The organism is Propionivibrio soli, from assembly GCF_025770765.1.
Classification (GTDB): Bacteria; Pseudomonadota; Gammaproteobacteria; order Burkholderiales; family Rhodocyclaceae; genus Propionivibrio; species Propionivibrio soli.
Map to the genome: position 1 here is coordinate 1 of NZ_JANZKY010000015.1, position 55,935 is coordinate 55,935.

Below are 55,935 nucleotides of genomic sequence, written 5' to 3' on the forward strand. Positions count from 1 at the left end.
GCGTGGTGCAGCGCGTGGCCCAGGAAGAAGACTTCGAAAACTTCCTGCTCATGCACGCCATGGGTGCCAACGCCGCCGGCCAAGTCGCCAGCGTCGTCGCCGGCGGCGTCGTCCTCGCCCTCATGGGTGCCGGCGGGTAGGCGAGGGGTGATATAGCGATTAACGGGATGGCACGGCCAACCCGTGCGGTGCGGCGGCTTTCCTTTTCTGCGAAGGATGGCCGCCGCACGGTCGCTTATGGGATTTGCGGGGGGTACTTGCGGTGGTGGAGGTACGCGGAATGCATTGCGCCGCCTTTTGTTGCTATCGTTGACGTTCGCCATGACGATGAGGCGGCCTTGACCGCATGAGATCCAGCGCCGAAACGAGGTACCTACCCGCGCAGATGCCGCCGCAGCGGTGGTCGAACTGGTATCTGACCGCCCTCAAGTCGGCGGTCGGTCTGCTCCTGGTGCTGCTCATCGTTCTGTTCTGGCTGCTACGGCAGAACGAAGCCGAAGAACAGCGCTCGACACTGATTGCCGACGTGCTTTGGCTCGAACAGAGCATCAGCTTCCATCTCGAAGGAAACGCGGAACAGCTGCGCCAACTGGCAACCAATCTGGCCAACGAGCACGACGGACGATCGGTGTTCGAACTGAATGGCAAATACCTCCTCAATAACAGCCCGGATATTCAGCAGCTGATATGGGTCGACGCTGCGCAGCAAGTCGTCGCATCCTTGCCGACGCAAACGTTGCCGCGTCTCGGTGTCGATGGGCTGGGCAACGAGGTTCAAGCGCGTTCGATCGCCATGGCCAGCAAGCTTGGGAAGACGGTTTATACCGAGGCTTACAGCGCCGCTGACGTAACACAAGTCGAGGTCTATTCCCCGATCTTTGCCAACGGACGGTATCGCGGATCGTTGATAGGCGTCTATTCGCTGAATACGCTGCTCAAGACGATGGTCCCTTGGTGGTTCGCCGAGAAATACCAGGTAACGATCCAGGATGCCAGCGGCAATACCCTGGCAAGCAAGTCGAAAATCAGCGCGGCCATGACCAAGATCAGCTACTCGGTGCCGTTCGATCCGCCGGGGTTCGGTCTGGTGTTCCAGGTGTCGGCGTACCGCAATTCGACCAACATGGCGCAGACGATGATCGCGGCGTTGATCATCCTTCTTGCCGCGGCCGTTCTGTTGAGCCTGCTGGCCTTGCGCGGGCACATCCGCCGTCGGCTCGCCGCGGAGTACGCACTGCGCTCGGAACACGCCTTCCGCAACGCCATGGAGAATTCGCTGACAGTCGGCATGCGCGCCCGCAACCTGGAAGGCAGGATCATCTACGCCAACCCGGCGTTTTGCCAGATGACGGGCTACAGCATCGAGGAACTGATGAACGCCCGGCCACCCATGCCTTACTGGCCGACGGAGGAGATCGACCGAGCACAAGCCTTCCACGACCATGCGATCGACTGGCAAATGCCGCGTGAGGGCGTGGAATTCCGCTTCGTGCGCAAGGACGGAACGCCGTTCGACGCCCTGGTTTACGAGGCTCCGCTGATCGACGCCGACGGCAAGCATACCGGCTGGATGGCTTCGATCGTCGACGTCACGGCACGGAAGAAGGTCGAGGATCTCTGGCGCTCACAGCAGGAGCGGCTGCAGTTCACCTCGCGCCTGATCACGATGGGTGAACTCGCTTCGTCGCTCGCCCACGAGCTGAACCAGCCCTTGGCGGCCATTGCGAACTACAACGCCAGCTGCCGGAACAAGCTGGAAACGGGCCGATTCACCGTCGAGGACCTCAAGGGCATCGTCGCCAAGCTTGCTGTGCAGGTGCAACGCGCCGGACGCATTGTTGGTCGCGTGCACGACTTCGTGCGCAAGAGCGAACCGAAGCTCGCGCCTTGCGACCTGGCGCTGATCGTTGACGACAGCATCGGGTTCATCGAGGCAACGGCAAAACTCGCACGCATCCGCATCACGCATGAATTTCCTGAGCATTGCCCGCCGCTGATGGCCGATCGCGCCATGCTTGAACAGGTGATGCTGAATCTGATGCGCAACGGGCTGGAAGCCATGCGCAATGCGCCTTCGGAACGCCGCCGGCTGCATGTCGCGTTGAGTGAAGTCGAAGGCCAGATGCTGATTCGGGTCATCGACTTTGGCGAAGGCATTCCTCCCGAGGTCCAGTCGAAGCTCTTCACCCCGTTCTTCACGACGAAAGCTGAGGGGATGGGCATGGGGCTCAACATCTGCCGCTCGATTGTCGAGTTTCACCAAGGGCGGCTTTGGGTCGAGGACAACCCGGAAGGCGGTACCATTGCATGTGTCACGCTACCGATAGCCACACCATGACGCCACAGACTTACATCGTCGATGACGACGAAGCCGTACGCGATTCGCTCGCCTGTCTGCTCGAATCGCGCGGTATCGAAAGCCAGACTTATCCGTCGGCCGAAGCCTTTCTCGAAGCCTGGAATCCATCGCTCGCCGGTTGCATCGTGCTCGATATCCGCATGGAAGAGATGAGCGGTATCGAGCTCTTCGACCGTTTGCTGGAACTGGGTTGCCGCCTGCCCGTGATTTTTCTCACCGGGCACGGCGACGTGCCGATGGCTGTTTCCACCTTGAAGAACGGAGCCTTCCACTTCATCGAGAAACCCTGCAATGACACGGAACTCGTCGAGCGTATCGAAGAAGCCCTGCGGGTGGACGCGGCACGGCGCGATGCCGAAGAAAGCGCCGTTTCAATCGAGGTCCGTCTGAAGCGTTTGTCGCCACGCGAGCGCCAGGTGATGGAGCTCGTGCTGGCCGGCAAGATCAACAAGCAAATCGCCGATGAACTGAATATCAGCGTGCGTACCGTCGAAGTCCGGCGTGCGAGCGTCTTCGAAAAAATGGGCGTAAAGACGGCCATCGAGCTTGGGCAATTGATCGCGCGTTCCGACGGCCAGCGGCGGTCGTGATTTACCGACTGGAAACAACACCGGTTCGGTCTGACCGTTCTCAATGATCGAATGAAGCGTCCCGTGACAGGAACCGTCGACGTCGCAACCATTTTCGCGCTTTACCCGGCGCTGGCCGATCTGCCTGCAAGTTTGAGTGAGCAGATTTTTCCGGCGCAGGGTCCGTATCGTCTGCCGGCGGGCGCCGAACTGTTCGTCGAACGTCAGCCTTGTCATGGCTTCCCGCTGCTCATCGAAGGTCGCGTCAAGGTCGTCAAGCAAGCGGCGAGCGGACGCGAGCTCCTGCTGTACCGTCTCGGGCCCGGCGCTTCGTGCCTCATCACATCGAGCTGCCTGCTCGGCCATTCTCCCTACAATGCACGCGGCATTGCCGAAACCGATGTCGTCATGGCGGCGCTTCCCGAGCCCGCGTTCTGGCAGTTGATGGAGGAACACGCGCCGTTTCGCGATTTTGTGTTTCATCTTTTTGCCGACCGTATCAGTGAACTGATGCAACTCGTCGAGGAGGTGGCCTTTGCGCACCTCGACGAGCGCTTGGCGAAACTGCTCATCGCCCGGGACGACGACGTCCTGCGCGTTTCTCATCAACTGTTGGCCGACGAACTGGGCAGCGTGCGCGAAATTGTCAGCCGACTGCTCAAGGGGTTCGAGGCACAGGGCTTGGTTTTACTGGGACGAGAACAGGTGACGATCGTCGATCGCGAAGGCCTGCAAAAACTCACCGCTGTGTGACCCAGGTTACAGACAGCCGGCGTCGCGAAAAATACACTGGGTTCCGTCATCAACCCGGTGGAGTGCGAATCATGAAAACAAATGTCGGCGGCATCGATAAGGGGCTGAGAATCGTGGCAGGTCTGGCGCTCATCGTGTGGGCGCTTGCGGGTGGCCCGGTATGGGCATGGGTTGGCTTGGTTCCTCTGGCGACCGGCCTGTTCGGACTGTGTCCGCTTTACTCGCTGATCGGGATCAGTTCGTGTCCGCTGAAGAGGGAATGAGTCGAAGTTTCGGCGAAGCGAAGGCATCCATGGTGGATACTCATCCGCGTGTTTCACCGAGTGTTCCTACCTCGCCGCGCTGACGTCCTCGCCGAAGAGTCGTTCGAGCTCTTCGGCGCCTTGCTTCGATGCTGCCATGAGCTTGGCTTCATCCTCGTGAATCTTGTGCTGCTCGGCAAGCAGTTTCTCGTCATGCTCTCGGAACACTTGCACGGCCTTGCGCGCTTCAGCGGCAGGGTAGCCGAGCGCGATCAGGACATCCCGAGCCAGCTCGAGGCTTGACAGGAAGGTCTCGCGGATCAGCTTGTCGACGCCGACGTCCATCAATTGATAGGCATGAACGCGATTGCGGGCCCGCGCGTAGATCTTGAGGTGCGGGTAGTGCTTGCGCACCATCGCGGCGGTTCTGACCGACGCTTCAACGTCGTCGATGGCGAGCACGAAGACTTCAGCTAGATCGGCACGTGCCGCGCGCAGCATGTCGAGCCGCGACGCGTCGCCAAAGTAAATCTTGTTGCCGAACTTGCGCACGAAATCCACCTGCTCGAAACTCGCCTCGAGTGCCGTGAAGGGGATTTTCTTCATGCGCAGCGTGCGGGCGATCATCTGCCCGAAGCGGCCGAAGCCGGCGATGATCACCCGGTGCTCGTCGACGTCCACAGTATCGAAGGCACGCTCTTCCGCGCTGCCCTGGCCAATCCCAAGCCATTTCTCGTTCAACGTCGCCAGGAGGGGCGTGACCACCATCGAAAGAGAAACAACAACCACCAAGGTGTCGCTGGTCGACTTGTCGAGAAGGCCTGCACCCGCGGCAACCCCGAAGAGGACGAAGGCGAACTCGCCGCCCTGCGAGACGAACAGCGCGAAATTGACCGCCGACCCATGGCTGTGCTCATTGAAGCGGGCCAGCGCGTACAGTATGAGCGCCTTGATTACGACCAAACCGATCGTCAGCGTGACGATGACAAGCGGCTGTTTCGTGACCAGACTGAGGTCGACCGACATGCCGACGGCCATGAAAAATAGTCCAAGCAGCAACCCTTTGAAGGGGTCGATGTCGGCTTCGAGCTCATGCCGGTACTCCGAATCCGCAAGCAGGACGCCGGCCAGAAAGGCCCCCAGCGCCATCGACAGACCCGCCAGTTGCATGAACAGCGCCGTGCCGACGACAACGAGCAGCGCCGCCGCGACAAAGACCTCATGACTCTTTGCCGAGGCGGCAATGCGCAAATAGGGACGCAGCAGCCAGCGCCCGATGACGATCACCAGAACGACGATGACAACGGCCTTTAGCGCGCCGAGCCAATGCCAGCCTTGGCCGGCGCTACCGCCGAGAAGGGGCAGGACGGCCAGGAGCGGAATCGCGGCCAGATCCTGAAAGAGCAGGACGGCGAACGAGGCGCGGCCGTGCTGGCTGGTGAGCTGCTTTTTCTCGGCGAGCATCTGCAGAGCGAGGGCCGTCGATGACAAGGACAACGACAAACCGACCACCAGCGCGACGGGGGCCGAGAGGCCAAACGCCATGGCCGCACCGCCGAGCGCGAGGCCGGTCACCAGGAGCTGCGCTCCACCGAGGCCGAATACTGGGCGACGCAAGGCCCACAACCGTGAAGGTTGAAGTTCGAGGCCGATGACGAATAGCAGCAGCACGACGCCGAGCTCGGCGACGTGCAGAATCTTTTCGACGTCGCGGATGAGCCCCGACGTCCAGGGTCCGATCAGGATGCCGGCCGTGAGGTAACCGATCACTGCGCCGAGGCCCAACCGCTTGAAAAGAGGAACGGCGATGACCGCGGCCACCAGAAAGACAACGGTTTCTTGCATCCAGGACTGGTTCATTACGCCTCGCTCTCGGCTGACTTTGGATTTGTCACCGTGTAGCCGACCTTGAAGACGTCATCAGGTTCCCGGACGCGTTTCCGACCGTTCCGGGTTTCATGCCGAGGCATGCGAACGATGATTTGTCGCCCGGTTTTTGAGCATGGGTCGTGAGCCCTTGGGGGGGCTCAGTTTCAGGCGGGTTTTCCCGTGGGTTTTCCACAGATTCTGTGGAAAACCGGTCTCCTCGGTTTCGGCCTTATTGGGAGCGATGTTCAGACAGGGCGTGGTTGAGGTCCCATGGCCAGGAAAGTATCTTTGAATCGTAGCCTTACGGACTCGTCGTGACCGAGCGACTGGTCTATTGCGCCCGGCTCACACGCCAAATAATATTGCCTACGTCATCGGCGACGAGCAGCGCACCTTGGCGGTCAAGCGCGACGCCCACTGGACGTCCGTAGGCTTCTCCGTCTTCGCTAAGGAAACCGGTGAGAACGTCGAGCGGTTCGCCGGACGGTTTGCACTTGGCAAACGGAACGAAGATCACCTTGTAGCCGCTGTGCGGCCGCCGGTTCCACGACCCGTGTTGACCGATGAACATGCCTTCGGCAAAAACGTCAGGCAATGTCGTGCCGGCCGAGGAGGCGAGCCCCAGCGACGCCGTGTGCGGCCCGAGCGCATAATCCGGCACAATCGCTCTGTTCGCAAGGTCCGGTCGCGGCGGTTTCATGCGTTCATCGAGGTGTGCGCCGAAGTAACTATAGGGCCAGCCGTAGAATCCGCCTTCCCGTACGGACGTCAGATAATCGGGCACCAGATCGCTTCCAAGTTCGTCGCGCTCGTTCACCACGGTCCACAGATCGTCGCAGTCGGGCTTCCAGGCTAGGCCGTTGGGATTACGCAACCCGGTCGCCAACAACCGGTGTGCGCCGCTGTGCAGATCGACCTCCCAGATCGCCGCCCGTTCGGCTTCCGCCTCGATGCCCCGTTCTCCGACGTTGCTGTTCGAACCGACCGTCACGTAGAGCTTACTTCCATCCCGACTGGCGATGATGTTCTTGGTCCAGTGATGATTGATCGGGCCGGCGGGCAGGTCGGTGACCTTCGTCCCATGCGTCGTGATGCGCAAAGCGCCCGACGTGTAAGGAAAACGAACGATGGCGTCGGAATTGGCGACGTAGAAATCGTTACCCACCAGCACCATGCCGAAAGGCGAATTCAGTCCTTCCAGAAAGACGGAACGGATGTCCGCCACGCCGTCGCCATCGCTGTCGCGCAACAAGGTGATGCGGTTGGCACTCGGAACGCCAGCGCCCGCGCGCTTCATCATCAGCCCCATCACCCAGCCTTTGATGCCCTTGTTGTCCTCGGGCTTGGGTGGCGCATTGGTTTCGGCAACCAGCACGTCGCCGTTCGGAAGCACGTAAATCCAGCGCGGATGATCCAGCCCGGACGCAAATGCGACGACCTGCGTGCCAGAGGCGGCGTGCGGTTTCATGCCGCCCGGCCAACCCTGAGCGGGGGCGATGCTCACGGTGGGGACGAGCGTCCTGTTCGGCTCCGGCAGCGCCGGCGTCGGTCCGGTGCCGGCTGCAACGGGTAAGGTCGCCATCTCGCCGCAGGCCGTGAGGGCGAGTGTCGCTAGAGTTGAAAGGAGGCAAAGCCACACAAACAACCACGTACGTCGTGCCGTCATCGTCAGCCTCTGCGCCTCAATGAGGCGGGAAGTCCGGTTTCCAGCACGCGGGCACTGTCACCGACTACGTTTCGCCTCGTTTTCCCCTCGTCACTGGCCCAACCTAGATAAGGAGTTGTGCCCGTCCGCAGCTTGGCAAGCCGGATGCCCACCAGCAGGAAAGGAAATCGAGAAGGGCTCCAAAAGGGCGCCAGCATTCGTCTACATGACAGCCAAGGTGCTCGCTTTCCGCACCCGGGTTTGTCAATGCTGTTCGGGCCCTCGCACAATCGAATAACCGTCGTCGCTTTGACGCATGAAGAGTTCCGTGCACACTCCACGCAGCCATTGGTTTCCAGGATCTCGGTGATAGCGTGAATGCCAGTATTGCTTGACTGTGAATCCCGGGATCGGAACGGGGCAAGCGAAAACTCGTAAATCCCCCCGGGCGGCCAATGTTTCGCCAATATGCCGAGGCAGAGTGGCTAGCAGATCGGTCGTTGCGACAATGGCAGAGAGTCCGAGAAAGCCGGGCAGTTCGAGCACGACCCTATGCTCCAGGTGAAGCCGGTCAAGGCTGGCGTCGAGCAATTGATGACCCGTGCCCGAAACGATCGTAATGTGTCCTTCCCGTTGATAGTCCTCTTGCGTAAGGCTTTCGCCGAGACGGGGATGCCGAGCGTTCGCCAGGCAAACCCAATCCTGGTTGTAGAGGCTTTGCTGATAGAAACCGGCGTCCAGCCCCGGAATCAGCCCGAGGGCAAGGTCGGCTTCTCCGGATTCGAGCCGCTGCCCTGTTCTGTCGTCGATACGTTCCGCACCAAGGCGTACTCCGGGGGCCACGCTCCTGACGTGGATAAGGAGTTGCGGAAGCAGGGTGACGTGGCTCGCGTCTGTCATGCAGATGCGGAAGCGACGCTGGCTCGTCGCCGCATCAAACCTGGTTTGCCGCTGAGCCAAGCCACGCAGCAGCTCCAGGGTCTGTCGTACTGTCCCGATAAGGGCATCTGCTTCAGGGGTGGGAAGCATCCCGGACGGTGCGCGCACGAAGAGCGGGTCGCCCACGTGTTTGCGCAGCTTGCCCAGCCAGATGCTCACCGTCGGTTGCGCTAAGCCGAGGCGCTCGGCTGCGCGCGTGACGCTACGCGTGTCGTAGATCAACTCGAAGAGTTGGAGAAGGTTGGCGTCGAGCAAAGGGTCGGCAATCTCTTCTTTTTTCATAATTGCACTACGCAATCGGAGAGATTTCGATTATTGCATAGACCTCATATGCCTTGCTGACTAGAGTCTTTTCACGTTCCAATCGATTGCTTGGAATACCGCTCCGTTCGTAAAGGAAATCGCGGAAGGGCGAGGTCTGTCGTCCTGCACACGGTTCGGAACGCTGGCAACAAACTGTATTGCGTATTGCAGGCGCGCGGCGCCTGGTTTCAAGGACCTGCCGGTGCTTCTCTCCGCATCGGCAGGCCGAGTTTCATCGGTGAGAAGGAAGCTCGCGCAATAAACCGGCTGTTTCGAAAAGCAACAGCCTTTCAAATCGCAACAAGAAGGTTGGCGTAGATCAACTCGGTGCGCTCCGCCGTAACGGGGCGAAATCTCTTCAAGGAGGCAAACGTGAAAGCACCAAAATGCATTGCCTGCGCTGCCATAGCGCTACTCGGTACGGTGATGGTTTCGGGAGTGCAAGCCCAAATCAACGACCACACATTCCGTCTCGCCTGCGCCGGGGCGCCAGGACATCCTGGGGTCATGGGAGCGGAGAAGTGGGCCGAACTGATCAAAGAAAAAAGTGGCGGCAAATTAACGCTCAAGGTTTTCCCTGCAGGCGTTCTTGGTGGCGATGTGCAAGTACTATCCGCCGTTCAAGGCGGGACGATTGATTTCACGGTGATGAACTCGGGAATTCTCCAATCGCAGATCAAAGAGTTCGCCATCTTCGATTTTCCATTCATGTTCGAGAACGGGAAGGAAGCGGACCCCATTCTCGACGGTGCCTTCGGCAAGAAACTGGCTGGTCTTACACCGGCAAAGGGGCTGTATAACCTCGCCTACTTTGAGCTCGGCTTCCGCAACATGACGAACAGCAAGCGAGCCATCAGCAAGCTCGAGGATCTGGCCGGCCTGAAGATGCGTGTGATCCAATCCCCGCTCTATATCGATACGTTCAATGCCTTGGGCGCAAATGCCGTCCCGATGCCGATCACCGAGGTTTACACCGCGATGGAGCAAAAAATCATCGATGGCCACGAGAACCCGTTTTCGGTTGTTGAAACGAGCAAATTCTATGAAGTCCAAAAATTCCTGACCATCAGCAATCACATCTACAACCCGCAGTCTGTGCTTGCGAGCAAGAAGAAATGGGATGCGCTGAGCAAAGACGAACAGGCGCTCCTGACCTCGACGTTGGTTGAAGCCACCACCTGGCAACGTCAGAACGCGCGCAACTTGGCGGATCAATCACTGAACAATCTGAAAAAGACGATGACGGTGACTGTCCTGCCGCCGGAAGAGATCGCCAAAATACGCACGAGAATCCAGCCGGTGATCGACAAGTTTGCGGCGAACGTAGGACCCGAACTCGTCAGAGAGCTTCAGTCTGAGCTGGAAAAGAATCGCAAAAAGTAAATCCGCCTCGCATTCCCTGAGCCAGGAAAGTCCGCGACATTTGCCGCGGACTTTTTTTTGCTGCCCTCTTGGCCATTTAAAAACGCAATCTCGATGATTACATCCATTGCCTATACCGCAATGCGTTGGCCGCATAGAGTCCCTGTGTCGCCAAACAAATGAAACGAAAAACAGGCTCTCAATATGAAGATATGCATGCTTGGTGCCGGCGCGCTCGGTTGTTCGATCGGCGGCCTGTTGGCTCGTGGTGGTTCTGACGTTATCTTGGTCGATCGCTTTCAGGCTCACGTCGACGCGATTAACGCCAACGGCCTGAAAATGAGCTTCGGCGACAGCGAGGAAACGGTCCGTGTCGCGGCTTTTAACTCGTGCGATGGCTTGGCTCCGGTCGACCTCATCATCGTGCTGGTGAAATCGGCGGCAACGCGCGCCGCGATCGAATCAGCGCGCCCTTTGCTGGCGAGCCACACGATGGTGATGTCTATCCAGAACGGCCTCGGGCATGAGGACATCCTGGCGGAAGTTGCCGGACGCGAGAAGGTCTTGGCCGCCAAGACCTATGTCGGTGGCGTCTTTCTGGCGCCCGGGCATATTGCCTCCGGTTACCTGGGAAAGCAGACCTACATCGGCGAACTCGACGGCCGTCTGACGCCGCGGCTCCAGACCGTGGTCGACGAGTTCAACAAGGCCGGCCTCCTGGCGACGGCGAGCACGAACATCTACGGGACGATGTGGGACAAGCTGTTGGTGAACGTCGCCACCGGGGCGCTTTGTGCGATTACACGGCTTCCCTATGGCTGGCTGTACAAGGTCAAGGAAATCGAGGAGGCGGCGCTTGCTGCCGTTGCTGAGGGCATTGCCGTAGCACGGGCCAACCACATCCGATTGGTTTCGGAAGAACCCCGGTATTTCTGGGATCTGGCCGCCGAAGGTCTGCCGGCCGAGTTCAAGACGTCGATGCTGCAAAGCCTTGAAAAAGGCGAAGTCACTGAAGTCGATTTCATCAACGGATCGGTCGTGCGCTGGGGCGATCGCTCCGACATTGCTACGCCGGTCAACAAAACGCTCGTTGCGCTCGTCAAGGGCATCGAGAACTTCCAGTCCAGTTTCGGAAAGCGGTAAGGAGTGGGCATGGCCTACAGCAAGAGAGCCTACGTCGAGCACGTCGCGATCAAGGTCAAGGACATCGGCTGGCACATTCGATTCTTTCGCGAGGTGTTGGGCATGACGGTGCGCGAAGCGATGGGGCCAGATGGAGCTCCGGAGAAAGCCTGGACGATCGGGGGCCTGCAGTTCAATGCCGATCCAAGTTTCAGCGGGCCTGAAGGTCGCATGGCCCACCTCGGCATCATGGTCGAGGATCTCGAAGCTGCGCTTGCCGAGGCGCGTAGTTGGGGGGTTAAAGAACTGCCCATGGGGCGCAATTGGCTCGCTCTGCCGGACGGCCTCGAACTTGAGTTGATGCAAGCGCACGGCAATGCCGTGGCTGAGGCGCTGGCTGTCGAACCGCGCGCATGAAGAAAGACTAAACGGGTGCAGAGGAAACGAGCATGGTCAGGAAAGAACTGTATTTCGATGAGATCAAGGTAGGCGACAAGGGCATCAGTCCGTCTTACACGTTTACCGAGGAGCGCATCAATGCGTATGCCGAGCTGACTGGCGATTTCACGCCAGTGCATGTCGACGAGGAATACGCCAAGAAAACCCCCTTCGGCACGCGGGTTGCGCACGGGCTGTTCGGTCTGTCGGTCGCCGACGGGCTAAAGACGCAAAGCGCCTATTGCTTTCAGCCGGGCATGTCGCTGGGCTGGGAATGGAGCTTCGTCTTGCCGATCAAGATCGGCGATACCTGTCACATCGAGTTTCAGGTGGCCAGCGTGCGCGAATCAAAGAGCCGACCCGGATGGGGGATCGTCGTTGTTCCCGTCGAATTGATCAACCAGCGCGGCGAGGTTGTCCAGAAGGGCGAACACCGCGTCATGGTCCCATGCAAGCCCAAAGATTAATAATGAAAGATCGAACATGACCACCCAGTCACTTCCCCTAGCCGGCATCCGCGTCGTCGACTACAGCCACTTCCTTGCCGGCCCGTTCGTCTCGCGTTGCCTCGCGGCGCTTGGCGCCGAGGTCATCAAGGTCGAACGGCCGACCGAAGGCGATGCCGGCCGCACGCATGCCTACTTGATCAACGGCCAGAGCGGATACTACTTGCAGCAGAACATGGGCAAGGAGGGCCTGTGCGTCAACATCAAAGACCCGCGTGGGCTCGAACTGGTGAAGAAACTCGTCGATTCGGCCGATGTGTTCGTCGAGAACTATCGGCCCGGCGCGCTCAAGAAACTCGGGCTTGGTTACCAGGAACTCTCCAAGACGAATCCCGGCCTTGTCTATTGCTCGGTATCGGCCTACGGCCACACCGGACCTGATGCGCCACGCCCAGGTTTCGGTTTGATCGCTGAAGCCAAGAGCGGCATCATGGCCATGGTCGGCTCACCCGGCGAAGCGCCACCTTTGCTGCGTATCGCCCTTGGCGATATGTACACCGGTGCGAATGCGGTTGGGGCGATTTGCGCAGCGCTCCTTGGCCGCGTCAAGTCGGGCCGCGGGCAGCATATCGACTTGGCGTTGTATGACTGCTTGGTGTCGATGCACGAATACGCGATTCAGTGCTACACGCTTTCGGGCGGCAAGGACATCCCGAAGCAGGCCGGACACGATTTGCCCAACTCGACGCTCTACGGGGTGTTTACGGCGAAAGACGGTTATGTCGTGATCGCGGCCCAAGTCGACGACGCATGGAAACGCCTTGCCCGCCTGATCGGCGGTGAGGCTCTGGCCGCCGATACGCGTTTCCACTCGCAGTCCGGGCGCAACGCTCATCGCACCGAAATCCTCGGGATTGTTCGCGCTTGGGTGCAAGAACTTGCGGTATCGGACTGCTTGTCTCTTCTCGATGGGATCGACGTGCCCTGCGCCAAAGTGCAAAACATCGACGAGGTGCTGGCGGATCCTCAAATTCAGGCGCGCGGCATGATCGTGGAGCAGGAGCATCCGGTCCTTGGAAAGATCCGGTTGGGTAACCTGCCGTTTCATTTCTCCGAATGCGACACGACTGTCCGGACACCTGCGCCGTTGCTTGGTCAGCACAACCGCCAGGTTGCTGCCAAGTTGGGTTACTCGCCCGAGGAGATCGAGGCGATGGTCAAGGCGGGCGTGTTGTACTCGGAAGCCGCGGTTACCGAAGCCGTCGCGGGCTGAGAAAGCCATGACTGACAAGTATGCGGTAATTGGCAATCCGATCGGACACACCAAGTCGCCCCTGATCCATGCGACCTTCGCCCGGCAGACCGGGCAGGACATCGATTACCTCGCCATCGAGGGAGAAATCGGCCACTTTGCCGAGAATGTCGAGACCTTCAGGCGAGACGGAGGGCGGGGCATGAACGTCACCGCGCCGTTCAAGCTTGAGGCCTTCGATTACGCGACGGATCTCTCCGAACAGGCGCGTCTCGCCGGAGCAGCCAACGCCCTCAAATTCGAAGGCGGCCGGATTTTTGCTCAGAATTTCGACGGCGTCGGGCTCACTCGCGACATCGTAAGCAACCTTGCCTTCACGATGCGCGGCCGGCGCGTTCTGCTCCTGGGAGCCGGCGGTGCGGCGCGCGGCGCCATGCTGCCTTTCCTCAACGAGAGACCGGCGAAACTGGTGCTGGTCAATCGAACGGTAAGCAAAGCTCAGGCGTTGTTCGAACAGTTCAAGCCGTATGCCGAAGGAGACTTCTCGTGGTGTTCGTACTCGGAACTCGCAGAGGCGGCGGAGCCGTTTGACCTCGTGGTCAACGCCACGTCGGCCAGTCTGCGCGGTGAATTGCCGCCCGTGCCTGTTGGTGTGTTTGCGTCAGGCGGCGTCGCCTACGAACTCGCCTATGGTAAAGGCCTGACACCTTTCCTCAAGCGTGCGCAGGATGCCGGAGCCGCGCAGCTCGCGGACGGAGTCGGTATGCTCGTTGAACAGGCCGCGGAGTCTTTCGAATGGTGGCGTGGTGTCCGGCCCGAGACGGCGACGATGATCCGAACCTTGACCGTTCCGCTTCGATGAAGAGACGAGTCGCGGACATGGCGAATGACAGTATTTCTAACTACCTGTGGAGAAAACAATCATGAAGGTCCTCATGTTGCATGGCATCAACCACAACATGTTCGGCAAGCGTGACCCCAAGCAATACGGCACGATTACGCTCGCGCAAATCGACGAGAAGCTCGTCGCGCTCGGCAAGGAATTAGGTACCGAGGTTGAGAGCTTTCAGACCAATCACGAAGGCGAGATGGTCGAGCGTATTCACAAGGGATATTTTGACGGTGTCGATGCGGTGCTGATCAACGCCGGAGCCTGGACACACTACAGCTATGGCATTCGGGACGCACTGGCGATTCTGACCTGCCCCGTGATCGAAGTGCATATGTCGAACATCCACGCGCGCGAGGCGTTTCGGCACCACTCGTGCTTCGCGGAAATCGTCAGAGGGCAGATCTGCGGTATCGGCGTCGATGCCTATCTGATGGCACTGCGTGCGGCCGTGTCCGCGACGCAGTCGTAACGAAAGAGTCGGCGATACATCTGAGATGCCGCTTGCGGAGGGCACGGCATGGCATGGTCTTTGCCGCTTGGCGATTCGGCCCGGGAGAAATGACGGGTCGCATTCCTCGCTGCTTGGCAAGCCAAGTGCCCATTACCGCAAGACAGGAGATCGACGATGACCGAAAAGACCGCTACCGTTCATTGGGAAGGCCAAGGCAAGAAAGGCCAGGGGACAATCAGCACCGAAACCGGGGCGTTGAAACAATACCCCTACGGTTTTGCCAGCCGCTTTGAGGACGATCGACGCGGCACCAATCCTGAGGAAATTCTCGGCGCCGCTCACGCAGCATGTTTCACGATGGCCTTTTCGTTTGCATGCGATAAGGCGGGCTGGGCGACGACGTCGGTCGATACGACCGCCAAGGTACGTTTATCGAAGCAGGGCGAAGGCTTCGTCATCGACCGCATTGCCTTGACGATGGAGGCGAGCATTCCGGGGATCGACGAAGCGGCCTTCCAGGAGCTTGCCGCCGCCGCGAAGCGCGACTGCCCGCTTTCGAAAGCGCTGGCGAGCGTCAGTGAGATCACCTTGCAGGCGACCTTGAAGTAGCTGGCGAGAGTAGCCAGAATGCGCGGGCTCAACGGACCGCTGAGCGGAACCGGGCGCCCGCGACGGTGCGCTTCCTCGCGGAAGCCATCAGTCGAAGCAGGCAATCGCCGCCGTTCGCCCTCAGTCGTGTTTGTCTCAGTTCTTACGTCAGTGATACCCGTTCAACAAGGAAATCGAGCAACACGCGAATGCGCGCAGGCATGAGGTCGCGCCCAAGAAAGATCGCGTGGAACTCCTCGCGATCGTCCGGGTTGAAATCTTCCATCACCGCCACGAGCCGGCCCGCGCGCAGGTCGTCATGGATAGTGAAGGCCGCCAGCCGGGCAAGACCGACGCCGCACAAGGCCAACTGCCGTAACGATTCGCCGTCGCTGGCGGTGATTCGACCCTGCACTGGGACGGTAACAGCTTTCCCGTCCGTCACGAGAGGCCAATCGTTTTGCGCACGCGCGTAGCCGAAACCCAGGCGGGGGTGCCGTTCCAATTCCTTCATCGTGTGGGGCGTCCCGGCGCGCGTCAAATAGTCGGGCGAGCCGACGATAAGCTTACGCGTCGAACCGAGCTTGCGCGCCACGAGACGGGAACTCTTCAAGGGGCCCGCGCGGACCGCCACGTCCGCCCGAGCCTCGAGTAGATCGACGACGGCGTCGGTGTACGTGAGGTCGAGCGTGATGCCCGGATAACGCTCGAGAAACTCGGGAAGCAACGGCGAGAGAACGTGGACGCCGAACGAGGCACTGGTGTTGATGCGAATCTGCCCCGTCGGTTGCTCACCCAAGGAAGCGCTTCGTTCCGCCTCATCGATATCGGCCAGAATCCGCGCGGCGCGCGCGTAGAAATCGCACCCCTCCGAGGTGAGCTTGAGCCCGCGCGATGACCGATTGAACAAGCGCACGTTGAGCCGCATTTCCAGCCGGGAAACGAGTTTGCTGACGGCCGACGGCGTCATGCCGCGCAGGCGAGCTGCCGCCGAGAAGCCGCCTTGCTCCACCGCCTGGACGAAGACCGACATTTCTTCGGAACGATTTACTCCGGATCGGGCCATGCGCATCTCCTGGCAAAGGCTGGTGGGCTGTACGAACGGTTGCAAAGGCTGAAGACCTTCATGAATCTAATTCACAGATGGCTTTCCGAAAAGCCGTCTATGTCACTGCGACTTTCGATCGCATCATTGGTTTCGTCAGCGCGCGTGACGCAAGGCGCCTGCGCGGTTTGGCACCTCGTATCTACTCGCGAGGGCGTTCCTTGGCGGCATGGTTCTCCCTCCTCTTGCTAACCGCGGCCAAGTCAGCGCCGTGAATGTGCCGCGCTCACAATCAACCAAAGGAGAATTTCAATGGAATACAGACGTTTGGGCGCATCGGGGTTGAAGGTCCCGGTACTGAGTTTTGGTGCCGGTACGTTTGGCGGCTCGGGGCCGCTATTTGGCGCATGGGGTCATACCGACGAAGAGGAAGCGCGCCGGTTGGTCGACATTTGCCTTGAAGCTGGCGTCAGCCTTTTCGACACAGCCGACGTCTATTCGGCGGGAGCGTCCGAAGAGGTACTTGGTGCGGCCATCAAAGGTCGGCGCGACCGGGTGCTGATTTCGACCAAGACCACGCTGCCAATGGGTGAGGGCGCCAACGACGCAGGTTCATCGCGCTCCCGGCTTGTCCGCGCGGTCGAGGACGCTCTGCGCCGCCTGAACACCGACTATATCGACCTGCTGCAATTACATGCCTTCGATGCGGGGACGCCGATCGAGGAAGTGCTGTCCACGTTGGATAGGCTGGTTCGGGCAGGGAAGCTGCGCTATGTCGGCGTGTCGAATTTCTCCGGCTGGCAACTCATGAAATCGTTGGCCATCGCCGACCGTCATGGCTGGCCGCGCTATGTGGCGCACCAGGTGTACTACTCCTTGGTGGGACGCGATTACGAGTGGGACCTCATGCCGCTGGCCAAAGACCAAGGCGTCGGCGCGCTCGTTTGGAGCCCTCTGGGTTGGGGGCGCCTGACCGGCAAGATTCGACGTGGCCAGCCGCTCCCTGAAGGGAGCCGCCTGCATGCGACGGCCGATTTCGGCCCGCCCATCGACGATGCACGCATGTACGCCGTCATCGACGTGCTGGACGAGATTGCGAGGGAAATCGACAAGACGGTGCCGCAGGTCGCGATCAACTGGCTGCTCCAACGACCCACGGTGTCGAGCGTGATCATCGGCGCTCGCAACGAGTCCCAACTCCGCCAAAACCTCGGCTCCGTGGGATGGCAATTGGGCGCCGAACATATGGCGCGACTCGATGCGGCCAGTCAAGTCACGCCACCTTATCCGCATTTCCCGTATTACCGGCAGGAGGGATTCACACGCCTCAATCCGCCGTGCGTGTGAGTGGGGCCCGGTCGGTCTTGGGAAAAAGCGGCACTTGCGGGGCGATTTGGCATCGCTTCAGGCATCCGCCCTGCGATTTTTCGAAGTGTCCCATTTCGTGACACTCTTTTCGGGCGCAACATAGTTGCAGGATTCGAGCATTGGTCTATCAATACAATACGATGCCAGAAATAGAGGCGACGAATACGTGCCTACATGGGGAGGGTGCCGCTAGCGCCCAATAAGAAAGACAAGCTGTTCCATCTCGGGAGCGGGAAGATGGCTACACCAAGCAAGCCTGATCGCGCCAGTCTGCGGCGCGCGCGCGACCTGATGCTGCAGCGCGGGGAAGTTCCGCTCGGTTATCTCGTCAGTGCGCTGCTGGCCCGCTCATGGCGACGCAGTGTCGAAGCGGGGCTCGCTCCCGACGGGCGCCTGCCGGATTCATGCCGGCTGACGGCGACCGAACTGGCACGCGCTACAGAACGTCAGCGCGACCTGATCGCGCATGCTCAGCCGGTCATGGAGTACCTGCATGCGCAGACGCGTGACTCAGGCAGCATGGTGATCCTGGCGGACGACAAGGGGGTTTTGCTCCAGGCGTTGGGTGATGCCGATTTCCTGACGCGTGCCGAGCGCGTCGCGCTGATGCCGGGTGCTTCATGGAACGAACGCCATCGGGGAACGAATGCGATCGGGACCGCTCTGGCCGAAGCGCGGCCGCTCGTCGTTCACGGAGGCGAACACTTTCTCGAACGCAACGGTTTCCTTTCATGCGCCGCCGTTCCGCTCTCCGCGCCTGATGGGCGCTTGCTCGGCATCCTGGATATTTCCGGCGACGAACGACAGCATCATCCGCACACCTTCGGGCTGGTGCGCGCCGCTGCGCAGATGGTGGAAAACCGCTTATTCGATGCCCACCATGCCCGCAGCCTGCGCGTTCGCTTCCATCCGATGGCCGAAGGAATCGGCACGTTCGCCGAGGGGATCGCCGCGTTTTCCGACGATGGCTGGCTGGTCGGCGCCAACCAGGCGGCGCTCGGGATGCTCGGGCTGCAGCCCGCCGATCTCAAGATAACGATGTTCGAACGCCTCTTCAGGCTCCGTCTCACCGACCTCCTCGACTGGAACCGTCGCCGCCCCGGCGAACCGATGCTCGTCGCGCGTTCGGATGGCTCACGTTTTTTCGTGCGCGTCGAGCCGGCCCTGATGACGCGTCCTTCCGGCGTTTCGGTCGCTCTACCGACGCCGCCGGCCGCCCGTCCGAAAACCGCGCTTTCCGCGCTGGATACCGGCGACGATCGCATTTCGACAGCGATCGAGAAGGCGCACAAGCTGATCGGCAAGCCGATTTCTCTGCTCCTGCAAGGCGAACCCGGCGTCGGCAAGGAGAGCTTCGCCCGCGCGTTTCACGCCTCCGGACCGCGCCAGGACGGGCCATTCATTTCGGTCAATCTGGCGGCACTCCAGGACAGCCTGATCGAGGCCGAGCTTTTCGGCTTCGCGCCCACTCTGTGTAGGGAGGGGGCTCTGGGGCGAATACGCGAAGCGCATAACGGAACGCTCTTCCTCGACGAGATCGAGTGCCTGCCAAAAGCTCTGCAGGCTCGGCTGCTGAAAGTGATTCAGGAGAGGCGCATCACGCCGCTGGGTGGCGAGTCCGAACCCGTCGATATCGTCTTGATCTCAGCCACGAACGCGAATCTGAAAGCAGAAATCGAAGCCGGGCGGTTCGACGCCGATCTCTACTATCGCATCAACGGGCTGACGCTCCAGTTGATTCCATTGAGACAACGAAAGGACTTCCCGTCGATCGTGGCGCGCATCCTGGAAGACCTGGCGCCGGATGGTGGAGTGAGCCTTGAGCCCGCCGTTGCCACGGCATTTGCCGAATACCCGTGGCCGGGCAACCTGCGCCAACTGAGCAACGCCCTGCGTGCTGCGTGCGCCTTGCTCGAAGAAGGGCAGACACGTATCGGTTGGGAGCATCTGCCGGACGATCTGGCTGAAGAGTTGCGCTGGCCCGTCCCGCAGGTACAAGCCCCAGCGGGCGAGACCACTGAGAATCTGCGCGAATTGTCCCAGGCGACGATCGCTCGCGCCGTCGCTTTGAGTCACGGCAACATGTCGGAGGCGGCACGAAGGTTGGGTATCAGTCGCAATACGCTGTACCGCCGCATGAATGCCAAGAGCTAGGGTCGCGGATCCCTGATCGGGCACACCGCCGCATCGACGTTCGCTCCCCGCCAGTACCCACTGCGGAAATCGCGATGTGTCATTTCGTGACACGGAGGTGCGTATAGGCCTTGGAGAACTCGTGCGCCGTTCGGGTGTGCGGTAAAACAGACACTGGAAGGCGAAACCACCGAAGCCACGCGATCAGCGAACGCCTATCCAGGAATCCAGGCGTATGGAGCCAACTCAGGGATATGGAGATGAACGATCAGCAACTCATGCGGTACAGCCGGCACATCCTGCTGAATGAGATTGGCATCGAAGGGCAGGCGAAACTGCTCAGCAGCCGCGCGTTGATCGTTGGAGTCGGAGGCTTGGGATCGCCGGCCGCACTCTACCTTGCCTCCAGCGGGGTGGGGAGGATCACCTTGTGCGATCCGGATGTCGTCGATTTCAGCAACCTGCAACGCCAGATCATCCATCGCACGCGTGCGGTCGGCCGGCTGAAGGTCGAGTCCGCCAAGGAAACGCTGGAAGACGTCAATCCCGAAATCAAGTACGTCACCTTGGCAGAACGTGTTGACGACGAGCGTTTGCTCGAACTCGTCGCGGATGCCGACGTCGTGCTCGACTGCAGCGACAATTTCGCCACGCGCTATGCGGTCAATCGGGCATGTGTCGCCAAACGCACACCCCTGGTGTCGGGCGCGGCGATCATGATGCACGGGCAGTTGTCGGTTTTCGATTTTCGCCGTCCGGATGCGCCTTGCTACAACTGTCTGTTTTCCGAAGAAAGCGAAGCACCGGAGCTGCGGTGCGCGACCACCGGCGTGTTCGCCCCCTTGGTCGGCATCATCGGCGCCATGCAGGCGGCCGAAGCCATCAAGCTCCTGGCCGGCATCGAGCGCGGCTTGAGCAACCGGCTGTTTTTCGTCAATGCGCTGGACATGAACGTGATGATCAGCGACGTGAGCAAGGACGCGTCGTGCAAGGTATGCGGAGCGCATCCAAGCCTTGTCGACAGGGCGAGATCGCCGGCGGAGTCCTGTTCGGTCAAATCTTCGTCGTGCCTAGTGGTAGGAAAGGAATAGGTATTACTCCGTGGACGACTTGACGCATTTTTCCGACACCGGGCGAGCCCGGATGGTGGATGTTTCGGAGAAAACGAGCACTCAGCGCACGGCGATAGCCAGCGGCGTGTTGCGCATGCGGCCGGCCACGCTCGAACGCATCCGGGCGGGACGGGTCGCCAAAGGCGATGTGTTGACCGTGGCGGACGTCGCGGCCGTCATGGCGGCCAAGCGTACGCCGGAGATGATTCCGATGTGCCACTCGCTTTCGTTGTCCGGGGTGGATGTGGCGTTCAGCGAAGTGACGGAGCCGGATGCTGGCGGGTGCGTCGGAATCAAGGCTGCAGTTACCGCGACGTGCGTCGGCCAGACGGGCGTCGAGATGGAGGCGTTGTGCGGGGCGAACGTGGCTCTGCTGACGATCTACGACATGTGCAAGGCGATCGATCGCGGCATGCGGATCGAATGTGTGCAACTCGAAGAAAAACGTGGCGGCAAGAGCGGCCACTGGAGACGTGGAGACTTGAAATGATCAACGTGTTGTTTTTCGGCCCGGTCGCCGACCGTGTGGGTGCAGCCGTGCTGCAATTGGAGCATCGCCAAGGATGGAGCGTGAAGGACCTGCGCGGGGAACTGGCCCAACGGTATCCGGAAGCCTTCGATATCGCGTGTTTTACTGCCGTCGATGGCGCGCACGTGCGCGACCTTGGGCGCACGCTTGACGACGGCAGCGAAGTCGCCTTCATGGCAAAGTTCTCGGGAGGCTAGCGTGCATAAAGCCGTACGAATTCAGTACGAGGATTTTTCCACGGACGATGAGATCGAGGCGTTACGTGCAACGTCGAAACGCATCGGCGGCATCGGCCTGTTCCTCGGCTGTGCGCGCGATTTCTCCGAGGGAAGGGAAGTCTCCGAGATCGATTTCGATGCTTACGACCGCATGGCGCTCTCCGAGTTGAGCGCGTTGCGTGACGAAGCTATCGCCCGATTTGGTCTGATGGGTGCCCGCATCGTCCACCGGGTCGGCACGGTGACGAGCGGAGAGAACATCGTCCTCATCGTGACGGGGGCCGAACACCGTGCAGCCGCTCTCGACGCCTGCCGCTGGATCATCGACGAACTGAAAGAACGGGTACCGATCTGGAAGAAGGAGATCACCCCGGAAGGCGACTCCTGGGTCGTGCCGCATCCTTGATAGCGAAATGGCGAACGACAAGAAATAAGCGGAGCCGGATCATGGAGAACGTGAAAGCCAGCGAGGCGCAACGGATTATCGGCGAGTGCATCAAGCCGCTCGGCGTCGAAAGCGTGTCGCTCGAGCAATCGCTCGGACGCGTGCTCGCAGAGCAACTCACCGCCAATCGCGACTTGCCGCCCTTCGCCGTTTCGGCGATGGACGGCTTTGCCGTGCGTGCCGTTGACGTGGGAACGGCGCCCAAAACGCTCGAGATAATCGAAGAGATCAACGCCGGTGAGATGCCGCGGCTCGCCGTCCAGGCGGGTCAATGCGCGCGCATCATGACCGGAGCGCCCATGCCTCGGGGTGCCGATGCCGTGATCAAGGTCGAGGACACCGAAGCGGTAGAGGAGGGGCGCGTGCGGATCGGCGTGACCGCCGACGCCGGAAACTTCGTTCGTCCACGTGGCGAGAGCATGCATTTGGGCGACGTGGTGCTCACGGCTGGAACGCCGATTTTCCCGGGCGTCGTCGGCGTGTTGGCCACCGTCAAGGCGCGCCGGTTCTCGGTCTATCGCCGTCCCACGGTGGCCATTCTTTCGACCGGCGATGAGCTGGAAGGCCTGGACGAGCCCGTCGATCCGACCAAGATTCCCGATTCGAACACCTATGCGGTGATGGCGCAGGTACAGAGCCTCGGCATCGAGCCCGTCATGCTCGGCATTGCGCGCGACGATCCGGTTGCTCTGGAGGCGCTGCTCAAGCACGGCCTCGAATGCGACGTCCTGTTGGTCTCCGGCGGCAGCTCCGAAGGCGCCCGCGATTTGGTGCGTCCCTGCGTTGAGAAGCTTGGTGTGCAGATCAAGTTCTGGCGTGTGGCGACGCGGCCCGGCCACCCCTTCGCGTTCGGTCAGCGCGAGGCAACGTACTTCTTCGGGCTGCCCGGGTATCCGGTGTCGAGCATGGTCTGCTGCGAACAGTTCGTTCTCCCCGCCCTGCGTCGCCTGATGGGCCAGACGCGCGTCTATCGGCGTACGGTGAAAGCTCGGTTGGCACAGCCGTTCAGAGCACATCCCGGGCGTACCGAGTTTGTGCGCGTCGTGCTGTCGCAGGAGGCGCTCGAGTTCGTCGCCACACCGACAGGCAGCCAGAGCAGCATGGTCTTGCTGTCCATGGCGCGTGCGGAAGGCTTCATGATCGTCCCTGCCGACTGCAAGGGCCTTGCCGCGGGCGATTACGTCACCGTGCAGTTGCTCGACGGCGCCGTGTTGCAGGAGAGCATGGGATTCAACGAGTAAGGCAGCGAACAAGAGCCATTGAGGAGGGCGATCGTGAGCAGTGCACGAATCGGCATGGTGACGGTCTCCGACCGAGCCAGCCGCGGCGACTACGAAGACAAGGGGGGACCGGCCATCCGGGCTTGGCTCGACCGCGTACTGATCGGCGCTTGGGAGCCGGTGGTTCGCATCATCCCGGACGAACAGGCACTGATCGAAGCAACGCTTGTCGAGCTCACCGACAACGAAGAGTGCTGCCTGGTCATCACGACCGGCGGTACTGGCCCCGCAGCGCGCGACGTGACGCCGGAAGCGACGGAGGCGGTCTGCCAGAAGATGATGCCGGGTTTTGGCGAGTTGATGCGCGCGGCCTCACTCAAGGTCGTGCCGACGGCTATCCTTTCCCGGCAAATGGCCGGCATCCGCGGCAAGAGCTTTATCGTCAATCTGCCGGGCAAGCCTTCGGCGATCGATGATTGCCTGAACGCCGTTTTCCCGGCGATTCCGTATTGCATCGACCTGATCGGCGGCGATTATCTGCAAGCCGATCCGGCGCAGTGCAACGTTTTCCGTCCGCCGCATGCCGTCAAACGATAGCGGGGTTTCCGATACCCGGTGTGCGGAGGCACCGGAAAGTATCGGAAGCGCCCAAGCCATAGAACTCCATGCCTTCATGGGGCTCGCCGAACTCTTCCGCGCTCGCGGGTGGACGAATCCTGTGTCTTACCCTATCCAAGAGGCGATGGCCGGAGGTGCCTTGCTCGACCGGCTCGACATTCCGCGTAATGACGTCGAGGTGATGTTCATCAACCGCAAGGCGGTGGCGGCGGACTGCGCCGAGGTTCATCCCGGCGACCGTGTTGCGCTCGTACCGCCCGGCGTGCCGGGCCCGCATCGATTTCTTCTCGGCTTCAAGAACCGCTGATCGGGTTCAAGCCGGGAGCGGCTCGACCGAGTTCGCGGTGAGGATCGCGGCAGCCAAAGCGTCAAGCGCGGCGTAGCTGTCGGCCTTGGGTACGCCGGCGATATTCACCGGCGGGAACCATTCAACCTTGAGGTTGGGCAGCAGCGGCGTGAGTGTTTCGGGCATGGTCGTACCCCAGCCATACGACCCGATGATCGCGGCGAACTTCGTTTTCGGACGCAAGGCGTTGATCAGGTAAGCCGCGGATGCCATCGCCGGATGCGGACCTTCAAGCACGGTCGGCGAAGCGAAGACGATCGTCGAAGCCTCGACCAATGACGACGCGAGGCGACCGGTGTCGAGGTCGACGACGTTGTAAGGCTGAACCGCCAACCCTTTCTCCATCAGCCGGTCGACCAGATAGGCGACCATCTTTGCCGTGCTCTCGTACATCGAGAGGTAAGGAATGACGACCAGCGGTCGGGTGTCGTCGCCCGCCCAGCGCCGGTACAGCGAGAGGATGAACTCAGGGCGCGCGTACACCGGACCGTGGCTGGCGCCGATCATCGCGATATCGAGACTTTCGAGGCGCTTGAGCGCTTTGATCACGTTCGGACGGTACGTCATCATGATTTCCGCGTAGTACGTGAGGGCCGCCCGTTCGACCCGAGCCTCGTCGTCAGCGTAGAGGTCTGATGTCGCGAGATGGGCGCCGAGGAAGTCGCACGAGAAGAGAATGCGGTCCTCCCGCAGATAGGTGAACGTCGTATCCGGCCAATGCACCCAGGGCACCCACATGAAGTGCAGCGACTTGTCTCCCATAGAGAGCGTCTGGTTGTCCTGGAGCAGAACCAGAGATTCCGGCGGTAGATCGAAGCTTGCCTTGAGCAGGCTTCGGCATTTGACGTTGGCGAGTACCTTGGCGTCCGGGTACTCGGCCAGCACCGCCGGGATCGATCCGGAGTGGTCGGGTTCAGCATGGTTCGAGACGATGTAGTCGAGCCGTTCGAGGCCGAGGCTTTTCAGCGCGCGAATGAACTCGCCGCTCATCGTCGGGTGCACCGTGTCGATGAGTGCCGTTTTCTCGCTGCCCTTCACCACATACGCGTTGTAGCTCGTTCCCTCTGGCAGCGGCACCAGTTCGTCGAACAGCTTGCGGTTCCAGTCGATGGCTGAAATCGAGTACACGTTCGGTTTGAGTTTTCTGACGATCATGATGAAATCCCCTTTCGTGTTCTATTGATCCTGCGCGCCATCGTGGCGAAGGTCGGCCGTGCGGCCGTTGATGAGGCGTACCTTGATTTGTTCGCCGTTGCATTCAACGACGTTCACGCAACCGTAGTCCTGGCCGATGCGAAAGATGTTCTCGACGGGCATGCCGAGCAGGTCGGCGAGCAACAAGCGATTGACGCCGGCATGGCCGACGACCGCGATACTGCGGTGGCCGCTGTGGAGCATCGCATTCCAGACGGAGAGGACACGGCCCCGGACGTCCGAAAAACTTTCTCCACCTGGGACGCGGTAATGCTCAAGATCGGCGCCGCGTGATGCGTATTGCGCAGGGAAGCGCGAAGCGACTTCGCGCCGCGTCAGTCCCTCCCACTCCCCGAGCGCAATCTCGCGCAAGGCAGGCCGCGCCTCGATCGAGGCGCCGGTCTCCTCGCCGATCAACCCGGCTGTCTGTCGGGAACGCAGCAGATCGCTGCAATAGATCGTCTCGATGCCACAATCGCGCAGCGCTTCGCCAAGCCTCCTGGCTTGACGAAAGCCTTCCGGCGACAGCGGCAGGTCGGTCTGCCCGATGAAGCGGGCATGGCTGTCGGCAGACAAGGCGCCATGGCGCAGCAGGTAAAGCGAGGTCATCGTTCCGCCTCGATAAGGAGGCGACGCTTGCCGCGATGTAGAAGCGTCGTCTCGGCCGAAGTCGCGGCAGTTACGCGCACACCGGCGGCCTTCAAGGTGGGGATGGCCTCAACGGCGACGCGCACCGCTGATGCGATGGCCATGCCGCCGTTGCTGGTCGGCACGGTGCAACTCACGTCGAGATCGAGCCAGGGCGGAACGCCGGCTCGGAAAACAGCATGAAAATCGGCGACGCCCGGAACGGCGAAAACGGTTTCATCGAGCATGCCGATTGTCAGGTGGCCCGTAGTGCCCAGGTCCACGCCGCCGGATACCCGGCGTGCGATGCGCTGCAGGCGGCGCAGCGGCGAACCGCAAGGGCAGGGGTCGGGGAGCAGGCGCGAGAGATCGCCGGTACGGTAACGAATCAGCGGCATGCCGCGCCGGCGCAAGGTGGTGACGACCACTTCGCCCGGTTCGCCGAGCGGTACGGCCTCGCCGCTCGCCGGATCGACAACCTCGACGAGCAGTTCGCTCTCCCGCACGTGGTAGCCGGCATGCGCGGAGCAATCGACGCCGCCGCCCAACCCCATCTCCGTCATGCCGTAGTGTTCGAATACCTCGCAGCCCCAGAGGTCGGCGAGCCGGCGGCGCAGGCTTTCGGCGGCGTGATCGGCGCTCAGGAGCACGCTGCGGACGCTTGTCGGCGAGCCCTTGGCTGCCGCGTGGCACGCGATGGCAAGCACCGCCACCGGTGTGCCGGCGACGACATCGGGGCGCTCTTTGCGCAGGACAGCTGCGGCGGCCTCCGGATCTTCGGGCCAGCCGTGCAGAATCGGCATTGCACCCAGGCGAGCAAGAGCCCGCGCGAGCAGATCGCCGACGCTTCCTTGTCGGCCGCCAGGAAACAGAATCAGCACCCGGTCGCCAGGTCGTGCCGGCAACTGCATGCCATGGGTGAAGAAATCGAGCGTCGCTTCCAGCTCTTCAGACATGAAGAACAGGCGCTTGGGCGCTCCGCTGGTGCCCGAACTGTCGAGCGTGACGACATGGCTGATCGCGTTTTGGGAAACGCAAAGCAGTGGCGGATCGTTGCGGCGCAGGTCGTCGGCGGTGGTCAGTGGCAGCCGGGGCAGGTCGCCCAGAGCCTTCAATTCCGCCGCATCGATGTCTTCTAGCCGGCGCCGGTAGAAGGGGCTGGCGCGTTTCGCCCAGTCCACCGTCTCGCGCAGCCAAAGCCGCTGATAGACATCCAAGGCGGCCCGCGTCAGCGGCAACTCGCTGCCGATCGCGCGCGCTGTCCAGGCGTCGAGCGGGTTTTCCTGCATGGTTTCAAGCCTCGGCCAGCGCGGACGCGCGGTACAGCGACTCGCCGGACATCGACGTGAGGTTGTGGGCGCAGAACGGGATCACACGGCGGTCCGCGGAGACGACATGGATGAAGCACTCCCGCAGCCGCTCGAGGTCGAGCGTCCAGGCGTCCTGAAAGGCCATGCCCGAGATGCTGAACGTGTGACCGCGTGCGGCCAGAAAGGCGTCGAAACTTGACACGTCGGCGCCCGCGACGGGCATCCGGTTATCCGGCTGCCGTGTGGTTGCCGCCCAGCGTTGCGCCACGACGCGGCGCGAAGGAGACGCATCGTCAGAAGGCTTGCCGCATCCGCACCCGGCGTTCGTTTCCCGGTCTTGCGCCTGCGCGGTGCTGCAACACGCCGTACGCCGCGCCGAGTGCAAGCGGCCCGCGCCGTCGATCTCGAACTTGCCGACGAAGGAACACAACGCGTGTTCCGAGGTACCGGGACCGAAATCCTCGACGCGGATCCGGCCGCTGGTTTGGCGCTCAATCTCGGTCATCACTTCCGGCAGTGTGATGCGTTGCGCATCAACGGGCGACGTCGGATAGCGGCCGAAGTAGCTGATCGGCTGGAAATGCACCGCGCGCACCGCAGGCACGTGTGCCAAAGCGAAGTCGATAATGGTGCCGATCTCGCCGATATTCACGTTCGGAACCAGCGTCGGCACCAGCACGATGGCGAGCCCGGCTTCGGCACAGTTCTGGATCGCTTGTCGCTTGATCTCAAGCAGCCGCGCGCCGCGCACTCTCTCATACGTTGCGTCATTGACGCCGTCGAATTGCAGGAAGGCGCAATCGAGGCCGGCGCCGGCCAGCGTTCGCGCGTAGCCCGTCTCTTTGGCAAGGCGAATGCCGTTGGTATTGATCTGCACGAACCCGAAACCGCGCGACCGGATGCGTTCGATGATCGTCGGCAGATCGTCGCGCACCGTCGGCTCGCCGCCGGAGAGCTGGATATTGATCGGGCTGCCGTGTGCTCGCAGGCCCTCGGCCCACGTTTCGATTTCTTCGAGCGACGGATCGTCGTTGCGATCAGCGCTTCCGGCGTCTGCAAAGCAGACAGGGCAGCGCAGGTTGCAGCGCTGCGTCACTTCGAGCAGCACGCAGCAGCTTTGCTGACGGTGATCGGGGCACAAACCGCAGTCGTAGGGGCAGCCCTGGCGGACGGTCGTCTCGGCAACCGGTGGCGTGGCGGTTCGGCTGCCTCGCTCTAGCCATCGCTGGTAGGTGGTCAAGCCGCGCCAGATAATCGTCTTGAACTCGCCATGCTCCGGGCAGTGCTTGATGAGGAAAACCTCATCGCCTTCCGCCACACGTCTGGCGTCGATCCGTCGCAGGCAGACCGGGCAGATGCTTTCGGTAACGGCAAGGAGCGACACGACTATGCCTCGGCAGGTATGCCGCAGTCCGCGAGGATGGCGGACATCGGCGCGCGTGCGCGGCGTTCGATGACGCGATAGATTTCGCAAGCGGTCTCGTAACGACGCCTTGCTCCTTGCAAGGACTCTGGCTGATCGCGGAAGCGTTCGAACGAAGGCTTGTAGCGCTCCTCGAGCGACACCCGGCGGTCCGTGCGCACTAGTTTGTCGGCCAGGAATACGACGGCCGCCTCGTTCGGCGTCGTGCCGTCGAAGGTCATGGCCATATGCTGACGGATGATTTCCGCGACCGCAGGATAGCCCAACGAGGCGATGATAGAGGCTCCCAATTCGGCGTGTCCCGGCTCGCCCTTCGCAATGTCGTGCAAAAGGCTGGCGGCGATGACGAGCTGCCGGTCGATGCGCACCCCGCGTTCGGACAGGCGCGTGGCGATCGTGCGGGCAATGGCCGCTACCGCCCGGCCGTGACGGCGCAGTGGCTCGGCGATCGGCCGCGTGGATAGAATCGCTTCGCACTCGGCTGGCGTCGGCAAATGGCGGCGTTCGGCCAGGCCAACGAGTTGGGCGTAGTCTTCCGGCGTGTCCATGTCGAGCATCACGCCTTCATCGAGGACGTCGACATCGGCTGAGTCGGCTTGATGCTTCCTCAACAGTTCGCGTAGGCCGCCTTCGCCCTTGCCGGCAAGTATTTCGGCGAACAGGGCGCTCGATACGAGAGGAGGGTGGCCGCGCTGTCCGCTGAAGCGCGGATACGTAATCGGAGCCCGGCGTTGCGCGAAGGCTTCGGCGAGCGCGGCGACCGACTCCGGACGCACGAGCGGGATATCCACCGGCAAAAGAAAGCAGGCATCGACGGTTGGCAGAAGCGAACCGATGCCAGCCTGAATGCTCGAGTACATGCCTTGCTGGTAGTCGGGATTGCGCACGACGGTGGCGCCGATACTGACGACGACCGGCTCGATCTGTTCCGCGCAGTGGCCGGTAACGACACCGATGCGATCGATGCCCGCCGCCCGGAGCATCGCCACGACGTGCGCAATGACTGATGTTCCGGCGATCGGCAGCAGTGGCTTGAACCGGCCCATGCGGCTCGAATACCCCGCCGCCAGGATCAGTGCAGCCAACACCGGAGACGAATTGTTGTTTATCGGTTGCTCCATGACTGCTCCTCCCCGCTTTTCCCGTCGAGATCGAAGCCGTTCGCTTCGAGCACCTCGCGCGCCTTGTGTACGCATTCTAGTATCAGCCCGGGACAGCGTTCGGCTCGCTGCATGGGATTGGCGCCGGTAATTTGCGCGCAGTCGGAACCCCCGAAGCGCTGCTCGCAATCCTCGCGGAACCAGTCGACGTATTCCTCAAGCATGCGCGGCAATTTCTCATGCTCACCCTGGCGTGCCCCGTCCATGCCGGCATACATCCCGATCAGGCAGCAACCGCCGGTCAATGCTCCGCAGGTCAGGCCGCACCCCAAACCGGTAGCTAGCCCGGACATCGCGCGAAGCAACTCGGGGTTATCCTTGCCCAGCGCGTCGAGCCCGATCTGTACCAGGATGTGGCTGCATTTATAGCCTTTGAGGGTGAGTTCGGCGACGCGGAAATCGTCGTTGTTCATGTCATCCGGTTCTCAGTGTGTTCTTGCGTCGCGGGTGGCGACGAGAAGGAAGTAACCCGGGCGGCGAGCCCGCAATGCCTCGGCGTAGGCCGGGCCATCGCCATTCCACAATGCCTCGGCTCCTTGTCCGGAGAAGATGAGTTGCGCGACAAACGTTCTGAGCCGGTCGGAATGGTCTTCCCAGCGCTGTACGACGAAGCCAGCCTCGGTAAATGCGGTCAAGATGGCCTCGCGGCACATCATGCCGCCGAGGCATCCCGGCAGCGGAGATGGCGAGGCGCCGTCCGCACGCGCGAACAGGTCGGTGACCGCGATACGACCGCCGGGGCGCAGAACGCGTCGACATTCACCGAGCGCCGCCGTCGTGTAGCCGATCAGGGAGAGAGCGCATTCGGCGAGCACGCCGTCGAGCGATCCGTCGGCGAATGGCAGGCGATGCGCATCGCCGGCGACCATCGCGAGTTCCGGCATGGTGCGCCGTGCCCGAGCCAGCCGCGACACGGCGAGATCGAGTCCGAGAGCGCAGCAACCCAAGTCGCGTAACTGTTGCGTGGCAACACCTACGCCGCAGCCGAGATCGAGTACGCGTTCGCCAGCGCGGAAGCCGGCACAGAGTAAAGCATGTCGCGTGAGTTCGTCGCCGCCCGGGCGCAGGGGCTTACCGGCATCATGGCAGCCGCTTTGGTACGGATGTTCGAGCGTGCATGAACTCTTCATTTGTCTTCAAGCGCTTGTTCGACCTGCAGCATCTTGCCTTGCGCCAGCGCTTCGGAGACGTAAACGAATCCGCAGCCGGGGCAACGCGGCAGGTCGACCTCGAACGAACTACCGAGGTAGCTTGCCTTGACCTTACCGAGAACCAGAGGTTGGCGGCAGGCTGCGCACAGGAGTTCAGTTTCGACGGGGGCGTTCGTATTCATGAAGCAGCCTCCACGTCCATGCGGTGGCTATAAGCGCCGTGAATGACGTAGCAACCGCTGTCGGCGTCGATTGCGTATTCGACCCAGTAGGTGATGCGCAGTGGCCGGTGGCTGGCAACGAAACGCCCGGTCTTGCCGTTCAGCAGACGTTGCCCCGTACGCTCGGCGTGGCGAAGAACCTGGCGGAGATCGTCGGTGAGAATCAGTTTCCGCTCGAGGTCGGCTTGTACTTGGGGCGAGATGACGAGTCGTATAGCGTCGGTTGGCTCTTCCATGGCTTCATTCCATAACTCGCGCAGCAGACTTCGCTTCAGCCGGCCACGATTCTCCTGGCGCCGCGAGAATCCCGGGTCCGGGCGCGCGGCCGGGTCGTCGCCGTCCGGAAAAAGCAGATCCAGAACATGCACCGCCCGTTTGTCGCGTCGGGCGAAGTTGTCGCGGCACATGGCGCAGTAGGTCAGGTAATCGGAATTGCTTTGGCCGATGCGCCGGTCAAGCGCCTTGTCGGCGATCTCGCGGTTGGCGAACTGCGCAAGACCGCCGAAGCCGCAACAGGAGGTGAGTTGCGGGCCGTCCAGCTCGGTGGTCTTTGTGCCGCAACGGTCCAGCAAGTGGCGCACGGCATCCTGAATCGCCGGTTCGTGCCGTGTGGTGCAGGGGTCGTGGATGGCCAACGCCATGCGACTGTTCTGAGCCGCCGTTGCTTCTCCCGGCAATTTCCCCCGCGCTAGAACGGGCCACAGCGACTCGACCGGAACCTCCGGCAGATGATCGGCGATCATCCGGTAGCAGCTCGAACAGGCAGTGAGCACAAGCGGCCGGCCGAGGCTCTGCCATGCGGCTGAGAACTCGGCGTGGGTCTCGGCAAATAGGTCTGCGCGGCCGGCCCAGTGCGCTGGCGCCCCGCAGCAGCCCAGCATAAGCCCGACGCCATCGTCGATCGTGGCGCACAGATGCGCATAGACGCGCTCCACCTGCTCGGGCGACGAGGCGGCCAATTGGCAGCCGGGATAGAAGACCACCGCGCTTTGCTTGAATCCGGGTTGGTGCCGGGTCAGCGTGAACGCGTCGCTGCGGCTGTAAGCCAGGTCGCGCAATGCGAAATCGTGATGGGAAACGGGCATCTTGCCCTTGCCGACCATGCCTTCGCGAGCCGACAGGCATACGTCGCCCATGCTGAGTTTCTCCGGGCAAACCTCGGCGCATAGACCGCACAGCATGCAGGAATCGATCATGCGGTTCGCTTTGCGGGCGCCCATGACGATCGTTTCGTTGTTGTAGATCTCGCGGATGTAGCGCTTCGGATAGCCGCCATAGTGCTCGAGGTAGGGGCAGGACCGCACGCACTCGCGGCAGTGGCAGGGGAAGCAACGCGTTGCCTCGGCCTGCGCTTCCGCCGGGGTATAGCCGTTGTCGGGGTCCGCCGGAACGATCGCCGCAGAGGGCGCATGTCGAGCGAGATTGACGTGAAGCCGCGTCGACTGGCTTCCCTGGCCCTCGCGATTGGCGGTCAGCGACGCACCTTGCAGCAGGCGGTCGATCGACAACGCGGCGCAACGGCCGTCTTGGAGCGAGGTGATCGGTGAGTACGTGTGGGGTGTGCTGCCGTAGCGATGGCTGCCGCCGGCAAAGATTTTCGGATGTCGGCTGGCGTAGGTGAGCGCATCGACGGCGATGCGGCCGTCGGGCGTGAGATCGACCAGAACGGCCAGATCCGGTACGGCCTGGGCACCCAATCCCAGATAGACCGCATCGAACTCCTTGGCGAGCGCGGTGATATCTGGCCGTTCGCCGCAGTGGAAGACGATGCCGGTGTTGTCGAAGCGCGCCAAGTCGGCGTCGATCGCGGCGGAGGGCAGCCGCGGATCGCCGCGCAGGCGGGCGAAGAGTTGCAGTCCGCTTTCGAAGACGGCGACTTCATGCCCCTTGACGATGAGGTCGGCCGCTGCGGTCAGGCCGGAGAGCCCGGCGCCAACGACCGCAACGCGCTTCCGTTCCGTCGCCCGACCACGACGGAACGGCGATGCCGCGAGACTGCTGCTCACCACAGCGCGCTCGAGTGCGTGGATGCGAATGGCTTCGCCGGCCTCGGCGCGCCGGCAGACCGATTCGCACGGATGATCGCAGAGATGGCCGATGATGTTGGGGAAGGGGATGAAGCGGCAGAACAACGCTTGCGCGGCCTTGAAGTCCCCCTTGGCCAGCAATTCGGCCAAGCCGCGCGCGTCAACGTGCACCGGGCACGCGGCGGCGCATGCCGGTGGCGATTCCTCGATGCAGCGCGATTCCCAGATTCTGACTTGCTGGCCGTCCATCACCATTCCAGTTGTTCAAACAAACAATTCAGTTTAGGCGGCGACCATGGCGGGCGCCGCAAAGATCGCCTCCGAACCTTCTCCGTCCTAAAAGAAGGTCCGTCGGCTTTTTTGATCGTCTTCGCGGTACCCGCCATCGCCGGCTGCTCTTTCGATATTCGACGACCGCGGACGCCGGTGAAGCGGCGTCCGCAGCCCGGCCTCAACTCCGTGCCGGAATGATCGCCGGCTTGCCGGCCGCCTTGAGATCCAGCCCTTTCTTGACCAACTCCGGCAGCGCCGGCACCTTGAGGATGCGCACGCCGCAGGCGTTGTAGATGGCGTTGAGAATGGCTGGGTGCGGAGCGGTCAGCGGTGCCTCACCGACGCCAGCGGCACCGTACGGGCCCTGCGGACGCGGCGTTTCCAGATACATAATTTCCATGTCATCGGGAATGTCGCGCGGGTAGGGCAGGCCGCAGTCGAGCAGGTTGGTGTGCTTCTTGAGGTCGTCGAAGTCCTCGGTCAGCGCGAGGCCGATACCTTGGGCGAGGCCACCGTAGATCTGGCCGTCGACCGTCGCGCGGTTGATGATTGTGCCGACGTCGGCCGCCGTGGTGAACTTCACGACCGTCACCTTGCCGGTTTCCAGATCGACCTCGACTTCCGGTACGAACACCTCGTACATGTAGATCGGGAACGGATTGCCCTGGCCCGTGACCGGATCGATTTCATTGCATCCCTGAACCACCCATTTGCCGTCGTAGCGCAGCGGAATGTTCTCGGCGACCATATCCTTGTAGGTGCGGTAGGTGCCGTCCGGTTTCTTCATGGCGTTGAGCAGCATCTCGCAGCTCAGCTTGATGGCGTTGCCGACGAAGACGTTTGAGCGGCTGCCGCCGGCTGGACCGCTGTTCGGGCAGTCGGTGGTATTCATCACCAGCTTGATCTGCTCCGGCTTGAGGTCGAGCGGCTTCAAGGTTTCATGCGCAAACGTGAGCGTGCCGAGATCGGAGCCTTGTCCGTGATCCTGCCAGGCATCGTAGATCGTGACGCCGGTCGCCGTGAGTTCTGCCGCCGCGCCGGCACTATCCGGGCCATCCAGCCCGCAACCATAGATGCCGATCGAAATGCCGACGCCGCGTTTCTTTCCGGGGACGTTGAACGCCTTGCAACGCGCCTTGGCTTCTTCCCATTTCGGCCGGATCAGGTTGAGCAGCTTATCGACCACGAAAACCTCGGGTACTTGGCCGGTCGGTGTCGTTGCGCCGGGCCGGTAGGCGTTCTTGTAGCGCAGTTCCAGCGGGTCCATGCCCAGCTTCTCGGCCAGCATGTCCATTGCGATTTCCGAGGACAGGAAGGCTTGCGGCGAACCGTAGGCGCGGAAGGCTGAGCCCCAGGCGTGATTGGTGCACACGGTCTTGCCCTTGCCGCGGATGTTGCGGATGTCGTACCCGGCACCAGTGAATTGCGCCTGACGCGTCGTCAGCAGGTCGCCGAATTCGGAATACGGGCCGTGGTCGATCCACCAGTCGGTTTCCATCGCCAGCAGGCGGCCCTCGGCGTCGGCGGCGAGACGTGTCTTGACGTTGCCGGGGGAACGTTTGCCGGTGTAGGTGATGTTCTGGTACTGCGTATAGACCAGCGAGACTGGGCGTTGCACGGCGAGGCAAGCCGCGCCGAGGATAGCCTCGATCGTCGGGCTGAACTTGTAGCCGAAAGTGCCGCCGGTGGCGTTCTGTACCAGGCGCAGCTTCTCGGGCGGTACGCCGAGGCCGGGGCAGATCATCGCGTGGTGCAGGTGCAGACCGATCGACTTCGACTGGATCGTCAGTACGCCGTCATCGTCGATGTAGGCACAACCGCAGTCCGGTTCCAAATGCAGGTGCGGCTGGCGGCTGCACAGCGTTTCGGCTTCGACGACGGCAGCGGCTTTGGCCATGATCGGTGCGGTGTCCTCGCCCTTGATCACGCCCTGTTCGTAGTAAACGTTCGGCACGCCCGGGTGAATCTCGATAGCGTCCGGTTCCTGGGCGGCCCAGCCGTCCATGTACGCCGGCAGGATTTCCACGTCGACCTTCACCTTTTCGGCGGCCGCGCGGGCCTGCTCGACGGTTTCGGCGGCCACGACGGCGATTGCGTCGCCGAACTGGAAGATCTTGTCCTTGCACAGGATCGGGCGATCCCAGCCGTCGCCCTTGTTGGTCGGGAAGGTGATCAGCCCGGTGATCGCGTTCTTGCCCTTGATGTCCTTCCAGGTGATGACTTTGATCACGCCGGGCATCTTTTCGGCTTCAGAGGAATCGATCCCTTTGATGTTGGCGTGCGACACCTTGGCCTGTACGAGCGCCAGGTGCAGCGTGTCGGGCGGCATGTGTTGGACGACGTCGGCGCCGAAATCCCAGGTGCCGGTGACTTTGGCGAGCGCCGATGGACGGTGATACTTGGAACCCAGGATCGAACCGTTGTCGGGAATCTTCTGCGCGAATTCCTCGGGGGTCTTCTCGCCGCGCATGATCGCCGCCGCATCCATCACCGCATCGGTGAGGGGCTTGTAGCCTGTGCACCTGCAGGCATTGCGGTTGCGGTTGAACCAGGTGCGCACTTCTTCGCGCGTCGGACTCGTGTTCTTGTCGAGCAGCGATTTGGCCGACATGATGAAACCGGGCGTGCATACGCCGCACTGAGCGCCGCCGTGATGCATCCAGGTCACTTGCAGCGGATGCAATTTTTCGGGAGTCCCGATGCCTTCGATGGTGACGATTTTCTCGCCATTGCCATATTTGGACACGGGAACCATGCACGCCTTGATCGGCTTGTCGTCGATCAACACCGTACAGGTGCCGCACTGGCCGTTGTCGCAGCAGACCTTGCATCCGGTCATGAGCAACTGGTCGCGCAACACGTCGGCGAGCTTCTTGGCTGGATCGACGATCAGCGGGCGATCCACGCCGTTTACATTGATGATGATTCTTTTCACGACTTCCTCCTTGGTTGTTCTGTTCGATTGAAAACGCGTGAAAAATCCGGCGACCGAGTTCCTTCGCCCGCTTTACTCAAATGTGGCAACAAAGTGCAGCCAGCTTTTTCAGCGCCGCGCAGGACACGGCAATGACTCCGCGTGAAGCTATGGCAACAAGGAACAAGGCTGGGCGCATTTCGCTACCGACCTAAGCGCTCTTCTGCTCCAACACTTCTTCTTTCTCGGGGCGCAAGCCGCGATGCGTCAGGGCGGCATCGCAACGGCGGCGGCTGGCGATCAACTCGGCGACGATCGACACCGCTATTTCCTCGGGATTGTCGGCGCCGATATCCAATCCGATCGGCGCGTGCACACGAGTGAACGCGTCGGGCGGAACGCCTTCCTTTTGCAGCTCCTTGAAGATTCCCGTCACCTTGCGGCGCGATCCCATCATGCCGATGTAGCGTGCGGACGTTCCAAGCGCCCAGCGCAGTACCCGCATGTCGCTCAGGTGGCCAGGGGTCAGCGAGACGATGTACGACGTCGATGTCGGCGCCAACTGCATCACGGCCACGTCGAAATCGGCGACGATGATCCACTTCGCTTCAGGGAAGCGTTCCCGGTTGGCAAACGCCTCGCGCTCGTCGATGACCACGACGTCGAACCCGGCGGCCAGGGCCACACGATAGGTGGCGAGCCCGCAATGGCCGGCACCGAACATGTAGAGGGTCGGCGCCGGCACGATGGGTTCCACGAAGACATCGAGACTTCCGCCGCACACCATACCGGCGTCCACGCCCGGGCGCTGCGTGAGGTTGAAACTGACCGTCTGCGGTTTTTCCCGCTCGATCACCTCGCGGGCGATCTGGATGACTTCCAGCTCCCCGGCACCACCGCCGATCGTACCCACGATGCTGCCATCGTCGCGCACCAGCATCTTCGCCGAGGACGACGCCGGGATCGAGCCGACCGTATTGATGATAGACGCCAGGGCGCAACTTCGTCCCTGTTGCCGCATCAAGATGATTTCTTCATACACGTCCACGGCATTTCCTCCCGTGAATGAATGGGCTTTTCAGGCGGGAACGCAGGCGTCGGTATTGCAGAGCTGCGCGCACATCGGGCTGTCGTAACTGCCCTGGCACTCCTGGCATTTATTCGGGTCGATGGTGAACAGTTTCTCGACGTGGCTGATCGCCCGGTTTGGGCACTCGGATTCACATGCGCCGCAGGCGTTGCAGAGTTCTGGGATGATTTTGTAAGCCATGGTGTTCTCCTGTTTTCCGGTTGAGTTCCCCACGGGCCGCGCTCCTGAAATCACTAATCAGGCGAGGCGGGCCGAGGGCAGACACACGGCTTGGAGACGCGTACTCACTCGACGAGGCCTGAAAATCTTGATTACCGATTTCTGCTGCTCGTGTGACGACGGAGTATTCGCGCGGGATAGACGAGGAACAAGAGAAAGTGGCGAAACAGCGTTTTTATGCTGTCACGTTTCGTGACACCGCCCCTTTTTAAGGGCGGAAAGGAGTACGCGCGAGGTGTCCCGTTTTGGGACAGTTAGCCCTTCGATGGCGATGTTCTGATCAAACGCGCGTTGCGGAAGCTCCCCGGGGCATGCGAGAAGACCGCCGACCAGGCGACGACAATCCAGAACAGCGGCTCACGCAGTGACGGCACGACGAGCATTCCGACGAGCAGCGCCAGCTTGAACAACATGCTTACCCCGACGCCCTCGACGAGGTGAGCCGGGTGGAGCCGGAGGTCGATGGCCCAGAGAAGCACGCCCGAAGCCAGCACAAGAAGGCCGACATATTCTTGCAAGGGGACGTTGGTTGCACCGAGCAGCAGGGCGCCGAACGCCACGACCGCGAGCAGGTGGAGACTACGCGCGAGAACGGACGACCAGCGCCAGCCGTTGGACACTCCGCCCGCGCTCTGGAACGGGTTGCCGGCCGCTGACGCCATCACATGATGCCTTCGAAGGGTTGTACCTCGACGAAGTCGCCGGACTTTACGTCCTTCCCGCTTTCCGGAAGCACGATGAAGCAGTTGGCGTTCGACATCGAACTGAGGATGCCCGAACCCTGATTACCGGCGAGCCGGACTTTCCACTCGCCGTTTTCCGTAAAGAGTATGCCGCGAGGAAACTCCCGCCGCCGCGGCGATTTGTCGATATCCGAGACGCACGCCACCCTGAACAGCGGCTGCTCCGGCAACGGATCGCATCCCATCAAGCGCAGAAGCGCGTCGACGACGATCTGGTAGAACGTGACCATGACCGCGACCGGGTTCCCGGGCAAGCCGAATAGCCAGGCGTTGCCAATGCGTCCGGAAGCCATCGGCCGACCCGGCTTGATGTCGAGTTTCCAGAAACGCACATCGCCCAGACGCGCCATGAGTTCTCGCACGTAGTCGGCTTCCCCGACGGAGACGCCGCCGCTGGTGAGGATCACGTCGGCCTGCAGGGAGGCGTCCCTCAGCGCCGATTCGAGGGCCTGCGGGTCGTCGCGCACGACGCCCATGTCGATCAACTCAACACCCAGGCGCGTCAGCATGCCGAAGATCGTGTAGCGGTTGCTGTCATAGACCTCGCCGGGGCCGAGTGGGCGATTGAGCGAGGCGATCTCGTCGCCGGTCGAAAAGAAAGCTACTCGCAAGCGTCGGCGCACGGCCACCTCTCCGATGCCGAGCGAGGCAATCAAACCGAGCTGGCTCGGGCCGAGCCGCTGGCCAGCCTTCAATGCGGGCTTTCCGCAAGCCAGGTCCTCGCCGGCTCGCCGGACGTTCTGGCCCGCCTGCTGTCCGGGTGGCACAAGGACCGAACCGCCGTCGTCCGCTAGGCGTACGCGTTCCTGAACGACCACGGTGTCCGCTCCATGCGGGAGAACCGCACCGGTCATGATGCGAACCGCCTGCGTTGCACCGACCGTGCCGGAGAAGGGGTTGCCAGCTAATGCCCGGCCCACCACGGTCAACCGCACCTCCTGATCTGCCGACAGATCGGCGGCGCGAACGGCGTAGCCGTCCATTGCCGAGTTGGTATGCGCCGGCACGTCAAACGGGGCGATGATGTCGCGATAGAGAACCCGGTCGAGGGCGCGCCTGATCGGCATCACCTCCCAGCCGGAAACGGGGGCGAGGTGTTCGCAGAGCAGGCGGCGAGCTTCCGCCACGGTGAGCGAGTTTGGATTGGTCATATCGATTTCGCCGTCAATGAGTTGAAGACTCAACAGCGCTGCAGCGCGGGGCAGGGCGCTTTGTCAGTAAAACGATTATTGCAGGCGGAACCGCCTACGGATAGATCCGGAGACCGCGTTTACCGCAAGTGTCGCAAAACGTGACACTTTGATGGACAGACGTGGCTGGCGACTTGAATGCACCGTCATCCGTCGGATACCTTCCGTCAGGGAACGCAAAACAAGAGCAACGACCATGAGCGAAGTGCTGCGGAGAGCCTTTTCATGCATATTCCTGACGGTTACCTGAGCCCGATCACCTGTGTCGCAACCTATGCGGCAGTCATGCCATTCTGGGTTGTCGCGCTCCGGCGTCTGAAGCGCGTCTTGCATACGCGCATGGTGCCCCTGCTGGCCGTTTTTTCGGCGTTCAGCTTCGTCGTCATGATGTTCAACCTGCCATTGCCCGGTGGAACGAGCGGGCACGCCGTCGGAGTGGCGATCGCATCGATCGTCCTCGGCAAATGGGCGGCGATGGTTGCCATCTCGATTGCCCTCTTGATACAAGCGCTGTTCTTTGGCGATGGCGGAATCACGACCTTTGCCGCCAATTGTCTGAACATGGCGGTTGCCGGTTCGTTCGTCGCCTCGTGGACGTTCGCGTCGATTGCCGGCAAAACGAGAGCTGGAGAGGCGAGGCGCCTCTTCGCGGCCGGTCTTGCAGGTTACCTGGCGCTCAACGTGTCGGCATTGCTTACGGCCGTCGAGTTCGGCATCCAGCCAATCTTCTTCCATGACGCGGCCGGGACTCCGCTGTACGCACCGTATGGGCTCTCGGTCGCGGTGCCGGCCATGATGATCGGGCATTTGGCGGTCGCCGGCCTCGCCGAATTGGTGCTGACAGCCGGCCTGTTTGCTTATCTTCTGCGAACGCAATCGGACGCACTGACATGTGCAGCCATGGTTGAGGTATCAGCCCCGGCTTGCGGCACGAAGCCGATCGCCAGGCTTTGGTACGGGTTGGGCGCGGTGGTTGCGGCAACGCCGCTCGGCCTGCTCGCCGAGGGAACCGCTTGGGGAGAATGGAGTGTGCAGGATTTCATCGATGACGCTTCGCGCCTGGAGATACTGCGTGTGTCGGACGGTACGGCGCTCCCGGATGCCGTCCCCGCGGGTCTGCGGCGTTTGTCCGAAGCCTGGACGGCTCCGTGGGCGGATTATGCACCGTCCTTTTTGCACAACCTCTCGCTTGGTTACGTACTTTCGGCGATCGTCGGTGTCGGGTTGACCCTCACGGCGTGGTATTTGATCGCTCGCTTGCTGCGGGCCGTTACGGCAGCGCGCCCGATCGAGCGTCTGTAACCGACAAGCCGGTGTGGTGTGAGACCTATACAACAGTCGAATAGTTACCGCGGCGATCGCGGCGCCGTGTTTGTGGGGCGACTACTGCAGGGATTGGCCACAGCGGCTCAATTGGCAGAGGAGGCCGAGGCGCTGAACGCGCGGCAGGGGCTGTTGCAAGGGCTCGATGCGCGCGTAAAGCTCGTCAGCATGCTGGTGCTGATCGTTGCTGGCGTGCAGACACACTCTTCGAGCGCGCTCGCCTCGCTTCTCGTCATGGCGTTCGTTCTCGCGCTGGTTTCGCGCCTATACACGATGCCGGTTCTCCGGCGCCTATGGGTCGGCATTCTGCTCGTTGCCGCGGTGATGGCGCTTCCAGCGCTTTTCCTCGTGCCTGGAGGCATCGCCGGCCGGCTCCCGATGATCGGTTGGTCGATTACCGAGCCGGGGCTGCGCAGTGCAGCTTTTCTGTTCGGGCGAGCGGCAGCGTCGAGTACCTTCTCCATGTCGCTGCTCGCCACCACACCGTGGCCCCATGTGCTGAAGGCCATGCGCTGCCTCGGCGTTCCCGCCGTTCTCGTCGCCGTGCTCGGTATGGCGCAGCGCTATATCTTCCTGCTTTTGCAGACGGCCATGGAGCTCGTCGAAGCCCGCCGCAGTCGCATTCTGGGACCTCTGGGTGCCCCTGGCCGACGGCATATGGCAACCTCGGCGGCAGGTGCATTGTTCGAGCGGTCGTTCTTTCTGGCGTGCGAAGTCCATCTCGCGATGGTGTCCCGCGGCTACCGGGGCGACGTGCGCCTGCTTGACGATTTCCATATGCGGCGGCGCGACTGGCTCGCGGCCTGCTTCGTGGTCGTCGTCGCGCTCATTGCCAGTATCGGGGTTGGGCGATGAACGAGCCGGTTTTCGAACTCACCGACGTTTCCTATGCCTACCAAAGCGTCCCGGCACTCGATGGCGTCAACCTCAGCATTCGGCGCGGCGAACGCATTGCTCTGCTCGGAGCCAACGGCTCGGGAAAATCCACGCTGCTGCGTCTGCTCGATGGCTTGAGTTTCGCCAACGGAGGAAGCCTACGGGCGTTTGGCGAGGCGCTCGACGAAGCGTCTCTGTCCGACGAGAGAACGCACTATTCGTTTCGGCGGCGCGTGGGGTTCGTTTTCCAGAATCCCGAGGTACAGCTTTTCAACCCGACGGTTTTTGATGAACTGGCTTTCGGCCCGTTGCAACTGGGTTGGTCACGGGCTGAGATCCTGCAACGGATCGAGGAAATCGCTGAGCGCTTTTCGCTCGGCCACCTGAAGAATCGCTCGCCGCACCGCCTCTCCGGAGGCGAGAAAAAACGCGTGGCGCTCGCGTCGGTGATGATCGTCGATCCTGAAGTCCTGCTTCTTGACGAGCCCACTGCTGCACTGGACCCGGAAAGCCAAAGCGAAATGATCCGTTTCCTGGCGGCGAGCAGGAATACTGGACGTACTCTCATCATCGCAACGCACGACCTCGATGTGCTTCCCGATATTGCGGATTACGCGTACGTTCTCGACCGGGGGCGCGTGGCTGGTGCCGGTACGCCGGCGGAAATTCTCGCCAACGAAGCATTGCTGCGCCGCACGCGCCTCATTCACGCGCATTGGCATTCCCATGCCGACGGGACGGCGCACATCCACGCGCACGGACACGGGCATGTGCATCGACATGAAGGCTCGCATGGAGACCCGGGCTCCTCCGTCTCATCGCCGCCGATGACGAACGGGGTGGGTTAGCATCTAGCTATGCTCGACACATTGACCGACGCCCTATCGTTGCTCGCCACCTTCGACCGGCAGGTGGTCGCTGTCGTCTGGCTCTCGTTCCGCGTGACGGTGGCGACCACACTTCTTTCGACCTTGATTGGCCTGCCGCTCGGGGCTCTGGTGGCCGTCGCCCAGTTTCCGGGCCGCGGCTTCGTGACGGTTTTCCTCAACGGGATGATGGCGCTCCCGTCGGTGGTGGTCGGCGTCATCGCCTATCTTTTCCTGTCGCGCTCAGGTCCCTTCGGAAGTCTGGGGCTGCTTTACTCTCCGGCCGCGATGATCATTGCCCAGACCATCCTGGTGGTGCCACTCATGGCAGCCCTGACCCGGCAGATCATTGAAGACGCGTGGCGCGAGTACACGCACGAATTCCGCTCGATGCGCTTCCGGTTGCGACACACCGTGGTCGCGCTTCTTTACGACTGCCGGTTTTCCCTGTCGGTTGCGGTGCTTGCCGGCATGGGCAGGTCGTTATCCGAAGTCGGCGCCGTGATGATCGTCGGCGGCAATATCGAGGGTTACACGCGCGTAATGACGACGGCGATCGCACTCGAAACGGCCAAAGGCGATCTGCCCTTGTCGCTGGCGCTGGGCATCGTCCTGCTGTCCGTCGTATTGCTGCTCAATGCCGGCGCGTATGGCCTGCGCCGCTGGGCGATGCGCAAGTACGGCTGAGTACCACGGCCGTTGCCCAGACTGTCGCTCCGACCGAGCGAACGGCGGCATCTGCGCGCTTTGCCGCCGTCAGACGCTTTCCTCGTCTCCCGCAAGCCGAGAATCCTGCCGTCCGCAACCCTGTCCGGGAGCCCGCGCACCCTGACACACCCTGCCTTTCGGGCTCCGGAAGTCACCAAAAAAACTGTCACGAAAGGTGACAGCGCATGGACAAATCGGCGGGTTCGCTTGAACCGCGACTGACCGAATCGAATACTGCGTGCAAGACACAAGGGAGCAATTCAAACCGCTCTCCAGCGTCCTGAGTGAGCAGTTTTTCCATCTCAAAAACACAGCGGAGCGCCTAGCGCGACGATGCGATAACCAGCAAGGAGAATGTCAATGGCTTACAAGATTGTTCCTGAACTCTGCAACGCCTGCGGTGCTTGCGAATCCGAATGCCCCAACCGGGCGATCAGCCACGTCGAGAAGCTGTTCACCATCGACCCGAACAAATGTCAGGAATGCCAAGGCACGTACGACAGCCCGATGTGCGCTCAGCTGTGCAACACCGACGCCTGCGTCCCGGCCTGATTCAAGCGAAATCGAATCCCCGCAGCGGTTTATGACGAGCCGCCGCTACCAATTCGGAGAACGTTATGGACAAGATCGTACGCATCAACATGGCGGATCTGAGCAGCCGCATCGAGCCGGTTCCCGAGGAATGGGTCGGGCTGGGAGGGCGAGCCTTGACCTCGACCATCGTCGCCACCGAAGTGCCGCCCACGTGTCATGCGCTGGGGCCGAGCAACAAGCTGGTGTTCGCCCCAGGCTTGCTTTCAGGCACGGCAGCGGCGAATTCGGGCCGGTTGTCGGCCGGAGCGAAGAGTCCTTTGACCGGCGGTATCAAGGAATCGAACGCCGGCGGCACCGCGGCGAAGATGCTGGCCAAACTAGGCATCAAGGCATTGATCGTGGAAGGCGTGCCAAAGGAAGACAAGTGGTACAGCGTGCACGTGACGAAGAACGCCCTCACCATCCAGGAGGAGACCGAAACGGTCGGTAAAGGCAATTACTGCCTGGTGAATACGGTGCAGGCGCGCTTCGGTCTCCCGGTCGGCGTGATCACCATCGGCCCGGTCGGCGAAATGAAGATGCTTTCGGCCAACATCTCTGTGGCCGATCCGGAGTCGCGCATTCGCAGCCTGGGCCGTGGCGGCCTCGGTGCGGTCATGGGGTCGAAGAAACTCAAATTCATTTCGATCGACGATACGGGAACACCACCGGTGATGCCCAAGGAGGCCGTCAAGTTCAAGGAAGCCGCGCGGGTATTCGCCAAGACGCTGCTCGATCATCCGGTCAGCGGGCAGGGCCTGCCGAAGTACGGCACCAATGTTCTGGTCAACATCCTCAACGAAGCCGGTGGCCTGCCGACGCGAAACTTCACCAGCGGCCAGTTTGCGGCGCACGACAAAATCTCGGGCGAGACGATGTACGAGACGATCGTCGCTCGCGGCGGCACGCCGACGCACGGTTGCCACGCTGGCTGCCAGATCCAGTGCTCGCAGGTCTACAACGACAAGAACGGCAAGTACGTCACCTCCGGGTTTGAGTACGAGACGATCTGGGGGTTGGGCGCCAACTGCTGCATCGAAGATCTCGACGATATCGCTGAAGCCGATCACATCATGGACGACATCGGCTGCGACAGTATCGAAACAGCCGTCATGTTCGGCGTCGCCATGGAAGCCGGCGTGCTGAAGTTCGGCGACGGTAAGGAAATGGTTCGCCTGCTGCGTGAAGAGATCGGCAAGGGAACGCCGCTCGGCCGTGTTCTCGGCGGTGGCGCTGGCCAGGTCGGGCGCATCTACGGCGTCACGCGCGTTCCGGTTGTCAAGAATCAGGGCATCCCGGCCTATGACCCGCGCGCCGTCAAGGGCATCGGCGTCACCTATGCGATGGCGACGATGGGCGCTGATCACACCTCGGGCTATGCAATTGCGACAAACATCCTGAACGTCGGCGGTCACGTTGATCCGTTGTCGAAGACGGGTCAGATCGAACTCGCGCGCAACCTGCAGATCGCCACGGCGGCCATCGATTCGACCGGCATGTGCCTGTTTATCGCGTTCCCGGCGCTGGATATCCCGGAATGCCTGACGTCGTTGATCGACATGATCAACGCCCGGTTCGGCATCAACCTCACGGGCGACGACGTGACCGCACTTGGCAAGGCCGTGCTTAAGCTTGAACACAAGTTCAATCTCGAGGCCGGATTGTCGAAAGAGCACGACCGTCTGCCGGAGTTCTTCAGCAAAGAGACGATCGCGCCGCACAACGCCATCTGGGACTTCACACCCGAGGAACTGGATACATTCTGGAACTTCTGATCGGCGCTAACGTGATACGGAACACCGCCCACGAATCCCGGCTTGGTGAGATTGCCATACCGGGCTTCGTGGGCATTCCGCGATCCCTTCGTCATCCCCGCGGACGATGCGCATGAAGGTCAAACTCAAGCTCTTCGCTACATTGCAGGAATACCTTCCAGCCGACAGCGCCGGGGGGCAGGTCATGCTCGAATTGCCCGATACCGCGACGGTTCCGGATGCGCTTGGCGCGCTCGGGGTGCCGATGAACCTCACTCATATCCTTTTCGTCAACGGACGCCATGTTCTGCGGCCCGAGCGGGAGACTTTTCGTCTCAAGGACGGCGACACGCTATCCGCTTTCCCCGCGATCGGAGGAGGCTAGGGGGCTCTCATCCACAGTCAGATAGCCCGCGCCGACGCGTTGATAACCATTACACAAGGAGGCTCGCGTCATCATGAAAGTTGAAGAACTGCTCCAGCAGTCACTGGAGATCGAGGCCCCGTGGCAGGTCGTGGACGTCAGGCGCGACCTGGGGCGAAAGCAGATCGACGTTTGGGTGGGACTGCAGTCCGGAAAGAGCAGCTGGTTGTTTGGCGCAAAGACCGCCACCGTGCGCGAAGACCAGACGCATGTGTGGCGCCATCTCAATCTCTGCGGTTCGCGGTGCCTGGTGCACGCCGAGGCAACGCCCGAGTCGGCCACGCAACCGTGGCGAGGCGAGGCGGGGCAGCCCTTTACCCATCTCCTGTCACGGTCCATCGTGAGCATGATCCGGGACGGCATCAAACTGCAGAGCATTTGCTCCATCCTCGATATTCCGGTGGGTGATTTGTGGAAATTCAAGCATGCGCTCGACAGCGGAAAAACCGGAATTTCTTCGTTGCCACCCGAGGCGAAACACTCTGCCGACGCCGATTCGGGCGTCCCGGAACCGGACTCGCGCGTATGGATGGCCTTGCTTGAGGGCAGGGTGAATATCGACATCCGGCTGCTCAGCCTGAAACTTTTGCTCACGAAGATGCGCGAGCAGATGCGCGTCATCGCGGATAATGAAGTTCGTACCTTGAAATGCTACGAATTGCAGCGCTTCTTCGTCCGATACGAGAAAACCCTCGGCCACGAACTCGCCCAACTGGAAAAGCTCGCCTGATGGCCAACGCACACTAAAACAGGAAGAACGGCCATGAAAACGATTTCCGGACTTGTTTCTATCGCCAGAGCCGCCGAACTGATCAACGACGGCAGGTACCTGAGCATCGCCGGCGACGAAGCCGCGCTGAAGGAACTGCCCAAAGGCAACTGGATCGGCGGCACCATTCCCTATTTCATGACGGAGGCGGGCGGTGCCGTGTCGCGTACGGAGGTCTTCATCGATGAAATGCCTGTGTTCGATGAAGCGCCGACGCTGCGTTTCTACGACGTAGACGCGCTTCCCCACCTATGCCGCAACGCCCCTGAATACGGCTACACCTTGATGATCGTGCCGGCGTTCAGCGCATGCCATAGCACCTTTGCCGAGAATGCCCCGAACTACGAGGACATGTACATCAAGCCGTTGATCGGCTGGATCGCCGGCGTGCATCTGGACGACCTACCGCAAGCCGCGCCAAAGACGGTGCTGGGACCGACGGGCGAGTTCTCGACGGAGCAGGCGGTCGTCGTGCATGTTCCATTACCGCCCGAGAAAATTGCCAACATCGATATCGTGAACTTGTTCCAGCCTGGGGACGGAGAATCGATCACGTTCGAAGGAACAGGATTTTCGGCGCAGCAATGCAAAATTGGCGGGAAGAGCGCCAATCTGGCGCAATACATGACGGCCTCGGGAATCGATACCCGCCTCCCGTTGGTCGCTGACTATTGCGGCGCAATGATCAACGTCAGCATCAAGCAGGTCGACGCGGCGGCCGGGCGAGTCGACTTCTACGCCCCGGTGTTTGCCGGCGTGACCTACCGATTTGCGGCGCCGGTGGCCGATTACGTTCGCGGGTTCGAGCGGGCGCTACCGTCAATCGAAGACGGCGTGGTTTTCTCGTGCAACTGCATCCTCAATTTCCTTTACTCGAACCTGGAAGGCAAGCGCACGGGCCATATCGTCGGACCCGTGACCTTCGGAGAAATCGCCTACCAACTGCTTAACCAGACGCTGGTTTATCTGACGATCACCGAGTAGAACGAGACGGGTGGCGTGGGGACGGATACGAGCCTGGACATCGCGTGAAATAGGGCCACTCCTCAGGACGAGGGCTAGGAGCACGATTTCAAGAAGCGCCGAGCGGCGCGCGAAGAATCAGCGCGGCTGCTCTTAACCCCCTTGTTCCCCTTGTCAGGGGGAAACGGAGTCTCTGCAGTCGATGGTGTTCTCTCGCGCTTTGTGCCTTCTACGTCGAGGGAAGACTCTTCTCCTATGACAAGGGGAGGATGGGAAGGGGGCAACCGTACGGAGGCCCTGTATATCCCTTGCCAGATGTAGAAGGCTACCGCGTCCTCAGCCGCCTTTCTGCGCATCCGGGAAGAAGAGCTGTTCGCCGTTGATCTTGTAGGCGGCAATCACGTCCTGGCCTTCGCGCGACGTGATCCACTCGATGAACTTCATTCCTGCTTGCTGCTTGACGTGCGGATGTTTCGCCGGATTCACGAGCATGACGCCGTAAGGATTGAACAGGCGCTTGTCGCCGGCGAGAACGATTTCGAGGTCCTGGCGGTTCTTGAACGACAGCCAGGTGCCGCGGTCAGCCAGCGTATAGCCGCCGACGGCCGCGCTCATGTTCAAGGTCGGGCCCATGCCGGCGCCCGCTTCCTTGTAGCCCGACCAGGCCTTGGGATCGACCCCGGCGTCTTTCCAGAAGCGGAGTTCCGCGGAGTGGGTTCCGCTCTTGTCACCGCGCGAGATGAACGGCGCCGTGGCGGCCGCCAAGCGCCGGAATGCTTCGACGACGTCCTGAGTCTGCTTCACTTTGGACGGGTCCGCCTTCGGTCCGACGATGATGAAGTCGTTGTACATCACGTCCCGACGGTCAACGCCCCAGCCTTCCGCCATGAACTTGTCTTCCGCCGGTCGATCATGGACCAGCACCACGTCGGCATCGCCCCGCCGGCCTGTATCCAGCGCTTGCCCGGTACCCAACGCGACGACTTTCACTTTGATGCCCGTCTGCGCTTCGAAGCGCGGCAGGATGAAGCCGAACAAGCCTGATTGCTCGGTGGACGTCGTAGACGCGAGGACGATGAATTCCTCGGCGGCAGCGAGGCCAGCCGTCAGCGTCAGGCAAAGAAATACGATCAGTTGTCGAAAGCGATACGCCATGGCAGTTCTCCCTGAATGAATAACCGGGCTTCGTTGGATTGCGGGTGCGAAAAGAACCGGGCGGCCGGCGCGCGTTCAACGACGCGTCCGCCGGCTAGAAAGACCACATCGTCCGAAATGCGCATGGCCTGACCGAGATTGTGGGTCGTCATCAGGATGCGGGTCCCATCGGTGCGTATCTCGCGGACGATCGATTCGACGGCTTCGGTGGCCGAGGGGTCGAGCGCCGCGGTCGGTTCGTCGAGCAGCAAGAGGCGCGGGCGCGTCGCCCACGCGCGGGCTAGCGCGAGCCGTTGCCGCTCGCCGCCGGAGAGCAGGCGGGCGCTGTCTTCGCTGCGATGCGCGAGGCCCACGCGTTCGAGTACGTGCGTCGTGCGCCGGCGAAACTCGACACGGGGCAGGCCAAGCGGCATGAGCCCCAACGACGCATTATGGAAGACGGAACTGCGCAGCATGATCGGGCACTGGAAGACCATCGCGATGCCGGTGGCCGGAGATTCTCGGCCGTTCCAGTCGATCGATCCGTTGTCGGTCGCTTGCAGCCCGGCGAGAACACGCAGCAGTACCGTCTTGCCGGCGCCGTTCGGGCCGATGATGCTGGTGATGCCTTCGCTGCCGATATCGAGATCGATACCCGAGAGAATGCTTCGGCCCCCGGGTGAAAATCCGATTTCGGAGAGTCTGATCGGAAACAGGGATGACTCGCCGAGCCAAGTCTCCGGCCGCCTGAGCGGTCCGCTTGGAGAGCCGTCCCTGAACGCTAGCGCTCGGTGCACGAAATGCATGGGTCGATGCTGTTCACGATGATCGCGATATCCGCGATCTTCGCGTCCTTGAGCATGAAGCGCAGCGCGTCCCAGTTCATGAAGCTCGGCACCCGCCACTTGACGCGTTCCGGACGCGGCGAATCGGTGATGCGCACGTAGTAGATCAGTTCGCCACGTGGCGCTTCGCATTTCGCGATGGCTTCGCCCGGTGGAATCGCCGGACGTTCGCTCGTACAGGCCGTCGGCCCGTCGGGCAATTGGACGAGGCATTGGCGGATGATGCCGATCGCCGTCGCGGCTTCCGCCAGGCGGATCATGGCTCGCGACCAGACATCGCCGTCTTTCAAGGTATGCACAGGGACCTGCAGGTTGGGGTAGGCCGAGTAGGGCGCCTTGAGGCGGACGTCGTATTCGATTCCCGAGGCACGCGCCACGGGGCCGACCACCGAGCAGTTGATCGCGTCTTCGCGCGAGAGAACGCCGATCCCCCGCGTGCGCCCTAGAATCGAACCGTTCGTGCGGTAGATCTTGGTGACCTCCGCGATCGCGGGCTCGACCTTGTCGAGTTGCGCTTTGAGGTACTCGGCGTTTTCCGGCGTGATGTCGTAGCGGACGCCCCCGATGATGTTCGCGCCGATGTCCATGCGGTTGCCGAACACCGATTCCTTGACGTCCTGCATCATCTCGCGGATTTCCATGACGTGCATGAAGAGCGACTCGAAGCCGACCAGATGGGCGAGGACGCTGACGTTGAAGAGGTTGGAGGCAACGCGCTTGATCTCGTCAGCAATGACGCGCAGGTACTCGGCACGTGGCGGCACCGTGAGTCCGGCGATCTGCTCGACCGCCATCGCATACGCTTGCGGGTGGCTGTTCGAGCACAGCGAGCAGATGCGCTCCGTCAGCACGATGTTCTGGAAGATGTTGCGCTTGGTCACCAGATATTCGATGCCGCGATGTACGTGGCCGGCGTGGATGTCGACGTTGGCTACCGTTTCGCCCTGCACGTCGAAGCGGAAATACATCGGCTCCTCGAGTGCGACGTGCAGCGGTCCGACCGGGATGGTGAAGGTGCTCATGCGTTGCTCCCTGTCTGGGCCAGGATCTTTTCCCAAAGCCCTTTGGTGGTGGCGCTGTTGACCAATGCCGAGAAGGGGATCAGGCGTTCGAGGACGGCGCCGTCGATCGCCGGGTCGATGAACAGGCGGCGAGGGTCCGGGTGGTTGGAAACGACGATCGAGTACAGCTCCATCATCTCGCGTTCGGGCCAGTCGGCCGCCCTGTACAGCGGCGTCAACGAGGCGACTTCACCGCCGAATGGCACATAGACGACGACCGTGAGCGTGTCGCCATCGACGTCGAAGTGATAGTTGATTTCGAAACTCTTGCCGTCGTTCGGCACGCCGCCGAAGAACGTGGGCACCACGGGTGTCTCGCCTTCCTTGGGGGGCGGAGCGGGCGGCGCTTTCGGCTGCAGGATGGTGATCGTCGACACGCGCGCACCCCTTTGCTTCAGAAGCGTCGCGGCCCGCAGCAGATCGTCCTTGCTGGCAAGCCGGGCCCACGCGCTGCCCACGCCCTTGGCATCGGTCCGCCGTGTGTATTGAATGCCCGCCGGCGCGGCTTCGTTCAGGGGCGCTTCGAGACCTTCGAATAGTTTGCTCATGACACGGCTCCTCGTTCAGCCAACGCCTTCTTGCGGCAGGCCGGACACAGATTGCGTTGCTGTTCGATTTCCTCGGGGGTGAACGGCGGTTCCACGCCCACGGGGTTGGGTGCGCTCGAGAGTGTCTTGGCGTTGCATCCCGTACAGTTCACATAGACGATCGTTTCGCGGATTGCCATCCCGAACTCGTCTTTCACCGGATGCGCCATATGCCAGTCGGTCGTCTGACGGATGGCATCGGTCGGGCAATAGTGTTCGCACAGTCCGCAGAAAACGCAGGTGTTGTGCCACATCATGAAGCGCAGGCCTTCCGGCGTCTTGTCGAAGCGTATCGCGCCAGGTGCACATACCTGCTCGCAGGCGCGGCACGCCGTGCATGAAGCGAGCTTGAAATCAATGCGGCCGCGAAAATTGTCCGGCGTCCACGCCGGACCGAACGGATAGCTCACCGTCGATGGCCCGCTCACCAGATTCTGAATCAGCGTTTTTATGAAGTTCATGGCGGTTCCTGAAGGGATCAAAGGCGCTGGCGCCAGATCTCGATGGCCTGCGCGATGCCCTCGATGATCGCTTGCGGCCTGGGGGCGCAGCCGGGGACGTTGACGTCGACCGGGATGTACTTGGAGAGCGGAGCGAGGACCGCATAACCGTCCCTGAAGATGCCGCCTGATATCGGGCAGACGCCCACCGCGACCGTTACTTTGGGATCGGGGACTTCGTCAAAGACGCGCAGCACGCTGTCCTTGACGCGTGCCGTAAGCGGCCCGGTAACCAGCACGATGTCGGCGTGGCGCGGGCTGCCGCAGTACTGGCAGCCGAGCCGTTCGACGTCGTAGCGAGGAATGAGCGCCGTGGTCGCGCATTCGACGTCGCAACCGTTGCACGAGCCGGCGTTGATGCGGTAAATCCAGGGCGAGCGGGCCGCCATGCGGCGGCTCTGATCGGAAATGAACTGTTTGAGGGACATGGCATGTTTCCGGTTAGGCAAGAGCGACGACCGCGAGCGACAGCACCGAGAAGGCCAGTGGCCACTTGAGGAAGAAGCGGAAGGCCTGGTCGATGCGCATCCGGCCGCACGAGACGCGCACAACCGAGACGCCGATCAGCATGAGCAGAACGAGCTTGGCAAGGTGAACGAGCAGCCCCGCGGCGCCGTCCGGCGCATAGGGGAAAAAGAGAGCGATGCCAAGCCCGAGCACGACGACCGCCTTGAGGGCCGACATGACCTTGAACAAACCAAGCGCCGGCCCCGAGTATTCGAGCAGCGGGCCTTCGAGCACTTCGGTTTCGGCTTCCGGAATATCGAACGGGATAATGCCCAGGTTGGCCGGATAGAAAGCCAGGAAGGCGAGCAGGGCTGGCCACATCACCGGGTCGAGCAGGAAGGCGCCGTGTGTGCGCTGATAGGCAACGATCTCGGTGAGCGAAAAGCTTACCCATCCGCCCTGACCGAGCCCCGTGCGCAGCGCGACCGCGGCGACCACAAGTACCAGCGGCCCTTCGTAAGCCAGCATCATCGCCATCTCGCGCGAGAAACCGATGGCACCGAAAGGAGAGCCCGACGCCGAGCCGGCGACCATCAAGGCGACGGCCGGAACGGTCAGCAGATAGAGCACGACCAGCAGATCGCCGAACGCCGGGTTGGGTGTGTAGAACCCGGGGATCGGCACCAGCGCGGCGGCCAGCGCCATGGAGACGGCGCCGATCAACGGTGCGCCGAGGAACACCGGCTCGCTGGCGATGTTCGGGACCATCGTGCGTTTTTTCGCGAGCTTGACGAGGTCGTATAACGGTTGTGCCAGCGGCGGGCCGACGCGTCGCTGCAGGCGCGCGGCCAGACGGCGGTCGAGCCCCTTGAGCGCCAAACCGAGAGCCAGTGCGAACAGGCCGCCCGGAAACACCAACATGGCGAAGATGGCGTAGAACGATTCGGTCATGATTTTTCTCCGTCAGGCGGCCTTGGTTTGCGGTGGGAGGGCGTGCGCCGGTAGGGCGGCGTGGGTTTCCGTGTTGTCGATCTGATCGACATCGTCGTCGTACCCGGTGTCGTGCGCGGCGTGCAGGAGACCGCGCATGGTTGCCTCGGGCGATTCGAACAGGTTCGAGGCGCCAACGTGTGCCGCGCCGCTCGGGATGTCGGCGACGCCGCACAGGTGGATCGGCGAACGGATCACCGCCGCGTTGCCGCGACCGAGGCGCAGGTAATACGACGCGGCCACGCCGAGAACGAGCAGAATCCCCGACAGGAATCCGGGATGCCAGCCGCCGGTGCCGGGCAGCGCTCCGCCCCACGTGGCGGCGATCACTGGCAAGCCGAGGTGTTGCTGGATCATGGCGATCGGCACGAGCAAGAGCCCGGGCATGAACCCCACCGCAACGCATCCGGCCGTCAACACGATCATCGGTACCAGCATCACCAGCGGCGCTTCCTGCGCGTGCTCGGCGGCAGCCCCAGGCGACCCCATGAAAGCCGCGTGTGCGAACTTGAGGATCGCGGCCAGCGTGAACAAACTGGCGATCAGCGCAAAGATGCCGAGAACGTAGTGCCCGGAACCGAACGCTGCTTGGTAGATGAGCCACTTCGACGAAAATCCGTTGAGCGGCGGTATGCCGGCCAGCGAAAGCCCGGCAAACAGAAAAATCCCGAAGGTGATCGGCATCTTGCGGCCGAGGCCGCCCAGTTCATCCAGTGTGCGCGCATGGCTGGCGACCATGATGCAGCCCGCGCAGAGGAAGAGGAGGTCTTTGAGCATCATGTGGTTGGCGAAATGCATCAGGCCGCCCGCAACCCCGAGCGTCGTTCCGAGCCCGAGCGCCATGGTGATGTAACCGAGCTGGCACACGGTGCTGTAGATCAGCAGGCGCTTGATCCCGGTCTGCAACACCGCCATCGCCCCGGCGTAAAGCACGGTAATGCCTCCGATGAGTGCGACGGCGTACACCAGCGTCGGCATATCGCCCACCATGCCCAGGCGGTTCAATGCCGTCGCCCCGCCAAACAGGGCGAACAGCTTGATGACGCCATACGGACCGCTCTTGAGCAGCACCGACGAGATGTAGCCCGAAACCGGCGTCGGTGCGGTGGCCGGGTGCATCTGATAGTCGATGCGGGCGGGCAGCATGGCCGCTTTCATCAGCATGCCGATGAACACTAGCGTCAGCGCCAATCCCAGCCAGCTCGTGCTCATGCCGCGAGCCGCCTGCGCGACGACGGCGAACTCGAAACTGCCGCTCGCGGTACCGAGCATGGCGATACCGAGGAACATGAACGATGCTCCGGCAGTATTGAACATGAAATACTTCATTGCCTCGCGCCGCGCATCGCCGGTCTCTTCATGAACCAGCGCCACGTAAAGCGCCCAGCTGCTCATCAATTCCCAGAACGCGAAGAAATTGAAGAGATCGTGGCTGCCCGCCATGCCGACCAGGCCCGCGATGAGCAGCGAGAAGGCGGCGTAGAACCGTGCCTGCGCATGGCCGTGGGCCATGTAGCCGGTGGCATACGCGAGGTTCAGCGTACCGACGCCGGCTACGAGCAGGGCGAAGGCAAACGACAGCGCGTCGTAACGCTCGGGTTGTCCCAACACGGTGAGAAATGCTGCCAGGGGAACGAAGATCGCCAGCCGTGCCGCGGCTTTCGGCGCTACCTTGCCGAGCAGCCAAACGGCCACCGCACCTACCGTCGCCACCGCGGTGGCTACCGGCCAGTCGAACATCAGCGGCGGGAGCATCACCGGCATCGAGCCGGACCGTCCGGCCACCAGATCGCTGACAGCGCGCACGGCGTCGAGTTGGAGGCGCGGGTCGATACCGCCAAGAATGATGGCCGCGCTGAGGATGGCCAACGCCAGGAGCATGGATGCCGGCGCTTCGCTGACCGCCGGCCCACGATAAGGCTGGAAGAAGAGTACGCGGACCACGCGCAGGTAGTAGAACGCGGCCACGATACTGCCGATCAGGAGCAGGGCGGCAACGTCGATCCGTCCCGCCGCGGCTGCTGCCGTGATCATCAGGAACTTGCTCGTGAAACCTGCAAAGGGCGGCAGGCCCATGATCGAAACCGTCGCCAGCGCATAGCAACCGGCGCTGAACGGCATCACCTTGCCCAACCCCGCGAGATCCGCGATCTGGCGCTTTCCGCTTTGCAGGATGAAGGCGCCGGCCGCGAAGAACAACAGCGTCTTCATGATCGCGTGGTTGCTCGCATGCAGCAGCGCTGCCGAAGTCGCCAGCGACGTGCCAAGACCGAGGATGGCGACGATCTCGCCGATCTGCGCCAGGGTCG

Annotated in this window: 57 protein-coding genes (1 of these 57 only partly in view); 31 read left to right on the plus strand and 26 right to left on the minus strand. The window is 61.9% G+C overall.

All coding sequences use genetic code 11. The features are described from left to right. Window positions 1-14 precede the first annotated feature (14 nt). The 5 genes from NZ453_RS22235 (at window position 15) to NZ453_RS17005 (ending at window position 3,944) form a co-directional block, all read left to right on the plus strand. Window positions 15-140, plus strand: coding sequence for a sodium ion-translocating decarboxylase subunit beta (locus tag NZ453_RS22235; RefSeq protein WP_420851683.1), 126 nt, complete (start codon window positions 15-17; stop codon window positions 138-140). A 206-nt stretch (window positions 141-346) separates the two neighbouring features. After that, entirely contained in the window at window positions 347-2,338 is a 1,992-nt protein-coding gene (locus NZ453_RS16990; RefSeq protein ID WP_263771946.1) for a sensor histidine kinase, read from the plus strand. Then, complete coding sequence (locus NZ453_RS16995; protein ID WP_263771947.1) at window positions 2,335-2,949, plus strand: response regulator transcription factor; 615 nt, start codon at window positions 2,335-2,337, stop codon at window positions 2,947-2,949. Before NZ453_RS16990 ends, NZ453_RS16995 begins: the two co-directional genes overlap by 4 nt. A gap of 51 nt (window positions 2,950-3,000) precedes the next feature. Beyond that, a complete protein-coding gene (locus tag NZ453_RS17000; RefSeq protein WP_420851681.1) occupies window positions 3,001-3,681 on the plus strand; it encodes a Crp/Fnr family transcriptional regulator in 681 nt (226 codons plus the stop codon). A gap of 71 nt (window positions 3,682-3,752) precedes the next feature. Continuing rightward, window positions 3,753-3,944 carry a YgaP family membrane protein gene (locus NZ453_RS17005; RefSeq protein ID WP_263771951.1) on the plus strand — a complete coding sequence of 64 codons (192 nt, stop codon included), beginning with the start codon at window positions 3,753-3,755 and terminating at the stop codon, window positions 3,942-3,944. A 66-nt stretch (window positions 3,945-4,010) separates the two neighbouring features. Here the strand turns inward: NZ453_RS17005 and NZ453_RS17010 are convergent, their stop codons facing one another. From NZ453_RS17010 to NZ453_RS17020, 3 genes are all read right to left on the minus strand, one after another. Next, window positions 4,011-5,783, minus strand: a complete 1,773-nt coding sequence (locus tag NZ453_RS17010; protein WP_263771953.1) for a monovalent cation:proton antiporter-2 (CPA2) family protein — start codon at window positions 5,781-5,783, stop codon at window positions 4,011-4,013. Between the two features lie 340 nt (window positions 5,784-6,123). After that, window positions 6,124-7,458, minus strand: a complete 1,335-nt coding sequence (locus tag NZ453_RS17015; RefSeq protein ID WP_263771954.1) for a PQQ-dependent sugar dehydrogenase — start codon at window positions 7,456-7,458, stop codon at window positions 6,124-6,126. Window positions 7,459-7,701: 243 nt separating this feature from the next. Further along, on the minus strand, window positions 7,702-8,658 hold the full coding sequence (locus NZ453_RS17020; protein WP_263771955.1) for a LysR family transcriptional regulator: 957 nt from the start codon (window positions 8,656-8,658) through the stop codon (window positions 7,702-7,704). A 393-nt stretch (window positions 8,659-9,051) separates the two neighbouring features. On the opposite strand from NZ453_RS17020, the gene NZ453_RS17025 reads away from it, so the two are divergent. The 8 genes from NZ453_RS17025 to NZ453_RS17060 all read left to right on the plus strand — a co-directional run bounded on the left by NZ453_RS17025 (window position 9,052) and on the right by NZ453_RS17060 (window position 15,251). Next, the gene (locus NZ453_RS17025) at window positions 9,052-10,062 is read left to right on the plus strand and encodes a TRAP transporter substrate-binding protein (protein ID WP_263771957.1); all 1,011 of its coding nucleotides are present in this window, start codon (window positions 9,052-9,054) and stop codon (window positions 10,060-10,062) included. A 195-nt stretch (window positions 10,063-10,257) separates the two neighbouring features. Then, the gene (locus NZ453_RS17030) at window positions 10,258-11,184 is read left to right on the plus strand and encodes a ketopantoate reductase family protein (RefSeq protein WP_263771958.1); all 927 of its coding nucleotides are present in this window, start codon (window positions 10,258-10,260) and stop codon (window positions 11,182-11,184) included. Window positions 11,185-11,193: 9 nt separating this feature from the next. After that, entirely contained in the window at window positions 11,194-11,580 is a 387-nt protein-coding gene (locus NZ453_RS17035; RefSeq protein WP_263771959.1) for a VOC family protein, read from the plus strand. A gap of 32 nt (window positions 11,581-11,612) precedes the next feature. Beyond that, window positions 11,613-12,068, plus strand: a complete 456-nt coding sequence (locus tag NZ453_RS17040; protein ID WP_263771960.1) for a MaoC family dehydratase — start codon at window positions 11,613-11,615, stop codon at window positions 12,066-12,068. A 16-nt stretch (window positions 12,069-12,084) separates the two neighbouring features. Further along, window positions 12,085-13,320: a CaiB/BaiF CoA transferase family protein gene (locus tag NZ453_RS17045; RefSeq protein WP_263771961.1), complete on the plus strand. Its 1,236-nt coding sequence runs from the start codon at window positions 12,085-12,087 to the stop codon at window positions 13,318-13,320. 7 nt (window positions 13,321-13,327) lie between these two features. Next, window positions 13,328-14,161, plus strand: a complete 834-nt coding sequence (aroE, locus tag NZ453_RS17050) for a shikimate dehydrogenase (protein WP_263771962.1) — start codon at window positions 13,328-13,330, stop codon at window positions 14,159-14,161. Between the two features lie 61 nt (window positions 14,162-14,222). Further along, window positions 14,223-14,660: a type II 3-dehydroquinate dehydratase gene (gene aroQ / locus NZ453_RS17055; RefSeq protein WP_263771963.1), complete on the plus strand. Its 438-nt coding sequence runs from the start codon at window positions 14,223-14,225 to the stop codon at window positions 14,658-14,660. 156 nt (window positions 14,661-14,816) lie between these two features. Then, window positions 14,817-15,251: an OsmC family protein gene (locus NZ453_RS17060; RefSeq protein WP_263771964.1), complete on the plus strand. Its 435-nt coding sequence runs from the start codon at window positions 14,817-14,819 to the stop codon at window positions 15,249-15,251. Between the two features lie 142 nt (window positions 15,252-15,393). Here the strand turns inward: NZ453_RS17060 and NZ453_RS17065 are convergent, their stop codons facing one another. Beyond that, window positions 15,394-16,296: a LysR family transcriptional regulator gene (locus NZ453_RS17065; RefSeq protein WP_263771966.1), complete on the minus strand. Its 903-nt coding sequence runs from the start codon at window positions 16,294-16,296 to the stop codon at window positions 15,394-15,396. A 291-nt stretch (window positions 16,297-16,587) separates the two neighbouring features. On the opposite strand from NZ453_RS17065, the gene NZ453_RS17070 reads away from it, so the two are divergent. The 9 genes from NZ453_RS17070 (at window position 16,588) to NZ453_RS17110 (ending at window position 24,225) form a co-directional block, all read left to right on the plus strand. Continuing rightward, window positions 16,588-17,622, plus strand: a complete 1,035-nt coding sequence (locus NZ453_RS17070) for an aldo/keto reductase (protein ID WP_263771967.1) — start codon at window positions 16,588-16,590, stop codon at window positions 17,620-17,622. A 258-nt stretch (window positions 17,623-17,880) separates the two neighbouring features. Next, complete coding sequence (locus tag NZ453_RS17075) at window positions 17,881-19,797, plus strand: sigma-54-dependent Fis family transcriptional regulator (RefSeq protein WP_263771968.1); 1,917 nt, start codon at window positions 17,881-17,883, stop codon at window positions 19,795-19,797. 239 nt (window positions 19,798-20,036) lie between these two features. After that, entirely contained in the window at window positions 20,037-20,867 is an 831-nt protein-coding gene (locus NZ453_RS17080) for a HesA/MoeB/ThiF family protein (RefSeq protein WP_263771969.1), read from the plus strand. Window positions 20,868-20,877: 10 nt separating this feature from the next. Further along, a complete protein-coding gene (gene moaC / locus NZ453_RS17085; RefSeq protein ID WP_263771970.1) occupies window positions 20,878-21,378 on the plus strand; it encodes a cyclic pyranopterin monophosphate synthase MoaC in 501 nt (166 codons plus the stop codon). Next, entirely contained in the window at window positions 21,375-21,614 is a 240-nt protein-coding gene (locus NZ453_RS17090; RefSeq protein ID WP_263771972.1) for a MoaD/ThiS family protein, read from the plus strand. Before moaC ends, NZ453_RS17090 begins: the two co-directional genes overlap by 4 nt. A 1-nt stretch (window position 21,615) precedes the next feature. After that, window positions 21,616-22,041, plus strand: a complete 426-nt coding sequence (locus NZ453_RS17095; protein WP_263771974.1) for a molybdenum cofactor biosynthesis protein MoaE — start codon at window positions 21,616-21,618, stop codon at window positions 22,039-22,041. 41 nt (window positions 22,042-22,082) lie between these two features. Continuing rightward, window positions 22,083-23,321 (plus strand): molybdopterin molybdotransferase MoeA, encoded by a 1,239-nt coding sequence (locus tag NZ453_RS17100; protein ID WP_263771976.1) that lies wholly within the window; start codon window positions 22,083-22,085, stop codon window positions 23,319-23,321. 30 nt (window positions 23,322-23,351) lie between these two features. Continuing rightward, window positions 23,352-23,897, plus strand: coding sequence for a molybdopterin adenylyltransferase (gene mog / locus NZ453_RS17105; protein WP_420851684.1), 546 nt, complete (start codon window positions 23,352-23,354; stop codon window positions 23,895-23,897). 121 nt (window positions 23,898-24,018) lie between these two features. After that, window positions 24,019-24,225: a hypothetical protein gene (locus NZ453_RS17110; RefSeq protein ID WP_263771978.1), complete on the plus strand. Its 207-nt coding sequence runs from the start codon at window positions 24,019-24,021 to the stop codon at window positions 24,223-24,225. A 6-nt stretch (window positions 24,226-24,231) separates the two neighbouring features. Here the strand turns inward: NZ453_RS17110 and NZ453_RS17115 are convergent, their stop codons facing one another. The 14 genes from NZ453_RS17115 to moeA all read right to left on the minus strand — a co-directional run bounded on the left by NZ453_RS17115 (window position 24,232) and on the right by moeA (window position 39,767). Next, on the minus strand, window positions 24,232-25,419 hold the full coding sequence (locus NZ453_RS17115; RefSeq protein ID WP_263771980.1) for an FprA family A-type flavoprotein: 1,188 nt from the start codon (window positions 25,417-25,419) through the stop codon (window positions 24,232-24,234). A gap of 21 nt (window positions 25,420-25,440) precedes the next feature. After that, window positions 25,441-26,067: a histidine phosphatase family protein gene (locus NZ453_RS17120; protein ID WP_263771981.1), complete on the minus strand. Its 627-nt coding sequence runs from the start codon at window positions 26,065-26,067 to the stop codon at window positions 25,441-25,443. Next, window positions 26,064-27,374 carry a DVU_1553 family AMP-dependent CoA ligase gene (locus NZ453_RS17125; protein WP_263771982.1) on the minus strand — a complete coding sequence of 437 codons (1,311 nt, stop codon included), beginning with the start codon at window positions 27,372-27,374 and terminating at the stop codon, window positions 26,064-26,066. The genes NZ453_RS17120 and NZ453_RS17125 overlap by 4 nt, the downstream gene beginning before the upstream one ends. A 4-nt stretch (window positions 27,375-27,378) precedes the next feature. Next, window positions 27,379-28,779, minus strand: coding sequence for a radical SAM (seleno)protein TrsS (gene trsS / locus NZ453_RS17130; protein ID WP_263771983.1), 1,401 nt, complete (start codon window positions 28,777-28,779; stop codon window positions 27,379-27,381). A gap of 2 nt (window positions 28,780-28,781) precedes the next feature. Then, the gene (locus tag NZ453_RS17135; RefSeq protein WP_263771984.1) at window positions 28,782-29,939 is read right to left on the minus strand and encodes a DVU_1551 family NTP transferase; all 1,158 of its coding nucleotides are present in this window, start codon (window positions 29,937-29,939) and stop codon (window positions 28,782-28,784) included. Beyond that, window positions 29,924-30,391 carry a DVU_1555 family C-GCAxxG-C-C protein gene (locus NZ453_RS17140; RefSeq protein ID WP_263771986.1) on the minus strand — a complete coding sequence of 156 codons (468 nt, stop codon included), beginning with the start codon at window positions 30,389-30,391 and terminating at the stop codon, window positions 29,924-29,926. Before NZ453_RS17140 ends, NZ453_RS17135 begins: the two co-directional genes overlap by 16 nt. 12 nt (window positions 30,392-30,403) lie before the next feature. Further along, window positions 30,404-31,108: a DVU_1556 family methyltransferase gene (gene trsM, locus NZ453_RS17145; RefSeq protein ID WP_263771988.1), complete on the minus strand. Its 705-nt coding sequence runs from the start codon at window positions 31,106-31,108 to the stop codon at window positions 30,404-30,406. Continuing rightward, window positions 31,105-31,311: a DVU_1557 family redox protein gene (locus NZ453_RS17150; protein ID WP_263771990.1), complete on the minus strand. Its 207-nt coding sequence runs from the start codon at window positions 31,309-31,311 to the stop codon at window positions 31,105-31,107. Before NZ453_RS17150 ends, trsM begins: the two co-directional genes overlap by 4 nt. After that, window positions 31,308-33,626 carry a pyridine nucleotide-disulfide oxidoreductase/dicluster-binding protein gene (locus NZ453_RS17155; RefSeq protein ID WP_263771992.1) on the minus strand — a complete coding sequence of 773 codons (2,319 nt, stop codon included), beginning with the start codon at window positions 33,624-33,626 and terminating at the stop codon, window positions 31,308-31,310. Before NZ453_RS17155 ends, NZ453_RS17150 begins: the two co-directional genes overlap by 4 nt. Window positions 33,627-33,828: 202 nt before the next feature. Beyond that, complete coding sequence (locus NZ453_RS17160; protein WP_263771995.1) at window positions 33,829-36,585, minus strand: molybdopterin-dependent aldehyde oxidoreductase; 2,757 nt, start codon at window positions 36,583-36,585, stop codon at window positions 33,829-33,831. 190 nt (window positions 36,586-36,775) lie between these two features. Then, window positions 36,776-37,612: an XdhC family protein gene (locus tag NZ453_RS17165; protein WP_263771996.1), complete on the minus strand. Its 837-nt coding sequence runs from the start codon at window positions 37,610-37,612 to the stop codon at window positions 36,776-36,778. 30 nt (window positions 37,613-37,642) lie between these two features. Next, window positions 37,643-37,834 carry a 4Fe-4S binding protein gene (locus tag NZ453_RS17170; protein ID WP_263771997.1) on the minus strand — a complete coding sequence of 64 codons (192 nt, stop codon included), beginning with the start codon at window positions 37,832-37,834 and terminating at the stop codon, window positions 37,643-37,645. A gap of 293 nt (window positions 37,835-38,127) precedes the next feature. Beyond that, window positions 38,128-38,535 (minus strand): hypothetical protein, encoded by a 408-nt coding sequence (locus tag NZ453_RS17175; RefSeq protein ID WP_263771998.1) that lies wholly within the window; start codon window positions 38,533-38,535, stop codon window positions 38,128-38,130. Next, the gene (gene moeA / locus NZ453_RS17180; RefSeq protein ID WP_263771999.1) at window positions 38,535-39,767 is read right to left on the minus strand and encodes a molybdopterin molybdotransferase MoeA; all 1,233 of its coding nucleotides are present in this window, start codon (window positions 39,765-39,767) and stop codon (window positions 38,535-38,537) included. The genes NZ453_RS17175 and moeA overlap by 1 nt, the downstream gene beginning before the upstream one ends. 264 nt (window positions 39,768-40,031) lie before the next feature. Between moeA and cbiM the strand changes: the two genes are divergently transcribed. The 9 genes from cbiM (at window position 40,032) to NZ453_RS17225 (ending at window position 48,083) form a co-directional block, all read left to right on the plus strand. Beyond that, a complete protein-coding gene (gene cbiM, locus NZ453_RS17185; RefSeq protein WP_263772000.1) occupies window positions 40,032-41,108 on the plus strand; it encodes a cobalt transporter CbiM in 1,077 nt (358 codons plus the stop codon). 18 nt (window positions 41,109-41,126) lie between these two features. Next, window positions 41,127-41,984 (plus strand): cobalt ECF transporter T component CbiQ, encoded by an 858-nt coding sequence (gene cbiQ, locus NZ453_RS17190; RefSeq protein ID WP_263772002.1) that lies wholly within the window; start codon window positions 41,127-41,129, stop codon window positions 41,982-41,984. Next, a complete protein-coding gene (locus tag NZ453_RS17195) occupies window positions 41,981-42,853 on the plus strand; it encodes an energy-coupling factor ABC transporter ATP-binding protein (protein ID WP_263772004.1) in 873 nt (290 codons plus the stop codon). Before cbiQ ends, NZ453_RS17195 begins: the two co-directional genes overlap by 4 nt. 9 nt (window positions 42,854-42,862) lie before the next feature. Then, the gene (locus NZ453_RS17200; protein ID WP_263772005.1) at window positions 42,863-43,558 is read left to right on the plus strand and encodes an ABC transporter permease; all 696 of its coding nucleotides are present in this window, start codon (window positions 42,863-42,865) and stop codon (window positions 43,556-43,558) included. A 381-nt stretch (window positions 43,559-43,939) separates the two neighbouring features. Then, window positions 43,940-44,131, plus strand: coding sequence for a 4Fe-4S binding protein (locus tag NZ453_RS17205; protein ID WP_263772006.1), 192 nt, complete (start codon window positions 43,940-43,942; stop codon window positions 44,129-44,131). 65 nt (window positions 44,132-44,196) lie between these two features. After that, window positions 44,197-45,927, plus strand: coding sequence for an aldehyde ferredoxin oxidoreductase C-terminal domain-containing protein (locus NZ453_RS17210; RefSeq protein ID WP_263772008.1), 1,731 nt, complete (start codon window positions 44,197-44,199; stop codon window positions 45,925-45,927). Window positions 45,928-46,039: 112 nt separating this feature from the next. Beyond that, the gene (locus tag NZ453_RS17215) at window positions 46,040-46,291 is read left to right on the plus strand and encodes a MoaD/ThiS family protein (RefSeq protein ID WP_263772010.1); all 252 of its coding nucleotides are present in this window, start codon (window positions 46,040-46,042) and stop codon (window positions 46,289-46,291) included. 73 nt (window positions 46,292-46,364) lie between these two features. Continuing rightward, window positions 46,365-47,060, plus strand: a complete 696-nt coding sequence (locus NZ453_RS17220) for a hypothetical protein (protein WP_263772012.1) — start codon at window positions 46,365-46,367, stop codon at window positions 47,058-47,060. A 33-nt stretch (window positions 47,061-47,093) separates the two neighbouring features. Continuing rightward, the gene (locus NZ453_RS17225; protein ID WP_263772013.1) at window positions 47,094-48,083 is read left to right on the plus strand and encodes a DUF6976 family protein; all 990 of its coding nucleotides are present in this window, start codon (window positions 47,094-47,096) and stop codon (window positions 48,081-48,083) included. A 315-nt stretch (window positions 48,084-48,398) separates the two neighbouring features. Here NZ453_RS17225 and NZ453_RS17230 read toward each other — a convergent pair whose 3' ends face one another. The 8 genes in view from NZ453_RS17230 to NZ453_RS17265 are tightly spaced (at most 17 nt apart) and all read right to left on the minus strand, a layout consistent with a single transcriptional unit that may run on beyond the window. Then, complete coding sequence (locus tag NZ453_RS17230) at window positions 48,399-49,217, minus strand: ABC transporter substrate-binding protein (protein ID WP_263772014.1); 819 nt, start codon at window positions 49,215-49,217, stop codon at window positions 48,399-48,401. Further along, window positions 49,193-50,002 (minus strand): ABC transporter ATP-binding protein, encoded by an 810-nt coding sequence (locus NZ453_RS17235; protein WP_263772015.1) that lies wholly within the window; start codon window positions 50,000-50,002, stop codon window positions 49,193-49,195. Before NZ453_RS17235 ends, NZ453_RS17230 begins: the two co-directional genes overlap by 25 nt. Further along, complete coding sequence (locus tag NZ453_RS17240) at window positions 49,978-51,063, minus strand: hydrogenase large subunit (RefSeq protein WP_263772016.1); 1,086 nt, start codon at window positions 51,061-51,063, stop codon at window positions 49,978-49,980. Before NZ453_RS17240 ends, NZ453_RS17235 begins: the two co-directional genes overlap by 25 nt. Beyond that, window positions 51,060-51,650, minus strand: coding sequence for an NADH-quinone oxidoreductase subunit C (locus NZ453_RS17245; RefSeq protein ID WP_263772017.1), 591 nt, complete (start codon window positions 51,648-51,650; stop codon window positions 51,060-51,062). Before NZ453_RS17245 ends, NZ453_RS17240 begins: the two co-directional genes overlap by 4 nt. Further along, window positions 51,647-52,150: a 4Fe-4S dicluster domain-containing protein gene (locus NZ453_RS17250; RefSeq protein WP_263772018.1), complete on the minus strand. Its 504-nt coding sequence runs from the start codon at window positions 52,148-52,150 to the stop codon at window positions 51,647-51,649. Before NZ453_RS17250 ends, NZ453_RS17245 begins: the two co-directional genes overlap by 4 nt. A gap of 17 nt (window positions 52,151-52,167) precedes the next feature. Continuing rightward, window positions 52,168-52,617, minus strand: a complete 450-nt coding sequence (locus NZ453_RS17255) for an NADH-quinone oxidoreductase subunit B family protein (RefSeq protein WP_263772019.1) — start codon at window positions 52,615-52,617, stop codon at window positions 52,168-52,170. A gap of 13 nt (window positions 52,618-52,630) precedes the next feature. Next, on the minus strand, window positions 52,631-53,587 hold the full coding sequence (locus NZ453_RS17260) for a respiratory chain complex I subunit 1 family protein (protein WP_263772020.1): 957 nt from the start codon (window positions 53,585-53,587) through the stop codon (window positions 52,631-52,633). 12 nt (window positions 53,588-53,599) lie between these two features. Further along, on the minus strand, window positions 53,600-55,935 hold the 3' portion of the coding sequence (locus NZ453_RS17265; protein WP_263772021.1) for a proton-conducting transporter transmembrane domain-containing protein. 1,531 nt of this gene lie beyond the right edge of the window; the window shows 2,336 of its 3,867 coding nt (coding positions 1,532-3,867); its start codon lies beyond the right edge, outside the window; it ends in the stop codon at window positions 53,600-53,602.

What these genes read in the sequence shown, in the direction of transcription:
- aroQ (WP_263771963.1), top strand. Translation starts at nt 14,223, where the DNA reads ATGAAGGTCCTCATGTTGCATGGCATCAACCACAACATGTTCGGCAAG.
- NZ453_RS17030 (WP_263771958.1), top strand. Translation starts at nt 10,258, where the DNA reads ATGCTTGGTGCCGGCGCGCTCGGTTGTTCGATCGGCGGCCTGTTGGCT.
- NZ453_RS17175 (WP_263771998.1), bottom strand. Translation starts at nt 38,535, where the DNA reads ATGGCGTCAGCGGCCGGCAACCCGTTCCAGAGCGCGGGCGGAGTGTCC.
- NZ453_RS17245 (WP_263772017.1), bottom strand. Translation starts at nt 51,650, where the DNA reads ATGAGCAAACTATTCGAAGGTCTCGAAGCGCCCCTGAACGAAGCCGCG.
- trsM (WP_263771988.1), bottom strand. Translation starts at nt 31,108, where the DNA reads ATGAAGAGTTCATGCACGCTCGAACATCCGTACCAAAGCGGCTGCCAT.
- NZ453_RS17005 (WP_263771951.1), top strand. Translation starts at nt 3,753, where the DNA reads ATGAAAACAAATGTCGGCGGCATCGATAAGGGGCTGAGAATCGTGGCA.
- NZ453_RS17010 (WP_263771953.1), bottom strand. Translation starts at nt 5,783, where the DNA reads ATGAACCAGTCCTGGATGCAAGAAACCGTTGTCTTTCTGGTGGCCGCG.
- NZ453_RS17170 (WP_263771997.1), bottom strand. Translation starts at nt 37,834, where the DNA reads ATGGCTTACAAAATCATCCCAGAACTCTGCAACGCCTGCGGCGCATGT.
- NZ453_RS17125 (WP_263771982.1), bottom strand. Translation starts at nt 27,374, where the DNA reads ATGCAGGAAAACCCGCTCGACGCCTGGACAGCGCGCGCGATCGGCAGC.
- NZ453_RS17225 (WP_263772013.1), top strand. Translation starts at nt 47,094, where the DNA reads ATGAAAACGATTTCCGGACTTGTTTCTATCGCCAGAGCCGCCGAACTG.
- NZ453_RS17040 (WP_263771960.1), top strand. Translation starts at nt 11,613, where the DNA reads ATGGTCAGGAAAGAACTGTATTTCGATGAGATCAAGGTAGGCGACAAG.
- NZ453_RS17090 (WP_263771972.1), top strand. Translation starts at nt 21,375, where the DNA reads ATGATCAACGTGTTGTTTTTCGGCCCGGTCGCCGACCGTGTGGGTGCA.
- NZ453_RS17210 (WP_263772008.1), top strand. Translation starts at nt 44,197, where the DNA reads ATGGACAAGATCGTACGCATCAACATGGCGGATCTGAGCAGCCGCATC.
- NZ453_RS17260 (WP_263772020.1), bottom strand. Translation starts at nt 53,587, where the DNA reads ATGACCGAATCGTTCTACGCCATCTTCGCCATGTTGGTGTTTCCGGGC.
- NZ453_RS17230 (WP_263772014.1), bottom strand. Translation starts at nt 49,217, where the DNA reads ATGGCGTATCGCTTTCGACAACTGATCGTATTTCTTTGCCTGACGCTG.
- NZ453_RS17015 (WP_263771954.1), bottom strand. Translation starts at nt 7,458, where the DNA reads ATGACGGCACGACGTACGTGGTTGTTTGTGTGGCTTTGCCTCCTTTCA.
- NZ453_RS17080 (WP_263771969.1), top strand. Translation starts at nt 20,037, where the DNA reads ATGAACGATCAGCAACTCATGCGGTACAGCCGGCACATCCTGCTGAAT.
- NZ453_RS17250 (WP_263772018.1), bottom strand. Translation starts at nt 52,150, where the DNA reads ATGAACTTCATAAAAACGCTGATTCAGAATCTGGTGAGCGGGCCATCG.
- NZ453_RS17045 (WP_263771961.1), top strand. Translation starts at nt 12,085, where the DNA reads ATGACCACCCAGTCACTTCCCCTAGCCGGCATCCGCGTCGTCGACTAC.
- NZ453_RS17075 (WP_263771968.1), top strand. Translation starts at nt 17,881, where the DNA reads ATGGCTACACCAAGCAAGCCTGATCGCGCCAGTCTGCGGCGCGCGCGC.
- moeA (WP_263771999.1), bottom strand. Translation starts at nt 39,767, where the DNA reads ATGACCAATCCAAACTCGCTCACCGTGGCGGAAGCTCGCCGCCTGCTC.
- NZ453_RS17060 (WP_263771964.1), top strand. Translation starts at nt 14,817, where the DNA reads ATGACCGAAAAGACCGCTACCGTTCATTGGGAAGGCCAAGGCAAGAAA.
- aroE (WP_263771962.1), top strand. Translation starts at nt 13,328, where the DNA reads ATGACTGACAAGTATGCGGTAATTGGCAATCCGATCGGACACACCAAG.
- NZ453_RS17215 (WP_263772010.1), top strand. Translation starts at nt 46,040, where the DNA reads ATGAAGGTCAAACTCAAGCTCTTCGCTACATTGCAGGAATACCTTCCA.
- NZ453_RS17035 (WP_263771959.1), top strand. Translation starts at nt 11,194, where the DNA reads ATGGCCTACAGCAAGAGAGCCTACGTCGAGCACGTCGCGATCAAGGTC.
- NZ453_RS17240 (WP_263772016.1), bottom strand. Translation starts at nt 51,063, where the DNA reads ATGAGCACCTTCACCATCCCGGTCGGACCGCTGCACGTCGCACTCGAG.
- NZ453_RS17135 (WP_263771984.1), bottom strand. Translation starts at nt 29,939, where the DNA reads ATGGAGCAACCGATAAACAACAATTCGTCTCCGGTGTTGGCTGCACTG.
- NZ453_RS17235 (WP_263772015.1), bottom strand. Translation starts at nt 50,002, where the DNA reads ATGCATTTCGTGCACCGAGCGCTAGCGTTCAGGGACGGCTCTCCAAGC.
- NZ453_RS17140 (WP_263771986.1), bottom strand. Translation starts at nt 30,391, where the DNA reads ATGAACAACGACGATTTCCGCGTCGCCGAACTCACCCTCAAAGGCTAT.
- cbiM (WP_263772000.1), top strand. Translation starts at nt 40,032, where the DNA reads ATGCATATTCCTGACGGTTACCTGAGCCCGATCACCTGTGTCGCAACC.
- NZ453_RS16990 (WP_263771946.1), top strand. Translation starts at nt 347, where the DNA reads ATGAGATCCAGCGCCGAAACGAGGTACCTACCCGCGCAGATGCCGCCG.
- NZ453_RS17195 (WP_263772004.1), top strand. Translation starts at nt 41,981, where the DNA reads ATGAACGAGCCGGTTTTCGAACTCACCGACGTTTCCTATGCCTACCAA.
- NZ453_RS17115 (WP_263771980.1), bottom strand. Translation starts at nt 25,419, where the DNA reads ATGATCGTCAGAAAACTCAAACCGAACGTGTACTCGATTTCAGCCATC.
- NZ453_RS17000 (WP_420851681.1), top strand. Translation starts at nt 3,001, where the DNA reads ATGAAGCGTCCCGTGACAGGAACCGTCGACGTCGCAACCATTTTCGCG.
- NZ453_RS17205 (WP_263772006.1), top strand. Translation starts at nt 43,940, where the DNA reads ATGGCTTACAAGATTGTTCCTGAACTCTGCAACGCCTGCGGTGCTTGC.
- NZ453_RS17220 (WP_263772012.1), top strand. Translation starts at nt 46,365, where the DNA reads ATGAAAGTTGAAGAACTGCTCCAGCAGTCACTGGAGATCGAGGCCCCG.
- NZ453_RS17100 (WP_263771976.1), top strand. Translation starts at nt 22,083, where the DNA reads ATGGAGAACGTGAAAGCCAGCGAGGCGCAACGGATTATCGGCGAGTGC.
- NZ453_RS17120 (WP_263771981.1), bottom strand. Translation starts at nt 26,067, where the DNA reads ATGACCTCGCTTTACCTGCTGCGCCATGGCGCCTTGTCTGCCGACAGC.
- NZ453_RS17020 (WP_263771955.1), bottom strand. Translation starts at nt 8,658, where the DNA reads ATGAAAAAAGAAGAGATTGCCGACCCTTTGCTCGACGCCAACCTTCTC.
- NZ453_RS17200 (WP_263772005.1), top strand. Translation starts at nt 42,863, where the DNA reads ATGCTCGACACATTGACCGACGCCCTATCGTTGCTCGCCACCTTCGAC.
- NZ453_RS17155 (WP_263771992.1), bottom strand. Translation starts at nt 33,626, where the DNA reads ATGGACGGCCAGCAAGTCAGAATCTGGGAATCGCGCTGCATCGAGGAA.
- NZ453_RS16995 (WP_263771947.1), top strand. Translation starts at nt 2,335, where the DNA reads ATGACGCCACAGACTTACATCGTCGATGACGACGAAGCCGTACGCGAT.
- NZ453_RS17065 (WP_263771966.1), bottom strand. Translation starts at nt 16,296, where the DNA reads ATGGCCCGATCCGGAGTAAATCGTTCCGAAGAAATGTCGGTCTTCGTC.
- NZ453_RS17150 (WP_263771990.1), bottom strand. Translation starts at nt 31,311, where the DNA reads ATGAATACGAACGCCCCCGTCGAAACTGAACTCCTGTGCGCAGCCTGC.
- NZ453_RS17255 (WP_263772019.1), bottom strand. Translation starts at nt 52,617, where the DNA reads ATGTCCCTCAAACAGTTCATTTCCGATCAGAGCCGCCGCATGGCGGCC.
- NZ453_RS17070 (WP_263771967.1), top strand. Translation starts at nt 16,588, where the DNA reads ATGGAATACAGACGTTTGGGCGCATCGGGGTTGAAGGTCCCGGTACTG.